Below are 57671 nucleotides of genomic sequence, written 5' to 3' on the forward strand. Positions count from 1 at the left end.
ATCTGAGCCATGATCAAACTCTTCAGTTAAAAAGTTCGACAGTCATAAATGACCATCTAAATCTTGCTCAAGAAAAACATTACGCTAAATGAATTCACATATAGGTTGCTTGTCTTGTTAAGCTTTTATGCTCAACCTCAACAAGCGCCCACACGCATTACCTGATTAATTGTTAAAGAGCGTGCCACCGATCTCTTGGTGGCTGCTTGAGCACTCGTCTCAAGCGAGGTGCGTATATTAATGATCACTCTAGTGCATGTCAACATGTTTTTAATATTTTTTGAAAATTTAAAAACTGTCTTATGCGTCAGAAACTTTCAAACATTTGCTTAAAAAACAAACAGTTAATTCGCACCTCTCGGCTACTGATCAACCTGTAATCAGGTATGACCCCGTAATCGAGAGCGCGAATTATACTTAGGTTAAACAGAGCGTCAACCCTTGTAGGAAATAAATTTAACTTAATATGGTCAGCGGAACGACTGTGCTCCACAGAATGACGCTTGCAGCCATGATTGTGACAAGCGCTACCAGTCCAACCGTCAATATTGATGTTGAGAACATAAAAGCTCTCTCCTCTTCAATATGCATTATCACGGGTACACCCGTGTAGAGCAAATAGACACTAAACACTACCGCTAGCATTCCGACACTGACGCAGAGCCATAGCATTGGGTAGAGACCAATGAGTCCGGCAAGCAACATCGGCGTTGCAGTGTATAACGCTAGGCGCGCACACTCATCAACACCCGCGTTGGCACCGTAGGTTTTCTCCATCCATCGGATGCTGTAGGTTAACCCGGTAATGACGCCTAATATAGCAATGTAAAATGCTACCGCGGCTCCAAAGGCGGATTCACTTGCCAAGAGGTGATATTCACCGTAGGAGACACTCCAACCCACCTGGGTAGTTCCTATGAATAGAGATATAGGTGGTATAAGTGCCAGTAATACCAGCTGAATAATGACGCTGTTTAGTGTTAGTGAAGAGTCTTTATCAATTGACTTCCACTCTTTTATTGGGTGATAGAACACACCCGAAAGATGCTGCAGAATCATTGTTACACTCCTTTCAAAGCTGAACTTTGAGTTTGTTTTTATTGATTCATCACATTCAATATAGATTACGTCTGAGATTTATGTGTTAGTTCACTCTCGCTTTTTTAGGCTTTCTTTTTCTAAACAATCGCTCTATCAAAAGTAAAGATATTAAAAGCGCATAGATCATCGCCTCTAAAATGCTAGCCCTTATGAGTAGTACTAGGTGTAACAGCGCTAGTAGAGAAGCTGGGTAGATCAATTTATGAAGCGTTGTCCATTTACGACCCAATTGTTTCTGCCACCCTTTTGTGGATGTAATTCCCAAAGGGATGAGCAACAAAAGCCCAGCCATACCCAACATAATATAGGGTCTGTCCGTTAACTCTCTAATCAGCAGATCAACACGCCAGCCAAGAATAAAAGTCGAGACTGCCAAAAGATGGAGCACTGCGTAAAAGAGTGCATACAGCCCCACCATTCTCCGGTTCTGCAGCAAAAACTTTATATCCAAACGCCTACTGAAGGTTGATGCACAGAGTGTCAGGATCAAAAACCGAATTGCCCACTGCCCTAATTCATCAACGAGCTCTTTCGCTGGATCAGCTCCCAACTGATTGCTATATGCCAAGTAGACCAGCCATATCAATGGCATGGCCATCGACGTAAAAAGTACTATCCAAATGAATCGTCTATTTAAATCTCTATTCGTTAATACCATTTAGAGAGATCCATCCCAGAATAGAGAGGTGCCACCTCTTCATAGCCGTTAAACATTTGAGTCTCTATGATTCTAGGATTAAACAGTGAGGACGGCAGCCTTCTCTCTGTCGCTTGCGACCATCTAGGGTGGTCTACATTCGGATTAACGTTGGCATAAAAGCCATACTCCTGGGAGGCCGTTAAGCGCCAAGTGTTTTGTGGCATGGTCTCTCTGAATCGAATCTGGACAATCGACTTAATACTCTTAAAACCATATTTCCAAGGCACAACCAATCTCAAAGGCGCACCGTTCTGTGGAGGCATCGCTTGCCCATAAACACCAACTGCCAGAATTGTCAGTGGATGCATCGCCTCATCTATTCTTAACCCTTCTCTGTATGGCCAATCGATGGTACTGAAGAGTGAACGCTGACCCGGCATCTGCTCCGGGTCTTCAAGCGTGACAAACTCAACGTATTTAGCGTTTGAAGTCGGATTCAATTGCTTTATCAGTGAAGCCAGAGAGAAACCAAGCCAAGGAATGACCATCGACCAAGCCTCTACGCATCGAAAGCGGTAGATCCTCTCCTCTATGTCCACTTTTGCAAGAAGATCCTCTAGGTTATAGATACCCGGGCGCTCTACCTCACCCAATATCTCGACCTGCCATGGGTCTGTCTTAAAATTCTGAGCTCTCTCATACGGATCCTCTTTATTGAGGCCGAACTCGTAGAAATTGTTGTAGGTAATGACCGAATCGTAAGGCGTCAACTCCTCATCTACGCTCCACGTTGTCTTTGCGCTTTCGAGCTTCGGCCTTAACCAGTCAGGACCGGGATAGAGAGGCAAATTGGAACGCTTAGGTTGTGTCAGCGCAAAGCTAGGCATCGATGCAGCACCTGCGACGACACCTAATCCTTTTAACAGAGATCTTCTGGATAAATAGACCGATTCCGATGTGATTTCGCTGCTTAGAATTTTGGAAGGCTTACCGATCAACATAATTAATCTCCTATCGCTATATCTCTAATATTAGTCGCTAAGCTGACAAATGCCTTACAAATAAAAAAACCACCCGAAGGTGGTTTTCTAATGATGTTTTAATCTGCTTGCCGTTTTCTACTTCTAAGCAGCCATTGAATAGGGCCAGAAACAGTGTAAGCAAGAAAAATAAGCCACAGGTAGAGATCAGGATCTGTTGCTAGAAAGGCGACAACCAATACGATCACAATCATTTTCACAAAGGTGATCTTACCTTTTAAGTTGATCTCTTTCCCGCTGTTGTAGAGCACATTACTCACCATAGAGAGACCAATGAGTGCCACATAGAGAGCGATCAACCAAGCAAATGGGGCTGGGTCTATCCCTTTTTCGGACATAAACCAGATCAATCCGGCAATAGTTGCCGCTGCTGCTGGGCTAGGGAGACCCATAAAGTAACGCTTATCCAAAGAGCCAATCTGAGTATTGAATCGAGCCAAACGGAGTGCAGCACAGGCGCAGTAGATAAAGGCAGCCACCCAGCCAAACTTACCCAAGCTGTGTAACACCCAAGTAAAACTGACCAGAGCGGGAGCCACCCCGAAAGAGACCATATCTGACAGCGAATCGTATTCAGCGCCAAACTTAGATTGTGTGTTTGTCATTCGAGCCACACGACCATCTAAACCATCAAAAATCATAGCAACAAAAATGGCGACTGCCGCTGCAGTGAAATGACCGTTCATGCCCGAAATGACAGCATAAAAACCTGAGAACAGTGCTCCCGTCGTAAATAGGTTTGGTAACAAATAGATACCACGAGGTCGCTTTACGCTCTCTTCACTGGTCGCGTCAGACGTCTCTGGGTCAATGTGGTCAGTCATGTTTAAGCCCTTAAAAAATATGCTGCAAGTCTAACGAATCTATAGAAGAAGCGACAGATACCATTGATTAATTTGATCACCCCAAATCAACATCAGCCATCCAGCTAAGGCTAAAAATGGGCCAAACGGCATGGGTTTAGTGAGATCCTGACGACCAAACAACGCGCTCATAAGTGCATAGATAACACCCGCAACGGATGAGATCAGAATAATGCCTGGAAGGATGGCATAGCCGCCCCAAGCCCCAAGAGCCGCCAGCAACTTAAAGTCGCCGTAGCCCATACCCTCTTTACCTGTCACCCACTTAAACAGCCAGAACACCAACCAAAGAACCACATAACCAAGCATCACTCCAATCACAGCAGAGTCCAACGGGACCCAGCCAAACACCAGATTAACCAGTAGACCCGCCCAAAGAAGGGGCAAAGTAATCTGATCGGGCAACAGTTGATGATCAGCATCGATAAAGATTAAAACAATCAGTGAATAACTGACGAACTGCATGATCACCATTTGAAGAGTAAAGCCAAAATAGAGCGCAACGGAGAGACCCACTAAAGCCGTCAACCCTTCGATCAATGGGTAACGCATTGATATCGAACGGGCACACCCCGAACAGCGCCCTTTCAAAATCAACAAATAGGAGAGGATTGGGATATTTTCATACCAACGTATTGTATGTCCGCACTGAGGGCAGCGTGAGCGTGGCTTAGACAAGGAGATGGGTTGATCATCGCTTATCTCCTGTTGATCCAAGAATTCAGCGGCTTCACGGCGCCAGCTACTCATCATCATGATCGGCAGGCGATGGATCACAACATTCAGAAAACTGCCAACTAATAGAGAAAATATAACCACTGCAGGGAGGTAGATCGACTCTAGGGTCGATAGATAAGCGCTCATTGCATCGCCTTATTATTAATAACCCTTTTATCCTATCATGCGCAGAATATTCCAGATATTTTTGCGCTAAAAAAACCCGACCAATGCCGGGCTTAGGATCAAATGACGCCCAACTCTTTGAGGCGCTCTTTTAAATAGCTATCAGCCGTGTATCGGTCTGACAGAACCACATCTGGCCTCGGATGAAGAAATAGCGGCAGTGAGATACGCGATTTTTTGGTTGCACCACCGACAGGATTGATCACTCGGTGTATAGTCGACGGGAAGTAACCTGCAGACGCCTCTTGCAGCATATCGCCTATGTTGACGATCAAATTTCCAAACTCAGCCGGTACATCAAGCCACTCACCTGTTTTGCTGAGAACCTGCAAACCTGGCTCACTGGCTGCGGGCAAAATGGTAAGCAAGTTTATGTCACCGTGTGCAGCCGCGCGGATGGCACCCGGTTCTTCATTACCATCAAAGGGAGGGTAGTGAAGCACACGGAGCAGCGTCTGCTCACTGCCGTTGATCATGTTGGGTAGTGGCTCACGGTAGCCTGCTCTTACCTCTTCAGGACTAAACGCTTCGACCCAACCCAGCAACTCAGAAGCTAATGAACTGGTTTGAGAATAGTAAGCCTGCAGTTCTTCCCGCAAATCCTCGGGACACTGCCCCCAGGGGTAGTAGTGAAAGTACTCTTTGATGTCTTTAACTGTATGATCTTTCGCCACTTCAGAAATTTTGCTGGAGAAAAAACCATCCTGAGTACCGACGTTATAGTCAAAGTCAGATTTGCGATCGCTATTAAAAAAGGCCTGCCAATGGTCATAAATGGCTCGAACCTGCGCTTCGGCAATAGGGTGATTTTTTAGGACGCCAAAGCCGGTCTCATGCAGTGATTTAACAAACGCCTCACTAGCACCTTCCGATTGATAATCGACCGCTTCCAAAAAATTCGACATACCACTAGCTCCAGTAACTGTTTGTCATTGCTGTTTCGAAAAAATCGACCACGCCAGCATCATCAACACCCATGCAGGCCATCTGATCAGGACGATCTTTCCAATAATCCAGCATATAGGGTATGCCATATCGACTCATGATGGTTTGACCCATAGCAACACCCTCGGTCGCAACACAGATTGGGCCTGAAACCGTTTCAAATAACTCAGGATGAACAACATAAGCGAGGGCCGAAACGTCATGCGAATAACAGCCATCAATATTCCGTACGCTAGAGTAAAAGTCGATATAGAATTTGGCCGCACTCTGCATAAATGAACCCACCTTGGCGTTCTCTGTAGCAATACGATCAAACAGTGATCGAGGCAACATAATCTGATGGGTTACATCGAGCCCTACCATGACCAACGGCCAAGCCGCAGCCATCACTTTATCGGCAGCGTGCGGATCAGAGAGAATGTTAGCCTCAGCTACCGGAGAGACATTCCCATCACTCGCAATCACGCCACCCATAATCACAACCTGCTTAATCTTGCTAGGTAATTCAGGGTCCAGCTGCAGCGCTTGAGCTAAGTTACCGAGAGGACCAATCGCTACAATAACGATCTCACCTGGGGTCTGGTTGGCTTGATCGACAATGAATTCAGCCGCCGATTGAGAGAGTGCAGTCCGCTTAGGGGACGCTAAATGGAGATTACCAAAGCCATCGACTCCATGAACAAAGTCAGGAAAATCCGCTAGAGGTTTGATCATCGGGGTTGCAACTCCCTGCGCAACCGGCGTTTCAGAGCCGGCCATTTCAACCAGCGTAAGGGCATTCTGAGTAGCCTGATCAACAGAGACATTACCAAAGGTGGTTGTAAGGCCCAATAGGTCAATATCTGGGTGTGCCATCGCGGTAAAAATCGCCATCGCATCATCGATACCAGGGTCTGTGTCTAAAATAATCTTGTGCTGTGCCATTGTTATGCTCGATCTTTACTGTAAGGGGTGCCAATCGCTTTAGGTGCGATCGCCCGACCAATGAAACCCGCCAATAGAATAACGGTGAGAATGTATGGAAGTGCCTGCATCAACTGCACATCGATTTCGCCAACAACTGGCAGTTGAACCCCCTGCATGCGGGTTGCAACTGCCTCTAAGAAGCCAAACAGAAGACATGCAAAGAGCGCGGGGAATGGACGCCATTTACCAAAAATAAGTGCGGCTAAGGCGATGTAACCCTTACCGGCCGACATATCTTTAATGAATCCTGCACCCAATGCGATAGAGAGGTAAGCACCCGCCAAACCACAGAGCAGACCAGCCATAATGACAGCACGATAACGCAACCAAGTGACTGAAATCCCTGCGGTATCAACCGCTTGTGGATTCTCACCGACTGCACGAAGCCGTAATCCAAAACGAGTTTTAAAAACAATCCAAGCGGTCAGCGGTACTGCCATCAAAGCGACATAGACCAATAGATTGTGTCCACTGAGTAGCTCTGTATAGATGGGCCCTAGTAGCGGAACATCCGACAGCCACTCACTCAACGGCCAGGTTAGAGGGCCAAAGCGCTCTTCTGAAGTTAGAGAAGGTGTCTGCCCACCGCGACGGAACCAGGCGATGCCCAACACAACGGTCAAACCGGCTGCTAATATATTGATAGCCAAACCACTGACCACCTGATCACCTCTGTGGGTGATACAGGCAAAACCGTGCAGTAGCGCCATCATGATTGAGACCAATATCGCCGCGAGCAAGCCTAACCATACCGAACCCGTTACAGCGGTCATTGCCGCCGCCGCAAAGGCACCCGCTAGCATCTTACCCTCTAAGCCGATATCTACAATGCCCGAGCGCTCTGAAAAGAGACCCGCCATGGCACATAAAATTAACGGTGCCGCCAGACGAAGTGTGGAATCTAACGCAGAGATCAACTGAACAGAAAACTCCATTATCGCTCCTCCTGACTTGAGCGGGAAACCACTGCAAAGAGTCGTTCCAGCGGTCCACGCATCATGTAGGCTAGAGCACCACAGAACAGAATGACCAAGCCTTGAATCACCACAACGAGGTCACGTGTGATGGTTGAAAACTCAAACGCCAACTCTGCCCCACCCTGGAATAGCGCACCAAACAACAGGCTAGCGATAATAATCCCCAGGGGATGATTGCGCCCCATCAAGGCGACAGCGATGCCAGTAAACCCAGCACCTGATACAAAGTCTAATCCGACACGCTCTTGAGCCCCCATCACCTCGTTGATTGCGACCAATCCGGCCAAAGAGCCTGAAATCATCATCGCAATGACGACCATTCGTTTTGGATTGATTCCGCTATAGACCGCAGCTGACTCATTGAAACCGATCATGCGAATGGCATAGCCCCAACGGGTTTTCCATATAAGCACCCAGACCAACAGACAAGCCAACAGGGCAACAAAAAGGGATAGGTTAAGCGGCGTCTGAGTAATCTTGATTCCGAGAAACGCAAAGAACTCATGCATCAGCGGCAGCGTCGATTCGGGAGCAATCGCTCGTGTCTCTGGTGACATGGAACCCGGCTGAATCAACACATTCACCAATAGATAGACCATCAATGCAGACGCTATGAAGTTGAACATAATGGTGGTAATCACCACGTGACTACCACGATAAGCTTGCAAATAGCCGGGTATAAACGCCCAAGCAGCGCCAAATAACGACCCAGCAATAATTGCCAGAGGTAGCAAAGCCCACCATGGCAAAAGATGATCTAAGGCGAGACAGATGAGCCCCACACCTAAACCACCTATATACGCTTGCCCCTCCCCACCGATATTGAATAGCCCCGCATGAAATGCGACCGCCACCGCCAAACCGGTAAAGATAAAATTGGTCGTGTAGTAGAGCGTATAGCCAACCCCTTCATCGTATCCAAAGGCGCCACGAATAAGCACTTGCACCGCCTCTAGTGGGCTTTCACCAATCAGAGCAACCACAACACCGGCTGACAAAAACGCCAACAAGACATTGATTAACGGAATTAGCCCAATGTCTGCCCAGGCAGGGAGCTTTGCACGACGACTCATGATTGAACCCCCTGCTGAGCCATTTGATCACCACTTCTTGAACTGGACATCATCAACCCTAACGAGCGCGCATCGGTTTCTGAGGCCAACACATTACCCACGATGCGCCCTTCTGACATCACCAACACTCGATCGCACAACGACAGGATCTCCTCTAACTCTACAGAGACGACTAACACTGCACTCCCCTGATCACGCAGCGCAACAATCTGCTGATGAATAAACTCGATCGCGCCGATATCGACGCCACGTGTTGGTTGCCCCACCAGTAGCACCTTAGGTGCGGCGTTCATCTCACGTGCAATACAGAGCTTCTGTTGATTACCACCAGAGAAACTGGCCGATTTGAGATTGGGATCCACTGGGCGAACATCAAAGGTGCTCATTAACTCCTGACAGTGCTCAGTGATGGCGGAGCGATTTTGCAGAATCGAGCCATTAAACTCTGGCTCATCTTGAAAGCCCATGATGGCCGTCTCTTCTGCGCTAAACGCACCCACCATGCCATCACGGTGCCGATCCTCTGCCACATGTCCGACGCCGAGGTGACGAATCTGTTTAGGTGTCATTTGATGCTGAGCATCAATGCAGATCCCTTCAATATTAATCCGCCCCTGCTGCACATCGAGCATGCCCGACAACAGACCTAGAAGCTCGGTCTGGCCATTACCAGACACCCCTGCAACACCAACAATTTCACCTGCACTCACCGTGAACGAGACATCGTCCAAACGAGGCACATTGGCGTCATCACGCCAGGTTAGCGAATCTACTTTAAGCAGCGCTGCGCCCGGATTAGCTTGTTGTTTATCAACCCGTAACAGAACCTTGCGACCGACCATAAGCTCAGCGAGCGCTTCACGACTGGTCTCCGCCGTGTTAACGGTCGCCACCATCGCCCCCGCTCGCATAACAGAGACCTGATCACTGATCGCAATCACCTCTTGCAGCTTATGGGTAATCAGTAGAACGCTGACGCCCTGTGATTTCAGTATCTTTAAAATCGCAAAGAGTTGATCCACCTCTTGAGGGGTTAAAACACCAGTAGGTTCGTCAAGAATCAGTATTTTAGCGTCGCGATAGAGCGCTTTGAGAATCTCCACACGCTGCTGCAAACCGACTGGTAGATGTGAAACCACCGCATCCAGATCGACATTCAGCCCATAACGATCTGAGATCTCTTGCAGTTTTTTACGTGCTTTAGCGAGTGAATGAGTTAAGGACCAGCCACCTTCAGCGCCCAACACGATATTCTCAAGTACCGTGAAATTATCCACCAACATGAAGTGTTGATGGACCATCCCAATCCCTAGCTCGATAGCGCGTTTAGAGTCAGTGATACTCACCACTTTGCCATCCACATAGATAGAACCGCTATCGGCCTCGTAAAACCCATAGAGGATACTCATCAGTGTCGACTTTCCGGCACCGTTTTCACCAACGATGGCGTGTATCTCACCTTTAACGACATTCAGATCAACGTCGACATTGGCTTTGACTGCACCGAAGTGTTTATTGATCTTCGCTAACTGAATTGAATAAGAAACAGGATCCCGATTGGGATCCTGTATAGGTTGTGTCACCACTCGGTTAGACCTCTATCTTAGTCGAGTGCTGGACAGCTGTTGTCGCTCATGTAGTCGTGAACTTTGATTTCACCGGCGATGATCGCTTTTTTCGCAGCTTCAACGGCCGATTTCATTTCAGCGGTGATCAGCGCTTCGTTGTGCTCATCAAGCGCCCAATCGACACCACCTTGCGCTAGGCCAAGCGCCTGGAAACCTGCCTGCCAAGTACCATCTTGCATCGCTTTAAGCGAGTTATATGCCGCCACATCAACACGCTTAACCATGGAGGTTAGCATCGTACCTGGCTGTAGGTAGTTCTGGTTAGAGTCGACACCAATTGCGTATTTGCCAGAGTCAGCCGCAGCTTGGTAGACACCAACGCCCGTACCACCCGCTGCTGCATATACAACATCAGAACCACGGTCGAACTGACTGACAGCCAGCTCGGCACCTTTCGCTGGGTCATTCCAAGCGCTAGGCGTCGTACCGGTCATGTTACGAATCACGTTGATATCTTTGTTAACGTACTGAGCACCTTGAGCATAACCACACTCAAACTTACGAATCAGTGGGATATCCATGCCGCCGACAAAGCTGACGGTCCCTGTTTCTGATTTCATTGCCGCAAGCATACCGACAAGGAACGATCCTTCGTGTTCATTGAAGACGACTGACTGAACGTTTGGCTTATCAACCACCATATCGATCAGAGTGATGCGTGCATCTGGGAACTCACCGGCCACTTTATCAACGGCTGCAGCTTGGGCAAAACCAACGCTGATGATTGGGTTAGCGCCGCGTTGCGCAAAACGACGGATCGCCTGTTCACGCTGTGAAGCATTAGTCACCTCGAATTCACGGTAGTTAACACCGCTCTCCTCTTTAAATCGCTCCATACCGTTGTAAACAGACTGGTTAAACGATTTATCGAACTTACCACCCATATCAAAAACAACAGCTGGATTCAGATCTGCCGCTTGAGCCGATGCTGAAGCTACCGCAACTGAAAGAGCGAGTGTTTTCAAAACTACACGTTTCATTATTGGTGTTCCTTACTTATTGATCGAAGTTAAATGGGCCGTCAGAAATCTGGACCGATCAGTCAACCTTATCCCTAAACAGAGAGGCAAACAAGTCTATTTTTAGACAAAAAAAATCCCAGCAAACGCTGGGATTTTCGAAGTATGAAATGCGTTAAACGCTCAGTACTTTCTCGCCGCGGGCAATGCCTGATACGCCCGAACGGACCACCTCAAGGATCGATGCGGTACCTAAGGCTGCAATGAAGGCATCCAGCTTAGCTGAATCACCAATCAACTGAACGGTGTAAGTATTCGGCGTAACATCGATGATGTGACCACGGAAGATGTCCGCGGTACGCTTAATCTCTGCACGCATCTGACCGTTAGCTTTCAGCTTAATCATCATAACTTCGCGTTCGATGTGGTCGCCTTCCGATAGATCAACAACCTTCACGACATCGATTAGCTTGTTCAACTGCTTAGTGATCTGCTCTACAACACGGTCATTACCGATGGTTGTTACTGTCAAACGCGACAGTGTTGGATCTTCAGTTGGAGCTACCGTGAGCGATTCAATGTTGTAGTTTCGCTGTGAGAATAGACCAACAACACGTGACAGTGCACCGGGTTCGTTCTCTAAGAGAACTGAAATGATATGACGCATCGTTTAAGTCCTCTCCGTTTTGTTCAACCACATATCACGCATAGAGCCACGTGGAACCTGCATTGGGTAGACGTGCTCAAACGGATCAACATAGATGTCCATGAAGACTAGACGATCTTTCATTGCGAACGCTTCACGCATTGCACCTTCTAGATCTTCGTAACGTTCCACCTTCATACCAACGTGACCGTAGGACTCAACTAGCTTGATGAAATCAGGAAGTGACTGCATGTAAGACTGAGAGTGACGTGACTCATAGTTCATATCTTGCCACTGGCGAACCATACCTAACGACTGGTTGTTTAGATTGATGATCTTCACTGGCAGATCGTACTGTTTACAGGTCGATAGCTCTTGGATATTCATCTGAATAGAGCCTTCACCGGTAACACAGGCAACGTCAGCTTCAGGGAAGTTCAACTTAACCCCCATGGCAGCCGGCAGACCAAAGCCCATAGTCCCTAGGCCACCCGAGTTAATCCAACGGTTTGGCTTATTGAACTTGTAGTACTGGGCAGCAAACATCTGATGTTGACCAACATCAGAACAGACGAACGCATCACCATTAGTCACTTTAGAGAGCATCTCGACAACCTGCTGAGGCTTCATCTTGTCGCCTAGTTCGTAACGGCCACCGTGGCGTTGACGCCACTCATCGATCTGTTTCCACCAGCTTGCGATCGCTTCAGCATCTGGCTGAGTCTTCGCTTCAGCCACCAACTCAAGCATCTCTTTAAGAACCGCCTTAGCAGGACCCACAATCGGCACATCCACATCAATCGTTTTAGAGATCGACGCAGGATCAATATCGATGTGTGCAATTCGCGCTGTAGGACAGAACTTATCCGTGCCGTTGGTAACACGATCATCGAAACGCGCACCCACCGCAAGAATAAAGTCTGAGTGGTGCATTGCCATGTTGGCTTCGTAACTGCCGTGCATACCCAGCATACCCAATGACTGACGATCAGTACCTGGGTAGCCGCCAAGACCCATTAGGGTATTAGTCACTGGGTAGTTAAGCTCTTGAGCCAGTTTAACCAGCTCTTCGCTTGCGTCACCCATGATGACACCACCACCGGTGTAGATCACAGGACGCTTAGCCGCTAGCAACATATCAACGGCTTTCTTAATCTGACCGCTGTGGCCACGGCTGATAGGGCCGTAAGAGCGCATTTTCACGTTTGCTGGGTAGTCGTATGGGTAACGCTCAGTTGGCGTCGTCATATCTTTAGGGATATCTACAACCACTGGACCCGGACGACCGCTCTGCGCAATGTGGAATGCCTTCTTGATGATCGAAGGAATATCCTCTGGACGCTGAACACTGAAGCTGTGTTTAACAATCGGACGCGAGATACCTAGCATATCCGTCTCTTGGAACGCGTCCTCACCGATCAGGTAGCTCATAACCTGACCTGTAATCACGACCATTGGAATCGAGTCCATGTAAGCCGTAGCGATGCCAGTGACCGCATTCGTAGCACCTGGGCCCGATGTTACTAGCGCAACACCTGCTTTATTAGTTGCACGAGCGTAGGCATCCGCCATGTGAGTTGCCGCCTGTTCGTGACGAACAAGAATGTGCTCAACCTCATCCTGTTGGAAGATCGCATCGTAAACGTGAAGCAATGCGCCACCAGGATAGCCGTAGATGTACTTAACGCCTTCATCACGAAGCGCGCGTACGACCATTTCCGCACCTGAAAGTAGTTCCACCTTTTTACCCTCAATATTGTGTTGTCTATTCAACACTCTGTCTTTGTCTGATTCATGAATGAGTGGGTGCAGCGCCAGCGGGATTGTCCGCCAAAACGTCATCAATACGGGTGTGCGCTAACACAAAAAGCACTCGATACTACTGAAACAAGGATCTCTCTATCAGCAGCGTTAGACCTGAGCTGGGTAATGCTTAGTAAGCCTTTTAATGCCTGCTATACGCGGGGTTATTTACATATAACAGTAAGCTTTAAATTTTCGCACTGCAGCGGACTAACTTCAACCGTCGTGGCGGCTAAATTGTCTAAAAAAAGAACAACTTTTCAACGATTTCGACAATTTCACAAAAATTCGCCCTCCCGCTAGCGCGACTTCACTGTGCGAGTTATAGTTCAAGAAGGTCATAGGGAGAAAAACAATGGTTTCGATTTCCGATGTAAAACAGAAAGATCGCGTTATTGAAGAGCTGGTTCGCTTTACTCGAAAGGTACTGATGGAGCCGGAGATTTGCTCTACAGCCAAAGAGATTGCGCGCAAGCACATGAGCCAAGAGAATGCGGTTCAGTTAATCGCTGATGAGCTCAATGACACCACCAGCGTTCACATTGGTTTAGAGCGCAGTGAGGCCGATGAGCTATTCATTGAGTTGCTGATTGAGGTGGTAAAAGATGAGCAGGCTCTTTACTAGTCCACCTCTTCTTTAAATTGACGCCTTAAGGCGCCTGTTTCAGCCAACGAAGCGTCGACTTTGGCGCTTCTGCGCTGAGCTGAGCCAACACACCCGGTAACAGATCTTCCAACTGCTGATCGAATTGCCAAGGGGGATTGATCAGTAACATTCCAGATCCGTACATACCTCGTTCTTTGGGCTCTGCCACGATAAACTGAGAATCCAACACTCCAACTTCCGGTAGCTGTCTAGCCATCGCTTTCAGCATATTCTCATGACGATTGGCAGCCAGCAGTGGATACCAGACAGCAATTTGGCCATTGGACCAGCGCTGCATTGCCTCCCCGACAAATCTCGCCACCTGTTGATACTCCTCTTTCACCTCATAAGCGGGATCGATCAATAGAAGTCCTCGATTAGGTTTAGGGGGGAGTAGTGATAAGACTCCTTCATAGCCATCTCGGTGGTGCACCCCAACATTGGCAAACGGGCGCATATTGCGCTTTAACTCTTTAACCTCTTGTGGGTGCAGTTCCATTAGGTGAATCTGATCCAGCTCACGCGCATTTAGGGCCGTCAGTGTCGGTGATCCAGGGTAGTAAAGAAGCTGATCGGATTGAGACACTTCAGCAATGGCTGACAGGTATTGCTGCACAGCTTCCGGCTGTTTTTGTCCCCAAAGTTTGGCGACACCATCACGAAACTCACCGGTCTTCTGCGCCTGCTCTGACGATAGGTCATACAGCCCACGACCTGAGTGCGTCTCTAGATAACTCCAAGGTTTCGTCTTTTTGTTGAGCGCGTTCAGTAGAAGCTGAAGGATGAGATGTTTGTGAACATCAGCAAAGTTTCCGGCGTGAAAGCCGTGTTGATAGCTAAGCAAGGGAGTGCCTCAAAGTTTAGTAGACGCGCAATAATAGCGGTTTAAACAGCGCTTTCACAATAATGGGGTCTGACTGAAGGCCAGACCCCTAATTAGCACTGTAGTCACACTAGCGGAAGGTAAATTCACCGTCCGCCACATCGACCGCAATTTCAGCTCCAGGCATGAAGTCACCAGCCAATAGACGCTGCGCCAATGGGTTTTCGATCCACTGCTGAATCGCACGTTTGAGCGGCCTTGCACCATAAATCGGCTCAAATCCGACCTCAACCAGCTTATCCATTGCCGTTGATGTCAACGTGAGTCCCAGCTCATGCTCAGCAAGGCGTTTACGCAGACGCTCCAACTGAATGGTTGCAATGCCTGCTACCTGCTCTTTGCGCAAGCTGTGGAACACGACGACTTCGTCGATTCGGTTGATCACTTCCGGTCTAAAGTGGGTACCCACCACCTCCATGACCGCGCCTTTCATCTGCTCATAATCCTGATCATCGCTGTAACCCGCGATCAGATCTGAGCCTAAGTTAGAGGTCATCACTACAATGGTATTGCGGAAATCAACGGTACGCCCCTGGCCATCAGTCAAACGACCATCCTCTAACACCTGCAATAGGATGTTAAAGACATCGGGATGCGCCTTTTCGACCTCGTCCAACAGTAGAACTGAATAGGGCTTGCGACGAACCGCTTCGGTTAGATAACCGCCCTCTTCATAACCTACATAGCCTGGGGGTGCACCAATCAATCGAGCAACCGAGTGTTTCTCCATGAACTCTGACATATCGATGCGCACCATCGCCTCTTCAGTATCAAACAGATAGCTGGCTAGCGCTTTACAGAGCTCAGTTTTACCAACCCCAGTAGGGCCCAAAAATAGGAAGCTGCCGTTCGGACGGTTGGGATCAGCCAGGCCCGCTCTTGAGCGGCGTACCGCATTAGAGACGGCTTCAACGGCCTCACCCTGACCGACGACTCGTTTGTGCAGCTCTTGCTCCATGCGCAGCAGTTTGTCACGCTCGCCCTCGAGCATTTTATTGACTGGAATACCGGTCCAGCGTGAGACCACTTCAGCCACCTCCTCTTCGGTGACTTTATTGCGCAACAGTTCCGTTTGAGCCTCGGCTTCATCTTCGCTATCGGCCGCTTGCAACTGCGCCTCTAGCTCTGGGATCTTGCCGTACTGGATCTCTGACATTTTCGCCAGATCGCCTGCACGACGCGCTTGCTCCATCTCAATACGCGCCTGGTCTAACTGCTCTTTAATCTGCTGAGAACCCTGCAGTACCGCTTTATCCGCCTTCCAGATCTCTTCTAGATCCGAGTACTCTTTCTCTAGATCACGAATGGTCTCTTCGAGCTCTTCTAAGCGTTTTTTAGCCGCTGAATCCTTCTCTTTTTTCAGCGCTTCGCGTTCCATCTTCAACTGAATCAAGCGACGCTCCAGACGGTCCATCTCTTCCGGTTTGGAGTCCATCTCCATGCGGATACGGGATGCGGCCTCATCGATCAGATCGATCGCTTTATCAGGCAACTGACGATCGGTGATGTAGCGCTGACTCAGTTTTGCAGACGCGATGATTGCGGAGTCGGTAATGTCGACGCCGTGGTGTACTTCGTAGCGCTCTTTAAGACCACGTAGAATCGCAATCGTATCCTCTTCACTCGGTTCATCAACAATCACCTTCTGGAAGCGACGCTCAAGCGCTGCGTCTTTCTCTACATACTGACGATACTCATCGAGAGTGGTTGCCCCAACACAGTGCAGCTCACCGCGTGCTAATGCGGGCTTCAGCATGTTGCCGGCATCCATCGCACCGTCGCCCTTACCGGCACCGACCATAGTGTGAAGCTCATCGATAAACAGAATGATTTGTCCCTCCTGCTTAGAGAGCTCATTAAGGACCGCTTTTAATCGCTCCTCAAATTCACCGCGGAATTTTGCACCGGCTATCAAAGATCCCATATCGAGCGACAACACTCGCTTATGTTTCAGCCCCTCTGGCACTTCGCCGTTGATGATGCGTTGCGCCAGACCTTCAACGATGGCGGTTTTACCCACGCCCGGCTCACCAATCAGTACAGGGTTGTTTTTCGTGCGACGCTGGAGCACTTGAATGGTGCGACGAATCTCATCATCGCGCCCAATCACCGGATCAAGCTTGCCGCTCTCAGCACGTTCCGTTAAATCAACACAGTATTTATCCAGAGCTTGACGGCTCTCTTCTACATTAGGATCCATCACCACCTCGCCTCCCCTTACCGCATTAATCGCTTCAACCAATTTCTCTTGTGTAAGACCCGCAGCCTGTAGGACTTTCCCTGCATCGCCTTTATCACTCAGCATAGCCAGTATGACGAGTTCACTCGCCACGAACTGATCGCCGCGCTGCTGTGCGAGTTTGTCGGTTAGATTGAATAGACGAGCCATATCTTGAGATAGGCGAATATCACCATCGGGCGAACTGACCACAGGCAGTCGCTCAAGCGCCTCACCCACTTTACGGGTTAACTGCGGCAGCTCCGCACCAGCCTGCTTGAGCAGGGGACGAATAGATCCACCACGTTGATCGATCAACGCGGCGAGCAGGTGGATAGGTTCAATCTGATTATGATCCTTACCGACGGCCAATGACTGAGCATCTGACAGTGCTTCCTGCAATTTTGAAGTAAATTTATCTGGGCGCATCTTAGCCTCCACTGATAGCGGCCTCCCGAAGCAAGGCCAATGAATGTTTCTATCTTTTATGTGAGGGTAAGTCTGACAATTTCAAGGTCTTTAATAAAACTTTTACGACATTATTTTAACTATTTAACACCCCTCTATTTGACACGCGGTAGCTCTAACCAACTGGTGGTGTAGCGCGGTGAGAGCATTTCACGCTTCATATCCCAAGGATTTCGGTCAATACGACGAGCAAACTGGACACGACCTGTTTTGTAGTTAATCTGATCCAGAGTGGTCATCAGCGCTTCACTGCGACTGTCCCCTTCCGCACAAAAGAGCGTCTGCTGCTGAAGCTTGGGATCGTAAAAGTCGCTCAACATCACGCCCGCTTTGGCAAACTGATAACCACTTAACCAGATACGCTCTATCAGACGCATCGACGCGGCCAATAACTGTCGCGTATCATCCGTTGGCTCCACCAGTCGTTCACTGGTGGAGTTAGCATATTGCGGCTGACTCTTTGCAAACGGACTGGTGCGCAAAAAGACCTGCAGATGCTGAGCCACCTGCCCCTCTTTACGCAGCTTCTCTGCAGCACGAGTAATGAAACCGGCAATCGCTTTACGCATCTCCGCTAGCTCGGTGATGCGTTCACCAAAGGAGCGCGACACGACAATCTGCTTCTTGACCGGCGGGGAATCGTCAAAGGGGATACAAGAGACCCCGTTGAGCTCAGATACTGTCCGTTCCAACACGACAGAGAAGTGTTTTCGTATCCATTTAGGGTCAGCATCGGCAAGATCCAATGCACTTTTAACGCCCATCGACTTCAGACGTTTACTGATACGACGCCCAACACCCCAGACATCACCCACCTCGGTCATCGCCATCAGCTTACGCTGTCGTTCGACCTCGGTTAAATCAACCACACCGCCCGTAGAGAGGTACTTTTTGGCCCCCTGATTAGCCAACTTCGCCAAGGTTTTGGTGGTCGATATACCAACACATACCGGTATACCAACCTCCCTCTCCACTTTGCTTTTAGTGAAACGACCAAACTCCAACAGAGAGTAGTTTTTCTGCAACCCCGACAGATCCATAAAAGCTTCGTCAATTGAGTAGACGAACACTCGCGGGGCGATCGCTTCCAGCGTATTCATGACACGTGCAGAGATATCACCGTAGAGTGTGTAGTTCGACGAAAAGGTGCAGATACCGTGTTGTTCTATGAGCTCTTCAATCTGAAACCGGGGCACTCCCATTTTGACGCCTAGGGCTTTCACCTCGGCACTGCGCGCGACGGCACAACCATCGTTATTAGAGAGCACCACCATCGGCACGCCCTGCAGATCTGGACGAAACAGTCGCTCGCAAGAGACGTAGAAGTTATTGCAATCGACCAGCGCGATCACTTGCGACACTACTTCAACACCCTGACAACACTGACCACCACACCAAACACCTGCAGCTCACTCCCCTCTTTCAACTCGATGGGCGAGTAGCGTCGGTTCTGTGGAACCAGACGCACGCGTGGACGTAGCTGCAGCGTCTTCACCGTCATCTCACCGCTGACACTGGCAATCACCACGTCACCGTGCTGAGCGGTCAGCGATCGATCAACCACCAAGACATCCCCCTTGTAGATACCCACACCGTCCATAGAGTCACCATCGACACGGACGAAATAGGTGGCATTGGGGTGCTTAATGCAGAGCTCATTAAGACTCAACGTCTTATCAATGTAGTCCTGAGCCGGTGATGGAAACCCAGCGGGCACACTCTCTGTATAGAAAGGAATGTTTAAATGGTCAGCGGTAAGATCGACCGCATCAGCTATCTGCGTAATCGCCATCGTTAATACCTAATCAATCGACAAATATACTGTATGGATAGACAGTATATATCGACTGCTAAAAATTAGGCAATCTGATTATCGGATTTTATGAGTTGAGTGAGGCTTGCAGCTCTGACACGAGTGTCTCGACCAGCTGCGCAGCAGGCATAGATCTCGCCAACGCAGCACCCGTGCCAGCCCAGTGTGCGGCATACCCCTCATCGCCCTGTGCAGCAGCGGCTGTAGCCAACTGTTTCATCGCATCATAGGTAAGAGGGTAATCGGGAATATCCGCTCTGTTGTCAGGATCAATCTCTGTATGGGCTCGGTTGATAATGCCGCGAGCCGGTCGACCGGAGATGGCTGATGTGATCTCGGTGTTAACCGCAGCGCCACGACTTAGATTGGCTCGATATCCAGCATTGGCCGAAGATTCAGGGCAGAGCACAAAGGCTGTTCCCATCTGTACAGCCGCAGCGCCAGCATGCAACGCGGCTGCAATATCAGCCCCTGTCATAATGCCGCCCGCGGCGATAATCGGCCGTTCAACAAAAGAGGCCAACTGAGTGACAAGATCCGTTGTCGTTAGACCTGAATCTTGGTGAGGATCGAAGAGACCGCGATGCCCACCTGCTTCGACACCCTGAGCCACCAAAGCATCAACACCCGCAGCAATCGCTAACTGCGCTTCGCTCAACGAGGTGACACAGGCTAGCGTCAGGATACCCCTGTGTTGTAACTGCTTAATCCAAGCGGCCTCGGGCAGACCAAAGTGAAAGCTGACAACCGCAGGCTGCGCCTCTAACAGCACCACCAACATGTTGGGATCATCTAAAAAGCTTAGGTAGATCTCATTCAATTGAGCGGGTGGATTCGCTTCGAAACGCTCAAAATGCGGCGTTAGACGCTCAATCCAGGCTTGCTCGACCTGAGCACTACGCAGAGGCTGCTGATGACAGAACAGATTGACGTTGAACGGTTGATCCGTCAAAGCCCGCGTGCGCTGGATCAACTGACGCGCGGTATCGGCATTAACGGCTCCGACCGCAATAGAGCCCAACGCCCCCGCATTAGAGACCGCCGCGGCCAGTTCAGGTGTCGACACACCCGCCATCGGCGCCTGAATAATAGGGTGGGTAATGCCGAGTCTAGCCAGAGCGGAGCTACTCATTAGCTTCCATCCAAATTAGGCTGGCCATACGCCCAGTTTGAGCTTGGCGACGGTAAGAGAAAAAACGCTCTGAATCGGTGTACGTACATAAACCGCCGCCAAAGATCTGGCGAACACCGGCTCGGATTAGACGCAATCGAGCTAACTGGTAGATATCAGCCATCCAGCGCTCTCTATGCGAGGGACTCGGCTTAAACGCGTCACACGACCGGGTCAGATCGTCGACGAAACGGTCATACACCTCCTGACCCACTTCAAACGCATCAGGACCAATCGCCGGCCCCATCCACACCATGACCTCAGACGGATCATCAAACTGCGTAAGCGTCTGTTCTAGCACACCTTCCGCTAGGCCACGCCAGCCGGCATGCGCAGCCGCCACTTTGCTACCTGATCGATCGGTAAACAGAACGGGCAAGCAGTCTGCCGTCATGATGACGCATGCAACCCCAGGCTCCGTTGTGTAACAGGCGTCCGCTTCACGAATCTGTTGATCTGGGAACGCCTCAACCACTTCAACACCGTGAACCTGCTTCAGCCACTGTGCAGGTTTTACCAAAGAGAGTGAATTGAGAAGAGACTGACGATTATCCAAAACAGCTTGGGGGTCATCCCCAACGTGATCACCTAAATTAAACTGATCAAATGGCGCTGAGCTGACACCACCCTGGCGCGTCGTACAGAGCGCTTTAATGTTCGGCGGTGCCGGCCAGTCAGCCCAGATTAGGTTCATAGTTCGTAATCGTATCTCGTCGCATCTTTATCAAGGACGGTCAGCAAGCGCTGCATATCGTCGGGAAGATCGATTTCCCAGCTGCAGTGCTCACCGGTAAAGGGGTGCCAAAGCTCCAACTTTTTCGCATGCAGCGCTTGGCGACGAAACCCTTTCAAGGTCTGCACCATACGCTCGCTGCAGTTCTTCGGCAGACGGAAGCGACCGCCATATAAAGGGTCGCCGACCAGTGGGTATTTAATGTGCGCCATGTGAACGCGAATCTGGTGCGTACGGCCTGTCTCGAGCTTCAGGCGAATGTGAGTGTGTGAGCGAAACTTCTTCAACACGCGGTAGTGTGTGATCGCCTCTTTACCCAGACCCACCACGGCCATTTTAAGACGATTCTTACTGTGACGGCCCATCGGCTCATCAACGGTACCACCACCAATCATGACACCCTGAACAACCGCTTCGTACTCGCGACCCATCGAACGCTCTTGCAGCTGTTCAACCAGATCCGTCTGCGCTTGAATCGTCTTAGCCACAACCATCAGGCCAGTTGTTTCACGGTCAAGGCGATGCACAATGCCGGCCCGCGGCACCTGAGCCACTTCTGGGGCGTGATGCAACAGAGCATTCAACAGCGTTCCTTCGGCATGACCCGACGCAGGGTGTACCACCAAACCCGAGGGTTTATTCAGTACAAGAATGTGTTCATCTTCAAACACGATATCGAGCGGGATATCTTCACCCTTATGCTCTTCAATCACCGCAATTTGAGCGTCGACGACAATCTTTTCACCACCGGTCAGCTTGTCGCGCGTGCGCAGTACTTTGCCATCAACGGTCAACTCCCCCTCTTTTATCCACCCCTGCAGGCGTGAACGGGAGTAGTCGGGAAAGATCTGCGCAACGGCTTGATCGAGACGTTTACCGTAGAGTTCATCGGGTACAACGGCTTCAAGGTGAATATGTTCTGACATTATTGCTCTATCTGGCTCTAAGAGTGTTTTGGTGAGCTAAGCTCTGTGTTTAAATAAGGAATATTGAATAGTATATCTCAATAGAGATCGCAGCGCTGAACCGCTGTGCATAGATTAGGATGTCAACATGCGTTTTAACCGACTGATTCCCGCTCTTTTCGCTGCCACCCTACTGGTGGGTTGTAGTAGCAATGGGGAGAAAATAGAGCCCGATGTTCCAGAGGAGCAGCTCTATGAAGAGGCGCTAAGTGCAATTGATGCGGGCAATAATCAGCTCGCGATTGAGAAACTACAGCTTCTTGAAGCGCGCTACCCATTTGGCCGTTACTCCGAACAGTCACAGCTAGAGTTGATCTACGCACACTTTAGAATGAATCAAAACACCTCTGCTGCAGCCGCAGCTGATCGATTCATTCGTCTGCACCCTAATCACGACAACGTCGACTACGCCTACTACATGAAAGGGTTAAGCGCCTTTGAAGCGGAGCGCTCTTTCTTTGCTAAATACCTACCGATAGATGTGGCTCAGCGTGATCCAGGTGCCGCACGCGACTCCTTCGACAGTTTTACAACCTTGATCAACCGCTTCCCAGACAGCGAGTACGCAGCCGACGCGCAACGTCGTATGCAGTACCTCAAAAACCGTCTAGCCACCTACGAAATCCACGTCGCCCTCTACTACATGAAACGTCAGGCATGGTTAGCAGCCGCAAACCGTGGTCGTTACGTGGTTGAGAACCTGCAAGAGACTCCAGCAACACCGGATGCCTTGGCGATTATGGCAGAAGCTTACACTGAGCTTGGACTGACTGAGCTGGCTGCTGATGCGAGTACTGTCTTGGCCATCAACTTCCCTGACTACCAAGTACGCTCATTCAAAGCACCACGCAATGATCTGATCTACACAGCAAGCTTTGGCCTTCTCGGTGAAGGGACAGAACTGGCGGAGCCGATTCAACCAACCAGCTCACTGGCTCAACCGGTCCGTGCCGATGAAACGCCAGCAACAGAGGCGACTGACACATCAGAGCAGCCAGATGAGGAGCGTTCTCTATTCTATCGCATCACCTTCGGACTGTTCGAATAGTCAGAAATAGATAGAAGAAAGGCGACCAATGGGTCGCCTTTTTTATGCGTTCAACACTCTAAATTGAGTGGCTAACAGTGGGCAGCCTAGCCAACCCACTTACGTGCATTACGGAACATACGCATCCATGCACCATCTTCACTCCACTGATCTGGAGCCCAAGAGTTCTGTACGGCACGGAACACTCGCTCTGGGTGAGGCATCATGATGGTGACACGACCGTCGGCAGAGGTAACACCGGTAATACCCTCTGGCGAACCGTTCGGGTTCGCTGGGTAGTTCTGTGTCACATCACCGCGGTTATTCACATAACGCAACGCCACGGTACCTGAACCACTTAGATTAGCCAGATGCGACGCATCGGCAAATTCAGCGCGACCTTCGCCATGTGCAACAGCGATTGGCATACGCGAACCTTCCATACCCGCTAGGAACAGTGAGTTCGATTTCTGCACTTCAACCATCGCCACACGAGCTTCAAACTGCTCAGACTCATTGCGCACAAAGTGTGGCCACAGCTCAGCACCTGGAATCAGTTCGTGTAGATTAGAGAGCATCTGACAACCGTTACAGACACCCAGTGCGAAGCTGTCTTGGCGCTCGAAGAAGGCACTGAATTGATCACGCGCACGGTCATTAAACAGAACCGATTTCGCCCAACCTTCACCTGCTCCCAGTACGTCACCGTAAGAGAAACCACCACAAGCCACCAAACCTTTGAAGCGATCCAACTCAATACGACCAGCGAGGATGTCACTCATGTGGACATCAACCGTATTGAAGCCGGCACGATCAAACGCGGCAGCCATCTCAATCTGACCATTAACGCCCTGCTCACGCAGAACGGCCATCTCGGGACGAACGCCAGTAGAGATAAAGGGTGCCGCGATATCTTCATTCACATCGAACGAAAGATCAGCATTCAGACCAGGATCTTCAGCATCCAACAGCGCATCAAACTCTTGCTTAGCACAGTCTGAGTTATCACGCAGCGATTGCACCTGGTAAGAGGTCTCTGCCCACCAACGCTGCAGCGTTACTCGGCTCTCAGAGTAAACCTCTTCATCATCGAAGCTGATGTTCAGCAGATCATCTGGGTTCAAAGCACCGACCACTGATGCGATATCGCCGATACCGGCTGCATTCAACTCAGTCAGAACCTGCTCAGTATCTTCACGCTTAACCTGAACAACCGCACCTAGCTCTTCCGCGAACAGCGCTGCTGCAATTTCAGACTCATCAGACGCAAGGAGATCTAAACTCAGGTCAACACCTGTGCGACCGGCAAATGCCATCTCTGCGATGGTCGCAAAGAGACCACCGTCTGAACGGTCGTGGTAGGCCAACAGAAGTCCCTGCTCATTCAGACCTTGAATGGCGGCAAAGAAGGTCGCGAACTGATCCGCATCATCAAGATCTGGAACATCAGCGCCTACTTCGTTAAACACCTGCGCCAGCGCTGATAGGCCCAAGCGGTTTTTACCCTGCCCTAGATCTAACAAGATCAAATCCGTTTCGCCTTGATCGGTGCGAAGCTCAGGAGTCAGTACACGGCGAACGTCAGAGACGGGTGCAAAGCCAGAAATCACTAATGAGAGTGGCGATGTTACAGACTTCTGCTCATCAGCATCCTGCCATACAGTGCGCATCGACATAGAGTCTTTACCCACAGGAATCGTAATACCCAGTTCAGGACACAACTCCATACCTACCGCACGAACGGTATCGTACAGTTTCTCATCTTCACCTGGGTGACCTGCAGCACACATCCAGTTGGCTGACAGTTTTACATCACTTATAGCTTCAATTGGAGTGCCCGCAAGGTTGGTGAGTGTCTCACCAATCGCCATACGGCCGGACGCTGGGCCATCAACAACAGCTAGAGGTGTACGCTCACCCATCGCCATTGCTTCACCGGTGTATCCGACAAAACCGGTCGAGGTTACTGCACAGTCAGCAACGGGTACCTGCCAAGGACCGACCATCTGGTCACGAACAACTTGACCAGTAATCGAGCGGTCACCAATGGTGATCAAGAAAGATTTAGAAGCAACCGCTGGCAGCTTGAGTACACGCTCAATCGCTTCAGCCAGTTTAATGTTGCTGCTATCAAATGCAGGCACTTCGTACTGTGCACGAGTGACCGAACGGTGCATTTTAGGTGGTTTACCAAAGAGCACGCTCATCGGTAGATCCACCGGTTTGTTTTCAAAGTGTGTGTCGTTCAGAGTGAGGTGGTGATCTTCTGTCGCTTCACCAACGACAGCATAAGGACAACGTTCACGCTGACAGATCTCTTCAAAACGGGGCAGATCGGCCGGTTTAACCGACATCACGTAACGCTCTTGCGCTTCGTTACACCAGATCTCCAGCGGTGCCATTCCGGGCTCATCGTTGTTGACGTTACGTAACTGGAAGTAACCACCACGGCCACCGTCTTTTACCAACTCTGGGAATGCGTTCGAAAGACCACCCGCCCCTACATCGTGGATAAACTCGATTGGGTTGGCTTCACCTAGCTGCCAACAGCGGTCAATAACCTCCTGACAGCGACGCTCCATCTCTGGGTTACCACGTTGTACAGACGCAAAATCAAGATCGGCTGATGAACTGCCTGAACTCATTGATGAGGCAGCGCCACCGCCCAGACCGATCAACATTGCAGGCCCACCTAGGCAGATCAATTTAGAACCGACCTCGATCTCACCTTTTTCAACGTGGTCAGCACGGATATTACCCATACCACCGGCTAGCATGATCGGTTTGTGGTATCCACGCACCTCTTCACCGTTTGCGCCCGGTACCGACTGTTCAAAGGTACGGAAATAACCGTTCAGGTTTGGACGACCAAATTCGTTGTTGAACGCTGCACCGCCAATCGGACCTTCGATCATGATATCGAGTGGCGACACAATGCGTTCAGGCTTACCGTATGTCGATTCCCAAGGCTGTTCAAAACCAGGAATGTTTAGATCAGAGACAGTAAAGCCGGTTAAACCTGCTTTAGGTTTAGCACCACGACCTGTGGCGCCCTCGTCGCGAATTTCACCGCCAGATCCCGTTGCAGAACCCGAGAAAGGGGCAATCGCCGTTGGGTGGTTATGGGTCTCAACCTTCATCAGGATGTGTACAGGCTCATCATTGTAGCCGTACTGTTGAGACTCAGAGTTCGGGTAGAAACGCGGTGCCTGCCAACCTTCGATTACGGCTGCGTTATCTTTATACGCAGACAGTACTTTTTCACCGCCTAACTCATTGGTGTTCTTGATCATACCGAACAGAGATTTCTGCTGCGCTTCTCCATCGATATCCCAAGAGGCATTGAAGATCTTGTGACGACAGTGCTCTGAGTTCGCCTGTGCAAACATCATTAACTCTACGTCAGCTGGGTTACGACCTAGCTCTTTGAAGCTATCGACAAGGTAATCGATCTCATCTTCAGCCAGTGCCAGACCTAAGGTTTGGTTAGCGGTAGCCAGCGCTTCACGACCACCCCCTAGGATATCAACACGACCCATTTCACGTGGTTGCTCATGTCTAAATAACGCGTTTGCTTGCTCAAGATCACTCATGACCGCTTCAACCATGCGATCATGAAGCACGGCTTGAGCATCGCTCAACTCTTGCTCGCTGAGCTCTGAAGCACTCTCGACGTAAAACGCTGTACCACGCTCAATACGATCGATCGCATCCAAACCACAGTTGTGCACGATATCAGTCGCTTTAGAAGACCAAGGTGAAATAGTACCTGGACGAGGAACAACCAGAATAAGTTTGCCTTTGGGATCTTGCTGATCCGCTTTTGGCCCATATCGTAAGATACGCTCAAGAATTAAGTGTTTCTCAGAACTCAACTCAGAGTTCATATCGGCAAAGTGAACAAACTCCGCATAAAGTCCGGTAACTGACGGAACTTTTTGGCTAACAGCGTTAAAAAGCTTAGCGTGACGGAAGGCAGAAAGAGCTGGAGCTCCGCGCAAAACGAGCATGGTTTCAGAGGCCTCTTGGTGATCCTGCGAATCAGGCGTTGGAAAACGTGCAATTTTAGCGCAAACTGACGCAATTAGGGAGAGCTAGCAGCTAATCATTACGAATGTTTATCCTTCGACAAGCACCAAGATTAAGACCGTATATCTACACCGCCGGCATACTGTTTCTAGCGGTCTGGATTGTCTTGTCCAGCGTCAATCGTAAGCCTCTCATCGAACAGATCCAAGATAGAGGCTACCTTCGCGTTGTATCGCTTGCTGCGCCTCTAGCCACTCTCGATATTGACGGAAACCGCACCGGCTTCGAGTATCAACTGGCGACTAATTTTGCCGACTATTTAGGGGTCGGAATCGAATTCATCATTGCAAAAGATCACCAGCATGCATTTCAGGCACTGCGTGATCGGCGAGTCGATATTGCAGCGGCTAATTTACACCTAGCCCCTTCACGAGAATCAATGTACTACGCTCACCCCAGTTATAGGGGGAGTCGATCACTGGTCATATATAGAGAAACTCAAGGGTTTAAGCCTCCCAAATCACTCTCTGATATCAAAGAGGGTGAGATACTTGTACTGGACGGCAGCGCAGAAGCACTCCAGTTGCTGAGCATCAATCCTAGCGTTGAGGTTGAACTGCTTGAAGAGTTGAATCATTTAGATCTAATGACCCTGCTACAGAACAGGGAGGCAAGCTTCGCCATTGTTCCATCTGATCTTTTTAGCCGAGTAAAGAGTTATCATCCTGAACTCGCCATAGCCTTTGAGCTTGAAACTGACACACCTGCCGTTTGGTACTCACTCAAGAGCGAGGATCAAACCTTAAATTTGGCAGTTAAAGATTGGCAAGACAGACCCGCAACCGATGCTCTGATTGGCCAGCTTAATCGAGATTCATACCCCCCCAAGAATCCACTTAATTTTGTCGAGACTCACGCCTTTCGCTTAGCGTTAGAAGAGCGCTACGAACCATTAAACCCCTTCTTCATTAAAGCTGGAGCACTTGTCGAAATTGACCATCACATCCTGGCCGCTGTGGGCTACCAAGAGTCACACTGGGATGAGGACGCTGTCTCAAACACAGGGGTTCGCGGCATCATGATGCTGACGCAAGCGACTGCTGAAGAGGTGGGAGTGGACGATAGAACAGACCCTCAAGAGAGCATTCTTGGGGGTGCAAAATACCTTCGAAAAATGGAAGAGAAAATTCCTGATCGAATCCCAGAGCCGGAACGACTTTGGTTAGCGATGGCTGGATATAATGTCGGCTTTGGGCACCTAGAAGACGCCCGCATTCTGACTCAACGTGGCGGCAAGAATGCTGACAAATGGGAAGATGTAGCGCAGTTTTTACCACTGCTTGAAGATCCAGAGATTGCAGCCAACACCCGTCACGGTGAAGCTCGAGGCAGCGAGCCCGTTACCTATGTAAATAACATTCAAAAATATACGCAGATCATTGAACCGTTCAGGCGCTTGAACCAAAACCGCACTATTAAGCTTGAGCCTCTGGATTAGAAGTCTCATCATAGCTATCCAGCTTAGCTTGTCGCTTCTCCTCTCTGCGACGAGCAAAGAAGTCACTGATCATTGATGAACACTCATCAGCCAACACCCCACCTTGTACTTCGACTCTGTGATTAAGCCAAGGCTGATCAAAAAAGTGAGTTTGGCTGGTCGCCACTCCCGCCTTGGGCTCCAATGCACCGTACACCAATCGTTTAATTCGTGAGTGCACAATAGCCCCAGCACACATAGAACAGGGTTCGATCGTGACATAGAGTGTTGCATCAACTAGGCGATAGTTCTCAAGACGATTAGCGGCATCCCTGAGCGCTTGGATCTCTGCATGTGCTGATGGATCACAGCCGCTGATCGGACGGTTAAAGCCACAACCGATGACTTGATCATCAAGGACAACTATTGCGCCCACAGGCACTTCGTTGTGCTCACCCGCCTGCGCCGCTAGCTCAAGCGCCTTCCTCATCCAATACTGATCGTCCACATTACGTCCTAAGTTTTAAAAACCTATGGTAACCCGCCCCCAAAAAACAAAAAAGCCGCACAGTATGCAGCTTTTATGTATGTTTGGGTTGAGTAGTAATTACTCAGCTTTCAACTGGTAAGTGGAGCTACGAGGCCCCTCTACTCGCTTGATCAGTTTAACATCTTCAAGTTTCTTAAGTGACTTAAAGAACTGCGAACGAGACACCTTAATCCCTTTTGCAAGGGCTGAATCTGCAAACACATCATAGCTCAATGATGCCTTAGCGGTGTTCTGATCAGCCACTTCCCAAAGCATGTTCAACACCTGACGATCAGAGTCGGTCAACGAATCTAACCCCAGCTCTTTTGAGGTTGAATCAATTAACTTGATTAACCCTAGGTAAAATTTCAAAGTGCTCATGGATACTTCCTTATAATTATTGCGAACTTTAGTCGCTTATATCTATTGTAGCAGACTTAATAAGACGGGTGACAATACAGCTAAAAAAATTAAAAAAACTGGTCTGACCAGATGGTCAGGTATCTGTTTTAAGTCGATTCACCAGAGTCGACTTAAACAATAATAGTAGCGAGAGAATAGCCACAGTCCCCAACAAGTCGCCAACGATAAACCTAAAGGAGAGCCAACCTGTAGACTCTTCGGTAAATATAAGAGTGTGCAGCAGCGCATTAAAGAGAGAAGCAACAAACGAGACGGCCATCACCAACCGAAACAGTGCCACTTTGCTCTCATCTACAATAGGTATGGCTGAGAATAGCGGGGACATACGGTTAAAGTTCCAGACCACCAGAGGAATAAACATTACCAAGGTGCTAACAGCTGCATCCAGTACAATCGAAGGCGTGGGAACAGACCAAATGATGTAAGCCAACAGATGAGCAGAAAAAATCGGCAATAACGCTCTGTAACCGGCCAACACAACCGCAATCGCTTTTAGACCATGAGGCAGATAGAGAACACTGGCCCCTGAGGCAGGCAGAAGGTAAGCCTCTAGAGGAAAGACCACTTCGTATTGAACCGTTAGGGAGAGAGCTAGCAGAACAAACAGTATGATTTGTAGCAAAACAGCCCCCTTCTTAACGCCCTTTAAGCAACCACTTAGACCCAATCAACCACAAAACAAGAGTGGTTAACACACCCAGAATATCACCTAAGAGGTAACGAAATGCCAGCAGAGAGACACCCGATTCACTGTACCAAGCCGCGTTCAGCAGAGCATTCATGAGTGCAGCAATCAATGCAACAGAAAATACTAAACGGGAGACTTGTGCATAAGAGACCAAACCTTTGTCAGAGCCTAACACTCCAGACAACAGAGGGCGTTGCGATACATAGTTAAACATCAACATTGGAATGAGCAAAACCAGTGTGCTGACCGAAAAAGAGAACAACAACCGCTCTCCTTCAACTCCAACAAGCAGATCAGTCGATAGATGAGCAAACGCAATGGCGATCGAAACGACTGGCCCCAAAAGGACAATTAACAGCGCCTTCACCCCATGTGGAAGAAATAGAAGACTGGCGGGGCCTTCTGACCAGTTTGACAAAAGCACCGCCTCTGCAGGCCAAATGAACTGAAACTGAAGCAGCATAGAAACCATTATCAACAGATAACTCATTAATAACAGCTTCAAATGATTCATCCCTAAACCTTCAGTAAAGATTAACCAAATACTGGGTAGCCCAGTTTCATATGAGCCATGGCAATAGCGCCAAATAGAACAGCCGTGACGATGGCGGCAATCAACTCACGAACAAGACTGGTTGGTCGCTTTTCTAGCTCATGCTTACCCGCTTTATTAATCAGTATCACGCTGATCACGGCCCAAGCAAGCAGGCCACCAAACAGAACAAACGACGCACTGTCACCATTAACCATCAAGTGCGCAATTGCCCAGGCTTTAACTGCGCTCAGTTGCAGATGGCGCACACGATTTGCCAAGGCACTTTTAACGACTGAAACGACCATTAGGTAGACAGCCAGCAGCATCAACAGGTTATTGATTCCCACCATCGCTGGATTACGACCCCAATAGTGAGTCGTCTCAACTTGCTGATAACCAAACACCATCATTAACACTGAGATCAGAATCGCAACAGCGACCAAGCCTTTTCCGAGATTGCCTAAAGAGGCTCTAAAAGCGGGTGCTATTCGCTTAAGAAGGTGTGCAAGCGACCAAAGAAAAACACCTGAACTTAGAAGAAACATCGATTATTCCCACTCAGTAGTAACGTTAATAATTTCCTGTTTAATATCAATCATTTACTACCTCATAATAGTTAGCGTGTAAGTAATGTGTAACTCCACCACTACTTTGCACGTTTTATTTGCGCTTGTGCAACTATTGCAATTCAATAGTTTACGCAATCCCTTGTTGCACATTGTAAGACGAAGAACGTGCTTTAACCAAACACGTTCTTCTGTTCTTTCTGTTCACTTGTTCTTTTGTGTCACTCGTCTGCCAAACTGCGCTTGTTGTTCAATAAGAGTGTCTAACTCACCATTTTCTGCAGCTTCACGAACCTTAGCTAGCACATCTGCAACCTCTGCTTCAGCAGCTAGTTCGATTGCATTCTTACCTTTTGCAAACTCTAAAGGCTTACTGCCATAGCGCACTACAAGATTTATCTTTCTATCAACACTAGCAGTCCACCAACGCTTAACACGTTTAGCAACTTCAACTTTGCGTTGGTTGCCATGTTCGTCAGTAACCCACTTGTGTTGCGTAGGTGTGTAGTCTTTATTTGCTGCAAGTTGGATTTGTTCATCAATCTTTGCAATCAGCTTGCGACGACGAACAGCGATAGGGTTGTTGTTTTGAAGTGGATTAAAAGCAACGAAATTCAGTGTATCAAGTACAGTCATAACAGCCTCCTTATTAGCTAAAAGCATTGTGCTTTCAGAGCCTTAGGGGTGTCATCCGAATTTTGTTCAAATCTCATTCATATAGAATTATGATTGTTGTATCGCGATAAAGGATGGAGAACATAGCTATGAGCTTGAATATGTTAGTTGCCCAAATAGAACAAGAAATTCAAAGTATTTACAAACAGCATCCTGGCAAGCCCCTAGTTTCCTAGACAACCGCTAGCTTTTCTAAATACCGTTTTTCATACTGAACTGGAGATAGCCCATCGTTGTTCCCGTGGCGACGTTTTGGGTTATAGAACAGCTCAATGTAATTAAAAATATCAGCTCTCGCATCGTTGCGAGTATGATAGATTTTCCGTTTGATCCTTTCACTTTTCAGATTAGAGAAAAAGCTCTCTGCAACCGCATTATCGTGACAGTTACCACGTCGGCTCATGCTAGCTTCAAGCTTGTGATCTTTTAAAAACGTCCGCCAGTCGCTACTTGTATATTGAACACCTTGGTCTGAGTGAATAAGGACATTTTCTGCTGGTTGCCTGCGCCATATAGCCATCATCAGAGCATCAATGACCAACTCTGCGCGCGGATTGTTCTTCATGCTCCATCCGATGACTTGTCGGTTAAATAGATCTAACACAATCGCCAGATACAGCCAGCCTTCATGTGTTCTGATATAGGTAAAATCAGTGACCCATGCCTTGTCAGGGGCGTCCACTTCGAACTCGCGCGCAAGGGTGTTCGGAACTACGAGACTCAAGTCACCGCCGCTAAAGCCTCTGTGCTTCTTGTAACCTCGTTGTGAGCGAATATCGTTCTGACGCATGATCCGATGAACTCTGTTCTTCCCAACGCTTTCGCGATCGTCCTTTAGATCTTTAGTGATGTTTCTATAGCCATAAGAAAAGCCACTCTCCGCCCAGAACTGCTTAATCTTTTGCAGAAGCCTCTTATCCTCTTTAGCACGCTGAGATTCAGGCTGCTTAAGCCAGGCGTAGAAACCACTGCGATTTACTTTAAGCACGCGACACATCGCTGAAACAGAGAACTTCTTGAGTCGTGATTTTATGAACGCGTATCTTTCCTTGACTCGGCTGCAAAGAACGCGGCGGCCTCCTTTAAGATATCTCTCTCTTCAGTGACTCGTCTTAGCTCGGCTTTGAGCTTCCTAAGCTCTTCTTGTTGATCATTGATCGTATGATGTTGTGAGCTCGACGACCCATATTTCTTGACCCAATTGCGTAATGCAGGTTCTGAAACTCCAAGTCGACTAGCAACTTCACTAAGTTTGTAATTGCGCTCAGTGACCTGTTTGGTCGCTTCGATCTTGAACTCTTCGGTGTAACGTTTTGCACTCATGGATGATCACCTCTTGTTAGGCGTTATTCTAACGCTAACAGGTGTCTACAATACTAGGGGCTTGCCAGATTTCTGTTTCTAAAAGGCTTTTCAACGTACCTCCAACTGAAGTACGCGAGTACTAGAGAAGTTAAACTTAAATGTGACATAAGTAGCAATGAAGGATGCTCAAACGAACGGATTCGTGCGAAGGCAAATAATGGCTGATGCCAAAGGTAAGCTGAGTAACTAATTAAACCAATTCCAACCAAACCTTTAGTGCTAAGTAACTTCGCAACGATTGTTTCTTTCTCTGCGTATAAAATTATCAGTGCCACGCCAAGTACTGGCACTAATGCATACACGCTAGGAAAGGGCGTAGCCTCATCGTAGAAGAAAATTGAAAACAAGATTGCTGCTAAACCAACAAGAGCTAAGGGATTATTTTTTTGAACACCTTTCTTTTGAACAACAAACGCAGCTATTGAGCCAGCGAACAACTCCCAAGCACGTGTCGGCGCTAGATAAAAGTTCGCCGTAGCTTTGTTGCGCCAACCCCACTCACTTAGAAGTAAACTGATTGCAGCCATCACTACAATCATCCAAAACACTCTGTTCTTACCAAAGCGCCAAGCTAAAATTAAGAAAATAGGAAATATTACATAGTACTGTTCTTAAACAGCGAGACTCCATGTATGCAGTAAAGGTTTTTCTTCTGCTGCTGCTGCAAAGTATCCACTCTCTCGCCAAAACAAGATGTTTGATGCAAACAAACTTACGGCGATAAGACTTTGTGAAAAGTCTTTCATTTGGCTTGGTAACATCCACACCCAAGCAAAAGGTATGCACACAAGCATTACAAAAAAAAGTGCTGGAAGTATTCGTCTTGCACGTCTTTCGTAGAAGTTAACGATACTAAAACGCTTGTTCTCTATGTCTTCAATAAGGATTGTTGTAATCAAGTAGCCACTGATTACAAAGAATACATCTACGCCAACAAACCCCCCACTAAACAATTCAAATCCAGCGTGGAATAGAATAACTGGGACAACAGCAAGTGCTCGCAAGCCGTCAATTTCAGCGCGATATTTCAAGTTAACAATCCTTTAAGTGAAGTTTAGGCGATAAAGTAAAGGTTACTTGTCTTTAGCTTTTCTGCCTTCAGCTAACGAGCCTTTCAACATGCCAGCAGTAAATCCAAACTCTTTGCAAAGACGCTTTACTTCCTTCAGTGCGTTAGCACGTTCGTTCTTCTTTGCTTCAACCATTTGCTGCTGAATTGCTTCCATTTCAGCTTTTAACTCGTCATAAGATTTCATCTCACACCTCCGTTGGTTATGTGTCAGTCTTATATTATAGATTTGTTAAGGGGATGAACAGCACGTTTTTTCTACGCTTGCTGTAGTGCAGTGAATTTAAGGTGAGAGTATTTGCACAGCGTCTCACTATGCCAGTCAGTCATTGTGTCAACCATACAGTCAAACAGCTAAAAACCATGCACTTTTGACTGGTTTCTTAACGTTTGTCTCTGTCGTCTTGTTGATTTGGTAACGGTGGTTGTGGACGAATAGGCGTAAAGTCTGTTCGTTCTGTGTCTTTTGGCGTCGTCTGCTGCTGTGGTTCTTGCTTGACTATCTTTGTCTTTGGAACAGCTACAGAACGTGTAACAGTCTTTGTTTCTGGTTTTGCCATCTTCTTTGCAAGTGCTACAACACTGCTGCTTGTACCTAGCATCAACTCAAGTGCTGCCCACTTTGTCTCGTCGTCTACACGTTCAATTTCGCTGCGTATGGCGTTCAATGCTTGCTGTATGTCTTGTAATGCACTCTTGTTCATACTGTTATTTAGCAACTAGCAGAATGGGGTGATGTAAAATCACCACCGCAACGACAAAAGTACTCCACCGCAGAAAACCGCAGCACGAAAATTTACTGCTTAAAACCCAATTTCGGATGACGCGGTAGTTGGCTTGAAGCTACAGTGCTATTTGTCAAACTCTCACCTCGTCTTTCCACCACCCCACAGCATCACTGTTTATCTGTTTGTGACACTGTTCGCTCAGCTCAATAAAACGCTTTCCTAGCTGCGTATGGCGTTCTGTCGCCGTCATACAGCGTCCGTAGTGCTGTAATTTGCTTGCACATATAGCTAACGTACCCACGCTTGGTTTAACACGCTTAAAACGCAGCGTACGCATGTAGCACTCGCTTCTACACAACCAATCTTTGCTAAATTCGCTTTCGCTACTCACAGCACCAATCTGCTGCAATAACTCAAATACTTCGTTTAGAACCGTTTTCCGCATGAAATTTTCCTCAGTTGATAAATAACAATATGCATAGCTTGTAAGTGTTGCTGTGTATTTATCTGCACACAGTGCCCAACTCAAAGACATCGAGTTTGCCAACGAAGGTTGTAGCCAACAGATTTTGTCAGCACACGCAGTGTTCTAGCAGAGACACTCAAAAGCGGTAGCTTCGTAATCGCTATATAAAACAAGACGCATGATAAGTCTGTGGATGATGGAACTGCAGAAGCTGCGTAGCACACTGTGTAATGCTACGTAGTTGCGTTGGTACTTAGGCAAGTAAACGGTAATAGCCCAACCATACCGAAACTTAGCAGCAGCTAAGAAGGCTTGTTACACAGTGGCTGATAAGCAACTCAAATGAGACGCTTGTAGCTGTTAGAAGGCTGCTTAAGCCTTCTTATGGCTAAACACAATCTAAATGAGCCACATCAATAACGATAAGAAAATAATACGCAGTGCTGTATGTGATTGAGCGAATGCGAAAGAACAAACGGCACAAGTAGTGTTAGCGAAGCTGACACTCAAACAGCAATTAGAATAAGTAAGAAAATTGTGCTTATCTTACATTTCCACATAAGTCTTTGATGTATGGAAGGAATTATATGAGCACTTATTGGTTGCTCAAATAGAACCTCAGAAAATACGCTGTATGTACGAAAACATTACATTTAGGTGGTGACATATGGCACAAGCAAAGACACTTAGCAAAACAGAACTCAAGCAACTAATAGACGTAACAAATTCGTGCAGTCGTTATCCACTGCGTGATAGCACGATGCTGCTGTTTACGCATTTGTGTGGTTTACGTGTTGGAGAGGTAGCTGCACTGCGCTTTGATGACGTGCTGGACGCAAACGACACTGTACGAGACGAAATGACACTTGATGCAGCACGTACTAAGTCAAAACGAGCACGTAAGATATTTCTACCAAAGCAAATGCAGCGTCAGTTACAAGCGTACGTTAACAGCGTTTCTAAGCATCCGCAGCACGGTTATTTGTTCTCTACACAAAAGAGTGTGCGATTTAGTGCAAACACTGCTACACAGCATCTACAACGCTTGTATGCACGTGCTGGAATTTCTGGCGCTACGTCACACAGTGGAAGACGTACTTGGTTAACCACGCTAAGTCAGAAAGGTGTGAGTGTGTTTGTGTTAGCTGATATGGCTGGACATAGAAGCATACAGACAACACAGCGTTACGTAACAGTTAATGATGAGATGAAGAGAAACGCTGCTGAGTTGATTTAGAGAACTTCAATAGTGCCATCTTCTCTACGTCTGTAGTCAGCTACAGCGTTGGTTAAACGTATTTCGTCATTCAAGTGATAATACGTCTTTTCAATCTGTGCCACGCTAGTGCCACACATATCTGCTATTTGTCTAAACGTTAAGCCACTCATAATACGTTGCGTAATCATAAAGTGACGTAAGCTGTAGGGTACTAAGTCACGCACTTCCCTATCAGCTATATCAGCTAACTCAATCATCTTGTGGAAGTGGTATAGCAGCGTACGCTTGCTTAGTTCGTTTTCGTTATCAACTGTAAAGATTAACTCGTCAGCTGTTTTAGGTTTAGATATTTCACGCAAGCGTTCAAAGTACTGTCCATTACGACACAAGAAGGTGCGACTTGTACGCACTTTACTTGTCTCTGCACGAACATGGATACGTGCTAGCTTTTGTTCTTCGCCATTCACTTTATGACGTTCAATCTGCACATCACTCCAACGTAGCTGTCGCTGCTCACCAACACGCAACCCACTGTTAGCTGCGATTAGAACGTAGTGCTGCACGATTTTTCGCACTCTTAGTTCTGCATCATCTAGCTTGTTATGCTTGGCAGTATAAGTGCGCATAGCACGATACAGTGCTTCGTATTCATCGTTAGTCAGTGTTGCACGACGAATAGCTTCATTGCCTTTGTCTAAGCGTGGCAGCTTCTTAAAGTCAAAGCCATCTATGTGTGTTTCGCCATTCTTATGTAGCCACTTCATTAGCGCATTAATTGTGCTTTGTTCGTTTTGAACTGTGACTTGTTTGACGTTGCCGTTGGTGGCTTTGTGGCGATGGTAGAAGTAGTTTTCGCAGTCAGTGCGTTCTAGTTCTTTCAGCTTAGTGTCCTTGCCAATGAAGCTAAGAAAGTGCTGTAAGTGTGTTGCGATGGTTGTGTGTCGTCCTTTGACTATGTGTCCAAGTTCAACGTCTCGCATACGAAAGCTAAGATACTTCTCCACACCTTCTTTTGTGGTTATGGAGAAGTAGGATTTGCCTTGCTGTAGATTAGCGTAAATCTCTAAGTACGCAGCTTTACCCTTTTCAATTGCAGTAGCTTCACTGCGTGTACGTAGGCTTTTACGTGCGTACTTATTTTCTTTTGGCAACCACATACGAAACTGCCAATACTCACCTCGCTTGTATATACAAGCTTCGTCAAATATTGGTATTTCGCCTTCAGCAAAGTGCTGTTTCTTCAGTGCCAAATCTTAGTCTCTGAGTTACTACGAGTTTCAGTAGTCACACGTTTGTGCAACATTTTGTGTAACTGTATGAAAAAAGACTAAGGAAATCAACGATTGATTTCTGAATGTGAAAGTAATGTGTAAGTAACTAATTCAATAAAATCAAATACTTACACTTAAATAACTACTCCCACTCAATGGTTGCTGGTGGTTTGCTCGAGACATCGTATGTCACACGAGAGACCTGCGGAATTTCATTGATAATGCGGCTAGAGACCGTCTCCAGCAGCTCGTAAGGCAGGTGTGCCCAGCGAGCGGTCATGAAGTCGATCGTTTCAACGGCACGAATCGCAATCACCCATTCATAACGGCGGCCATCACCCACAACCCCTACCGACTTAACAGGTAGGAATACGGCAAAGGCTTGGCTCGTTTTATGGTACCAATCCGCTTTGTGCAGCTCTTCGATAAAAATTGCATCCGCTTCACGAAGAATGTCGGCATACTCTTTCTTAACTTCACCCAAAATACGAACCCCCAAACCAGGACCTGGGAAGGGGTGACGGTAGACCATATCGTATGGAAGACCCAGTTCAAGACCGATCTTGCGAACTTCGTCTTTAAACAGCTCACGCAGTGGCTCAACCAACTCAAATGCCATATCTTCAGGCAGACCACCTACGTTATGGTGCGACTTGATCACATGCGCTTTGCCCGTCTTCGAGGCAGCCGACTCAATCACATCAGGGTAGATGGTGCCCTGAGCCAAGAAACGACACTCAGTTAATTTAGCCGCCTCATCATCAAATACTTCGATGAACGTATTACCGATAATCTTACGCTTTTTCTCAGGATCCGCTTCACCTTTAAGACGACCCAAGAAGAGATCTTCAGAATCAGAACGAATAACACGAACACCCATGTTGTTCGCAAACATCTCCATGACCTGATCGCCTTCGTTTTTACGAAGAAGACCGTTATCGACAAAGACACAGGTCAACTTATCGCCGATCGCTTTATGCAGAAGCGCAGCAACCACAGAGGAGTCCACACCACCCGATAGGCCCAGCAATACTTTATTGTCACCCACCTGAGCTTGAACACGCTCAACCAGATCCGCAATGATATTGGCCGGTGTCCAAAGTGCTTCAGTACCACAGATGTCACGCACGAAGCGCTCAAGAATACGCAGTCCCTGCTTAGTGTGAGTCACCTCTGGGTGGAACTGCACGCCATAAAGCTGACGAGCAGGATCACACATAGCGGCAACGGGTGCTGATTCAGTCGCGGCGATGATTGAGAAGCCCTCAGGTAACTCCACGACCTTATCGCCATGACTCATCCAGACATCCAACGACATGACACCGTTATTGGCCATGTGGTCTTCGATGCCTTCCAGCAGGCGACTGGCGTTATCCATCAAACGGACACGTGCATAACCGAACTCACGCTCATCCGATGAAGCCACTTTACCGCCTAGCTGCTCCGCCATGGTCTGCATGCCGTAACAGATACCCAAAACCGGAAGACCTAGATCGAAAACAACCTGTGGGGCACGTGGCGAATCCAACTCCGTCACAGACTCAGGTCCACCAGCCAGGATGATACCTTTTGGATTGAAGGCACGAATATCGGCTTCGTCCATATCCCAAGCATAGATCTCAGAGTAGACGCCGATTTCACGAACACGACGTGCGATCAACTGGGTGTACTGCGATCCAAAATCTAGAATAAGTATGCGTTGCGAATGGATATCTTGGCTCATTTCTTTCTGATTCCAACTGCGGGCAAGCTGCCCTTAAAACTAAAAATGGGGCAACCTGAGTTACCCCACTGAAATTCTAACTATCGAGTCTTAACCGACGCGGTAGTTTGGTGCCTCTTTCGTAATACTGACATCGTGCACGTGGCTCTCGCTCATACCTGCATTAGTGATGCGAACAAACTCTGGTTTAGTGCGCATGGTATCGATATCGCCTGAACCGGTGTAACCCATAGAAGCGCGAAGACCACCCATTAACTGGTGCACAACACCGGCCAATGGACCCTTCGAAGGGACACGACCTTCAATGCCTTCTGGGACAAGCTTATCTTCACCCGCTTTCGCATCTTGGAAGTAGCGGTCTGAAGAGCCCGTTGATCCTGACATCGCACCTAACGAACCCATACCACGGTATGACTTGAATGCGCGGCCTTGGAACAGTTCAACTTCACCTGGTGCTTCATCAGTACCGGCAAGCATAGAACCCACCATAACGGCAGAGGCACCGGCCACAATCGCTTTAGAGATATCACCAGAGAAACGGATACCACCGTCAGCAATCAGAGGCACGCCACGCTCAGCCATCGCCGCAGCCACATTGGCTACCGCACTGATCTGTGGCACACCGATACCTGCGACGATACGTGTCGTACAGATAGAACCAGGGCCGATACCTACTTTAACGCCGTCAGCACCCGCATCCGCTAACGCGATGGCAGCATCTGCTGTTGCGATGTTACCGCCGATCACCTGTACATCTGGGAAGTTCTGTTTAACCCAACGAACACGATCAATAACACCTTTTGAGTGACCGTGTGCCGTATCAACAACAATGACATCGGCACCCGCTTCAGCCAGTGCTGCAACGCGAGCTTCTGTATCCGCACCAGTACCTACCGCAGCACCTACCAGTAGACGACCGCGAGAATCTTTAGCCGCATTAGGGTAAGCCTGCGCCTTGTTCATATCTTTAACCGTCACCATACCGGTCAGTTGGTACTGCTCGTTTACGGTTAGAAGTTTCTCGATACGGTGTTTACGCAGAAGGTCAGAGATCTCTTTGTGAGTCGCATCTTCACCCACCGTCACTAGACGCTCTTTGGGTGTCATGATGTTAGAGACTGGGGTGTCTAGGTTCTCTTCAAAGCGAACATCACGGCTAGTGACGATACCAACCAGGTCGCCGTTCTCAACAACAGGAAAACCAGAGAAGCCCACTTCACGAGACAGCGCGATGATTTCACGAACCGTTGTAGTCGGCTGACAAGTGACTGGATCAGTAACAACACCCGCCTCGAACTTTTTCACTCGGCGAACATTTTCAGCCTGCTGTTCGATGGTTAAGTTTTTATGAATGATGCCGATACCACCCTCTTGCGCCATAGCAATCGCAAGACGAGATTCAGTCACGGTATCCATCGCCGCAGAAACCAGTGGGATGTTGAGTTCGATACCCTTGGTCAGACGTGTTTTCAAACTAACGGCGTTAGGCAACACTTCTGAATAAGCGGGAACGAGAAGTACATCATCAAAGGTCAAAGCCTCTTCAACAATTCGTAACATTCTAAAAAACCTGTCTAAATGGGCAAAAAATTAGCCCAATACATTACTAAAATTCGCCTTTTTTATCAATCTAAAGTCGCAGTAAATAGCGGCATTTTTCACCCTTTTTTCTGCGCCGCACAATAGGATTTTTTCTGTTAAAAAGAAGCAACAACCGCTAGCATGACCGGATGAATGTTCAAACCTCTTCAAATCGAACAGCCATCGCAGTTAGCGAACTGAACAAGCAGGTAAAATCGCTGTTGGAGAACTCGTTTCTTTCGATCAGGGTCGTTGGCGAAATCAGCAACTTAGCCAAGCCAAGCTCTGGCCACTGGTACTTCACCCTTAAAGATCAGAAAGCTCAGGTTCGCTGCGCCATGTTCCGTGGTAACAATTTGCGGGTGAACTTTGCCCCCAAGGAGGGTGACCAGGTGGTTGTCACCGGACGCGTGAGTCTTTACGAAGGGCGTGGCGACTATCAGATGATCTGTAGCGCTATGGAGCAAGATGGCCAAGGGCAACTCCAAGTCCTATTCGAAAAACTAAAGCTAAAACTGCAAGCGCAAGGGCTATTTGAAGCGGACCGCAAAAAACCGATCCCTGAACACCCTAAATGCATAGGCGTGATCACCTCCCCCACTGGAGCAGCGATTCACGACATCTTGACGGTACTCAAACGTCGCTACCCTGGACTACCCGTCAGACTTTACCCAACGGCGGTTCAAGGCAATGAAGCCACTGGGCAAATTGTTAAGGCGATTGAACTGGCAAACCGCGAAGGGATCGCGGATGTACTCATTGTGGGTCGCGGTGGCGGTTCGCTTGAAGATCTCTGGCCCTTTAACGAAGAGGTCGTTGCGCTCAGTCTAGCCAACTCAAACATCCCGACCGTTTCGGCGGTCGGGCACGAAGTCGACTTCTCCATCGCCGACATGGTGGCGGATTTAAGAGCCCCTACTCCGTCAGCAGCAGCCGAATTACTCAGCCCCAATGGCGCAGAGATATTAGCCAACATCAATCGAGCTGAGCGCGCTCTTAAACAGCGGTTTGATTGGTTATTGTCAGCAAAACAGGCACAGTTAAAGAGCCTACAACAGCGGCTTAGACACCCCGGAGAGCGTATCCGCGAACAGGTTCAGCGTAGTGACGAATTGGAGCTGAGACTGCACAGCGCGATGAACCGATTGATGCGCGACAAACGCAGCCAACTCAATCAGAACCAAAGCCAGCTTAGTCGTCTCAATCCGAGTAGAACTCTTACTGCTCATCAGGAACAGGTTAAACAACTGATGAGTCGGTTAGAGAGTCTTACGAAGAGTAAAATTGATCGACGAAAGCTGGAGCTGGCTGAAAAGGTGGGCCGCCTTCAGGCCATTAGCCCGCTAGCGACGCTTGAGCGTGGCTATGCATTGGCGACGACTGATCAGCACGAGGTGATACGCGATTCACGCCAAGTTAAGGCCGGGCAGAGTATCAATATTCGACTGCAAAAAGGCTCCATCACATCAACGGTTACAGATATCCACACCGAAACCAACGATTGATAAGCACACTAATAATTAAGGGAGAGAGTATGCGATTACCCCTGTTTCTGATGACACTGTCACTGGCTCTATTCAGCCTAACTGCAAAAGCACTGCCCACAGAGTCTCGTGTACCGGGCGGTATCGCCATCGTAGACCTAGGCCTGCCCAGCAGCGAACCTGCACCTGAAGTGACGTATGACGGTTACCGAGTGATGGTTGTCGATCAAGAGGGACAGTGGACTGCCGTTGCCGGCATTAGCCTTAAGGCAACCGTTGGCAAAGCACAGGAGCTCAAATTCAGTGGCAAGACTCTAACCTTTCAATTAGACGATAAAGCCTATCCAGAACAGCGTTTGAAGATTAAGCAGCGTAAATACGTCGAACCCGACCCCAAACAGGTTGCACGTTGGAAACGAGAGTCGGCTGAGCAAAAGAGCGCCTACAAACTGTTTACCAAAAGCGAAGACCCAATACTGACTTTGGCTATGCCTGCTGAAGGCCCCTACTCCAGCGCCTTTGGACTTAAACGTTTTTTCAATGATCAGCCTCGTGCACCCCACTCTGGACTGGACATTGCTGCACCCGATCGATCACCGATTAAAGCAGCGGCTAAAGGCAAAGTAACCGCCGTAGGAGATTACTTCTTCAATGGCAATACCGTGATCATCGACCATGGCCATGGCCTATCCACCATGTACTGCCACATGAGCAAAATTGACGTTAAAGTCGGTGATCAAGTCGATCTGGGACAACAGATCGGTCTGGTAGGTGCCACCGGACGAGTGACGGGACCCCACCTACACTGGGGCGTGAGTCTGAATAACCAACGCGTAGACCCACTGCTATTCGTTCAACAGTAACGAATATGTTACCCTGCGCGCCGTTCTTAAACGAAACATTTGGATAATCATGAGCGACATTACATTAGAAACAATTGAACAGCGCGCCAGCTACGGCATTGGTCGTCAGATGGGTGACCAACTGGCACAAAACGGTTTTGACGGCGTAGACATCAACGCAGTTGCCTTTGGCCTTAAAGCCTCTTTCGCCGGCGAAGCGATGCACGTAGAACCAGAAGATCTACAAGCGGCATTCAACGAGCTGACTGAACGCCTACGCGCTAAACAAGAAGCAGAAGCCAAAGAGAAAGCGGCTGCTGGCCAACAGTTCCTAGACGACAACGCAAAGCGTGATGAAGTAACGGTGACTGAATCGGGTCTGCAATACGAAATCCTATCAGCAGGTGATGCGGATGCTGAAAAGCCAACAACGGCTAACAAAGTACGCGTTCACTACCACGGCACATTCACAGACGGTTCTGTCTTCGACAGCTCTGTCGAGCGCGGTCAACCGATCGAATTCCCCGTAACAGGTGTAATCGCAGGTTGGACTGAAGCCCTTCAGTTGATGCCTAAAGGCTCTAAATGGCGCCTATTTATCCCTTACAACCTAGCCTACGGTGCGCAAGGTTCTCCGGGCGGCATCCCTCCTTACTCAACGCTTCTATTTGACGTTGAGCTACTGGACGTTCTGTAAGCGATGAGCTTGCACTTTCATCGAAGCGGTTCTGGTGAACCGCTTTTGATGTTACACGGCCTATTCGGCAGCTGGGAAAATCTTGGCGGTCCCATCAAAGCACTGCAACAGCAGTTTGATGTCATCGCTCCCGACATGCTGAACCATGGCCGCTCTCCTCAGGTTGATCAGTTTAACTACAGCACCTTTGCAGACTCCGTCCTGGCACTGGCCGACCAACTTGGGTTGCAGCAATTTAATCTATTGGGGCACTCTATGGGCGGAAAGATCGCCATGGAGCTGGCACTGAATAATCCCGAACGAGTCTCACGATTAATCGTGGTTGATATTGCTCCCGTGCAATACCCTCACCACCACACCGATGTGTTCAAAGGGCTAAAACAGGTCCCACTGAACGAGATCAAAAGCCGAACCGAGGCTGATCAACACCTAAGTCATCACATTGACAATGCTAGTATTCGAGCCTTTCTTCTGAAGAACCTCTATCGCACAGAGGCTGGGTTTGATTGGCGAATGAACATAGAGGCACTTGAGCGCGAGTATGATCAGATCGCCAGCCCAATGAGTGAGGGGGAATACCTAGGCCCAACTCTTTTCATCAAAGGCAGCGAATCAGACTACATCAAGCCTGAATACCAAAACGAGGTGGTTAAACGCTTCCCCAAAGTTCAACTCAGAATCATCGAGGGGACTGGGCACTGGCCACACGCAGAGAAGCCTGCGCTTTTTACAAAGATTGTTGAGCGGTTTTTACACTCCTAGCGGCGCCCAATCCAACTGATCTGACCCACCCTCTTCGCTAGCGAGAGAACCTAAATAAGGCGCTGGAACCACTCGGCTCAGCCACTCGATTACTCGTTCATCAGAGTCACTCTCGGACGGCGACACGACCCAGCCGGCTAAAGCGAGACCATCGCGACGAATCGCTTCGACGGTTAATAAGGTCTGATTGATCGCATTCTCATTTAGACTGACGACCAATATCACTGAAAAGCCAAGCGCCTGTGCGACGCTAGCCATCGACTCACGATCATTGATGGGCGCCCGCCATCCACTGACTCCCTCGACCAATGCCAGGTTGACCGAACGCATCAGTGCACCGCTCATGTAGGCTTTAATTCGATCAGCACTCATTCTAACGTCCGCCATCTCAGCAGCAATGTGTGGCGAAGCATTTGCGGCTAGCGAGAAAGGATTCACCTGAAGATAGGAGAGCTCAATGGAGGAGCACGCCATTAAATTCAGCGCCTCTTGGCTCTTTAACTCTCCATCCACTTCACTGCAGCCAGTCGCAACGGGCTTAAGACCCAGAGAGCTAAACCCTTTCTGATTAGCCTGCTTTAAAAGCGCACAACTGAATTCATTGACGGGTGAAGAGACCTCAGTGCCCGTCACAAAAAAACGCTGCTTCATACCGCGCACTGCCCCTTTCAGATTAAGTTTGAGCGACTATTTTACAGAGTTAAAAACGCTGACTAAACTAAATTTATCATAGGCAAGGAGGCCAGACTGATGTTTCAGATAGAGTCGATCGTTGAGTGGCTATTTGACTCAGCAAAATGTCCATTATGCAGACTAAGCAAACCGTTCAATGAGCCACTCTGTTTGGGTTGCTTTGCAGACCTTGCTAAAAACAGCACCCCCTGCCAGGTCTGCGCTTACCCTCTTAATCAACCAGACGAATCCTGCCCAGACTGCTATGGCGAGTGGTTTCATTTTGATACCGCACAATCACCACTGATCTACCAGTTCCCCATGCGAGAGCTATTCCAGAAGATCAAACAGGGAAAGAATCCAGAGCCCCTTTTCTGGATGAGCCAGCTGCTGGCAAAGCAGATCGATCTCTCTCGATTCGGCACCCAACCCACACTGATACCGATACCCAGTCACCCAATCGATTGTGCACTGCGTGGCTTTAATCAAGCGGAGATCATTGCCCAACATTTGAGTCGCTATTTAAAGCTCCCCCTTGATCGACAATCCCTTCAAAAAAAGCGTCGAACAGACCATCAAGCCTCACTCAATCGTGCAGAACGTAAAACCAATTTAGGTTCGACCTTCTACTGCAATCAGCCAGCGCCCAGTCACGTCCTATTGATCGATGATATTCATACCACCGGGACCACCTTTGACCGAGCATCTGAAGCACTCAAAGCAGCGGGTACGGTTTACATTGAAGCGATTAGTATTTGTAGAACGCCAGGACGATAAGACTTTTCACAAACCTTTCTTAACAGTATGGTGATGTCAGTATCAAACTAGGACAGATTGATGAACCGTATCGATGGAAAAGTAGCAATCATTACAGGCAGCACTCAAGGCTTGGGCGCAGCCATCGCACACCAATTTGCCCAAGCAGGCGCAGCAGGAATTGTTATCACCGGCCGCAACCAGATCAGAGGCAAACAGGTCTCTTCAGAGATCGCGGAACAGTATGGCATTAAAACCCATTTTGTTGCGGCTGAACTCGATCAAATAGACCAGGTTCGCAACATTGTGGCCGAGACCGATCAGCAGTTTGGACGGGTTGATCTATTGGTGAATGCGGCAGGATTAACGGATAGAGGCAACCTACTGACGACCTCTCCAGAACTGTTCGATCAAATGTTCGCCATCAACACAAAGGCGCCCTTCTTTCTCATGCAAGAGAGTGTCAAAGTGATGATTCGCGAGAAGATCAAAGGAGCCATCATCAACATTGGATCGATGTCAGAACATGCCGGACAACCTTTTCTATCCCCCTACTGCGCATCAAAAGGTGCCTTGGCGACACTCACCAGAAACTCTGGCTATGCCCTGTTAAGAAACCAAATTCGCGTCAATCAGCTCGATATAGGCTGGATGAACTCTGATCACGAGCGAGAGCTGATCGCTCAAGAGACGGGGGATGATTCATTTATTGATCGGAAAGCAGCCACCCTTCCGGCAGGCAGAATTCTTCAGACTGATGAGGTCGCTAAAGCGGTGCTATGGATGGCTTCAGAGGACAGCGGCATGATGACGGGATCCGTCATTCAGTTCGATCAAACCATTTGGGGGGCCTACGATGACGCTGCCGTTCCTGATAGACCGATTGAAGAGATGTAACTGAATGCACAGTATTGAACCGATCGGTTTCATCAAAACACCATTCAAAGAGAAGTTTGGCGCACCGCGCCAGCCTGGCCTTGCGCCCTCCGCGCAAGCTGTATTGGAGCTAGTCTCACCCTACAACGACCCTGATGCCGTTAGGGGGTTAGAGCACTGCTCTCACGTTTGGCTGATTTTTCAGTTCAGTGAGAACCTGAATGCCGGCTGGAAGCCTTTAACTCGACCACCCCGCCTAGGTGGCAACGAGAAGCTAGGCGTGTTTGCCACACGCAGCACACATCGCCCCAACGCCATGGGGTTATCGGTTGTGAAACTCGACTCAATCAATACAAACCAAGGGGTTCACCTGAATCTGTCCGGTATCGACCTTGTCGATGGCACTCCGGTCTTTGATATCAAACCCTACATCCCCTACTCCGACGCGCTGCCAGATGCCGTTTACCCCGGCATGGAACAGCCCGAACCCTTGCAACAACCTATTCAATTTTCTGAACAGGCCTTAGAGGTTATCTCTAAAGAGCCACAACTATCGACACTCATTGAAGAGGTTCTAAGGCAAGACCCTAGACCCGCCTTTCACTCTGATGAGACACGTATTTACGGAATCAGTTTGGAGCGCTTCAACATTCAGTTTTCGATCAGTAGCGACCTAATAGAGGTTTTATCAATTGATCAATCTTAATGTTGCCATTAAGGTTAGCCCTTATATTAGATCCATCTAATTTCACAGGATTAAACAATGAATGATGTGACATCTCGTCTAGCCCATATGCCGGTGGCTCTGTTCGCAACGGTAATGGGAATGGGTGGCTTAACCCTCGCTTGGAAAAAAGCCTCTGAGGTTCTAGGTATTACTAACCTTGTGTGGCAAGTACTGTTAGTGATTACGGCCGTTCTATTAGCAACACTGGCAATCAGCTACCTATTAAAGATGCGCCGTCATGCTCATCAGGTGATTGCCGAGTTTAATCACCCCATCAAAATCAGCTTCTTCCCTGCTTTTTCCATCGGCTTAATGCTGATCGCGGTCGCAATGGCGGAGATCATGACACCTCTGGCAACGGCCGTCTGGTGGATGGGCGCTTCAATCCAACTGATCTTGACGCTCTATTTGATGAATCAATGGATACACCACGCTCGCTGGCAGGTACAACACACAACCCCTGCTTGGTTCATCCCGATTGTGGGCAACATCATCGCGCCCATTGGGGGGGTTACGCTGGGCTTTACCGAGGTCAGCTGGTTCTTCTTTGCGATCGGCATACTCTACTGGATTGTGTTAAAAGTTTTGGTCTTTAACCGCATCATTTTTCATGAACCACTCCCTGAGAAGTTACTGCCGACACTGTTCATCATGATCGCGCCGCCCGCGGTAGGATTCATCGCCTATTTGAAACTCAATCAGGGCGTTGTCGATAACTTTGCACACATTCTCTACTACGCGGCGATGTTCTTGGTTCTGCTACTTGTGTCGCAGCTCCCACGTTTTGCAAGAATCCCCTTCTTTGTCTCTTGGTGGGCCTACTCTTTCCCAATTGCCGCCTTCACCATTGGCACACTGATCATGTTTGAGCAGAGCCAGACTCTCTTCTATCAAACATTGAGCCACCTAATGCTGACACTGGTCTCTATTTTGCTATCGATTCTAATTGTGAAGACGGTTAAAGCGGCTATCAAAGGATCTATTTTCCAACCCGATTGATTCCCGTCACTCCGTGCTCTAAAGCCCAGAGCAGTGCGTATCAAAGATTCAACCATAGGATCGCCCCATGTATCGACACACACTGCTCTGGTTCACCAACAACTTACGCCTTGATGACAACCCCGTCTTTAATAAAGCCCGTAACAGCGAACAGCTAACCTGTCTCTTCATCCAACACCCCAGGGATAAGCGCACCAATCGATTTGGTTTCAAAGGAATCGGTAAGCATCGCCAACAGTTTTTAAACCAAGCACTGTCAAGCTTGCACAGCAAACTTAGCCTGCTGAACCAGGCGTTAGAAGTGATTGAAAGCGATTACGTCGAAGCGTTAAGCCAGGTCATTTTACGTGATCAAGTCGAGCATTTAGTCACCTCTCGACACACTGGCAGCTATGAGCAGAGCGCTCTTAAAGAGATCGCATCACGCTTTCCGCACCTAGTGATAACAGTGTTAGAGACGCACACTCTTTACGGTGAGCGACAACTTCCCTTTGCCCTAGCGGAACTGCCGGATAGCTTCACACCCTTTAGAAAGAAGATAGAGTCGATCGAGGTTGATGCCCCTATTGCTGAACCTGACAGCCTACCTCCTCTCGGCGATAAACAGGGTTCCACATTCAACATGGATTGCTCTAGCGAGAATGCCTTCAACGGTTCTGAGCAGAGCGCGTTAGACCATCTCGAACACTATTTCTCCAGTGATCTACCCGCCACCTACAAGGAGACTAGGAATGGTCTGGATGAGTGGGCGTGCTCGACTAAATTCAGTCCCTGGTTAGCGCTAGGGGTATTGTCACCCAAGCGCATCATTGAGAGGCTGAATCGTTATGAGGAAGATGTGGTTGCAAATGACTCGACCTACTGGATATTTTTTGAACTGCTGTGGCGTGACTATTTCCAGTGGTATGCCCACAAGTGGGGCAACAAGATCTATCACCAGACTGGGCCATTTAATCGTAAGCCCTTAACCTCTTTCTACCCAGAACGAATGAAGTCCTGGATTGAAGGCACCACCCCCTACCCAATCGTCAACGCTGCCATGCGTCAGTTGAAAGCAACGGGTTATCAATCCAATCGCGCCAGACAGCTGGTGGCGAGCTGCTTAGTGCATGAGCTTGGCATTGACTGGCGTTACGGTGCGGCCTACTTTGAAGAGGCGCTGATCGATTTTGATCTGGCCAGTAATTGGGGGAACTGGCAGTACTTAGGTGGAGTTGGTGCAGACCCGCGCGGCCATCGACAATTCAATCTGGCGAAGCAGACACAAACCTATGACCCTGAGGGGCTATTTATACAGCGTTGGGGCGGTGAAGAGATGATGCTGCCAATCGATCGTGTCGACTACCACGACTGGCCCATCGAGATGAAATAATGCACCACAAACTCAATCTACCAAGCAAAATCTGTGAGCAGTGCCAAAAGCCCTTCAACTGGCGCAAAAAGTGGGAGCGCGATTGGGAGCAGGTGAAGTACTGCTCGGAGCGCTGTCGACGCGAGGCTAAGCAACAGCGATGAGCACCCTTAGACTGGTACTCGGCGACCAACTCAACGCCAAACACAGCTGGTTTCGTGACAAATCAGACGAAGTTACCTACCTCATTGCTGAACTGCACCAAGAGCAGAACTACGTTAAACACCATCTGCAAAAGATCACCGCTTTTTTTATGGCGATGCAGCGCTTTGCCGAGGCTCTTAAAAGCGCTGGTCATCAGGTCATTCATTTAACGCTTGATGAGACCGCCGATTTTGAATCCCTAGACTCATTGATCAACCATTTGATCAAACGCCAGGGTTTTACACAGATTGAGTATCAGCGACCTGATGAGATACGTCTTCTTGAACAGTGTCGCAACCTATCACTACCAGAAGGGACCGGTCTGCGTGAGTTCGACACCGAGCACTTCCTACTGCCATTTGAAGCGATCAGCAAAGAGTTTAAACCTAATACTGGACACCGTATGGAGGCCTTCTACCGGCGCATGCGGGTTAAACATGGCTACCTTATGCAGGGCAAAGAGCCCGAAGGCGGTCGTTGGAATTACGATACCGAGAACCAAAAAGCGTTTAAAAAAGCGGATCTTGCGGACATTCCAGAACCCCTGGTGTTTGCTCACAACACAGAAGATATTCGAAACCGTTTAGATCGACACGGCATCAACTACTTTGGTGAGATGGGCACACAACTTGTCTGGCCAATCACACGAAGTGAAGCGCTGGAGTTGCTGGAGTTTTTCTGCACTCACTGCCTACCTCTATTTGGAAAATTCCAGGATGCGATGACGGCGAACTCGGAGCACAAATGGAGTCTCTACCATTCACGAATCTCCTTCGCTCTGAACTGTAAAATGATCTCACCGGCACAGGTGATTGAGCGAGCCATTCAAGCATACCGCGAGCAACCCGAACGTATCGATCTTGCTCAGATAGAGGGCTTTGTCAGGCAGATTCTAGGTTGGCGCGAGTTTGTTCGTGGCATCTACTGGATCAATCTACCTGCATACCCCAGCATGAATGCCCTGAATGCAGATAGGCATCTCCCCGACTTTTTCTGGGATGGTAAGACCAAAATGAACTGCATGCACCAGTGCATTGATCAGTCACTGGAGTACGCCTACGCGCACCACATTCAGCGACTGATGGTTATAGGGAACTTCTGTTTAATGGCTGGCATTGATCCTAAACAGGTTGATGCCTGGTATCTAGGCATCTACATCGACGCCATTGAGTGGGTAGAGATGCCCAACACCCACGGTATGAGTCAGTTTGCCGACGGCGGCTTGCTAGCTTCCAAACCCTATTCAGGATCAGGCCAGTACATCAATCGAATGAGCGACTACTGCAAAGGGTGTCACTACGATGTGAAACAACGCTCGGGGGATAACAGCTGCCCATTCAATAGCCTCTATTGGCACTTCCAACATCGCCACGCCAGCCGTTTCAGCAACAACCCACGCACCGCGATGGTCTATCGTAACTGGGATAAAAAGCCTGAAGAGGAGAAAACAGAGATTCTGCAAACAGCCGAGCACTATTTGCAGAACCTAAATGAGCTCTAGGGTAAACTAAACGACCTCGCAACCTTTAGAAAGATGAGCAAGATGCATAAGTTCAATGGAGTCATTCTAGCCGGCGGTCACTCATCAAGAATGGGGGCTGATAAGGCTCTACTGACACTGGATGGAGAAACGCTGTTAGCGCGTGCCCAACAGCTATTATCTGAATGTGGGGCAGGTAAAGTAAGGGTTTGCCGAAATGATGACAATCCAGCTCATATACAAGATCAGTTTAAAGACTCCGGTCCTCTAGGTGGCATACATGCAGCACTGGCTGAAGACTCATCACGGCCAACCTTAGTGATACCCGTTGATCTGCCACTAATGCAATGCAGCGAGTTAAGTCGACTCATAGATGCGGGGTTTACCCATCAGTGCACTAGCCACTTCGATGATCTCTACATTCCCATCTTTATTTGGAATCCTGAATCTCTTATCGATGGACTGACGCAGCGACTTGTTGAGGGTGAAAGACTCTCTCTCAAGCGTTTCTTTTCTGAAAGAGAAGAGCGCTCTATCCCCTGCATAGACGAGCAACAGCTACTCAATGCCAATACGCCAGAGGAGTGGCAGGAGATATTAGAGCGCTTTCAATCGCTCTAAAGAGGCTTTCGCTGCGTGTGACAGTTCAGATCCATCCGCCTCTAGATAAGCAAAAATTTGCTCTTTCATACCGCGTGACCAAAAGCGTTTTAAGTGCACAGAGACCTTCTCAGCCACCTGATCTTGAGACTCTCCAGAAGTGATATTGGCGGCGATTTGATTAACCATCTCGATCATCGATGCCAATTGATGCTGTGACATTCTAAATTTCCTTATTCAACTTTGTGTACTGCACCTGTCGTCCGGGGCGAGCAAAACCGATCAAACGAATCCCAACCGCCTCGGCCTGACGACAAGCAAGATCAGTGGGAGCTGATAGAGTAACCAGCTGGGCAATGCCAATGACGGCCGCTTTCTGAACGATTTCGTAACTCCCTCGACTGGAAATAAGTACAAATCCGTTCTCCACTTCAGCGCCTGTTTGCATGAGATAACCCACCAGTTTATCCATCGCATTGTGACGCCCAACGTCTTCAAACACTCTTAAGATCTCACCCGACAGAGAACACCATGCAGCAGCATGCACTCCCCCGGTTGCTGTTTGCAGCGCTTGATGTGACTGCAAATGCTGAACCGTTAAGTCGATCGATTCAGGGCTAACATTGACTGTCTGGGATACAGCTGCAATAGGTCGAATCGCCTGCTGTATCGACTCTACACCGCATAAGCCACAGCCAGTGCGTCCTGCAAGGTTACGCCGCGTCTCTCCCAAACGACGAGCGGCACGTTGAGTCACCTCAATTTCAATTGAAACACCTGCCGAATCAGGCAGATACTCAACATCGATACCCAATATTTCGTCAGCCGACTCCACAACCCCTTCGGTTAATGAAAAGCCATAGGCAAAGACCTCAAAATCCGCTGGCGTTGTCATCATCACCGCATAAGAGAGCCCGTTATAGACGAGCGCTGTGGGTATCTCTTCGGCTACCTCATCAAACAGGCTAACCTCAGATTGATTAACCTGCCATCGGGATACCTGTCGCGTTCGACTCTGCTTCATCACGGGTTAGGCTTTCTCACCCGTCGCTGACGCCAAGAAGTCTCTCTGACGTTTATCAAACTGCTTAAACTGAGACTGCCAATCGGACTCACCGGTGACTTTATTAACCTGCACGGCTGTCACTTTGTACTCAGGGCAGTTAGTCGCCCAATCTGAATTTTCAGTTGTGACCACATTCGCCCCGCTACCTGGGTGGTGGAAAGTCGTGTAGACCACACCTGGCTGCATACGATCTGAGACCAGCGCCTTGAGCACAGTGGTGCCCATTCGAGAGGCAATACTGACCGAATCACCTGTTTGAATACCGCGATCCTCGGCATCGATCGGATGGAGCTCGAGTTGATCTTCAGGGTGCCACTGCTGGTTCTCTGTTCGACGGGTCTGAGCACCGACATTGTACTGACTCAAGATTCGACCAGTGGTCAGAAGCAGAGGGTAACGTCGATTCGATCGCTCTTCAGTCGGCACATACTCAGTGATCGCGAACTGAGCCTTTCCGATTGGAAAACTATCCATGTGCATAATCGGCGTACCTTCAGGCTGCTGATCATTACATGGCCATTGAATGCTACCCTGCTCTTCTAAACGCTGATAATTCACACCTGCAAATGAGGGTGTTAATTGAGCGATTTCATCCATAATTTCTGAAGGATGCTGGTAGTTCATTGGGTAGCCTAAAGCATTCGAAAAGGCCTGAGTAACCTCCCAGTCGGCCATCCCAGCAAGCGGCTTCATCACCTTGCGAACACGGTTGATACGTCGTTCAGCATTGGTGAATGTGCCATCTTTCTCTAGGAATGAAGAACCCGGCAAGAAGACGTGGGCAAATTTGGCGGTCTCATTCAAGAAGATATCCTGAACCACCAAGCACTCAAGCGACTTCAATGCAGCTTCAACATGAGCCGTATTCGGATCAGATTGGGCAATATCTTCACCCTGCACATACATCCCTTTAAAGTCACCATCGAGCGCAGCATTAAACATATTAGGAATACGCAGACCGGGTTCGTTATCAAGCGACACATTCCAGACAGCTTCGAACTTCGCTCTGACCTTGTCATCTGACACATGCTGGTAACCGGGTAGCTCGTGTGGGAATGAACCCATATCACAGGAACCCTGCACATTGTTTTGACCACGTAGCGGGTTAACACCAACCCCTAAGCGGCCGATATTACCGGTCGCCAGTGCCAAATTGGCAATACCCATGACCATTGTGGAACCTTGCGAGTGTTCGGTAACACCTAAGCCATAGTAGATTGAACCATTAGGAGCTTTGGCAAAGGTACGTGCAGCGTCGCGAAGTGTCTCTGCTGCAACACCAGTAATCTCTGCTACGGCCTCGGGTGCGTGTTTCGGATCTGAAATATGCTCACGCCACTGCTGATAGCTTCCATCATCGACACGCGAAGCAATAAAGTCACGATCCTCTAAACCTTCAGTAATCACCACATGAGCAAGTGCATTAATGACGGCAACATTGGTTCCGGGAAGTAGTTGAAGATGTTGTGACGCTTTAATGTGGGCACTTGAGACGAGACTGGTAGAGCGAGGGTCTGCCACAATCAGAGATGCACCCTCTCGGACACGACGCTTCAACATCGAGGCAAACACAGGGTGTGCATCCGTCGGGTTGGCACCGATCACCAAAATAGCATCAGAGTGCAAAACAGACTCAAATGTCTGTGTCCCAGCCGATTCACCCAAGGTCACTTTCAATCCAAAACCGGTCGGCGAGTGGCAGACACGCGCACAGGTATCAGTGTTGTTGTTACCAAAACCAGCGCGGATCAGTTTCTGTACTAGATAGGTCTCTTCATTAGTACAGCGTGATGAAGTGATGCCACCGATACTTTCACGACCGTATCTCTGTTGAATAGATCGCATCTTGTTAGCCGCATAAGTGAACGCCTCATCCCAAGAGACCTCTTGCCAGGGCTGATCAATTGAGTCACGAATCATCGGTTTGGTCACACGATCACTGTGTGTTGCATAGCCAAAGGCAAAGCGACCTTTAACACAGGAGTGTCCCATGTTCGCTTCGCCACCCTTGTAAGGCACCATGCGAATGAGCTGATCACCTTTCATCTCGGCTTTAAAAGAGCACCCCACACCACAATAAGCACAGGTAGTCACAACTGCGTGTTCAGGCTGACCTTGATCAATGACCGATTTTTCCATCAATGTAGAGGTCGGGCAGGCTTGGACACAGGCGCCGCAAGAGACACAGTCTGATTCCATAAAACTGTCATCAGCGCCAGCGGTGATCTTTGATTCAAAGCCACGATGCCCCATGGTTAACGCAAAGGTGCCCTGAACTTCTCCACAGGCCCGCACACAGCGAGAACATGCAATACACTTGGTCGGATCAAAGGTGAAGTATGGATTTGATTCATCTTTCTCACCCTCAAGGTGGTTCTCACCATCAAATCCATAACGAACTTCACGCAGACCAACGGCACCGGCCATATCTTGAAGCTCACAGTTACCATTAGCCGGACAGGTCAGACAGTCCAGCGGGTGATCAGAAATGTAGAGCTCCATAATGTTACGACGCAACTTCGCCAGAGCGTCATTTTGCGTTGTAACACGCATGCCCTCCTCTGCTGGTGTCGTGCAGGAGGCAGGTTTACCTCGACGGCCTTCAATCTCTACGGCACAGAGTCTACAAGAGCCGAACGACTCGAGATTATCAGAGGCACAGAGCTTGGGTATTTGTATACCGATCTCCGCTGCCGCACGCATAACAGAGGTACCCTCAGGAACTGATACCTGAAAGTCATCTATCCAAAGAGAGACCATTTTGTCTGATTGACGCTTAGGCGTCCCGTAATCTTTGTCGGCTTCAAAAAATTGGACGGTCATTAGTGGACCACCTTGGCAAAATCTTCAGGGAAGTGACGTACAGCACTCATAACGGGGAAGGGTGTCATTCCTCCCATGGCACATAGCGACCCATCCACCATGGTTTCGCAAAGATCTTCAAGCAACGCCATATTCTCTTCACGAGATTGGTTTTGCTGAATTCGATCAATCACCTCAACCCCTCGGGTAGAACCGATTCTGCAGGGTGTGCATTTACCGCAAGACTCAGAGACACAGAACTCCATTGAGAATCGTGCTTGCTGCAACATATCGACTTGATCATCAAACACGACAACACCACCATGGCCTAACACGGCTTGCTTGGCAGCAAAGGATTCATAATCGAGTGGCGTATCCCATTGTGATTCGGGAAGGTAGGCTCCTAAAGGACCACCGACTTGAACAGCACGCATAGGGCGGCCGGTAAAGGTACCGCCGCCAAAATCGTCCAACAGTGTTTTTAACGAAGGACCAAAACCGAGTTCAACGAGGCCGCCTCGTTTAATGTTTCCAGCCAACT

At 48.7% G+C, this 57671-nt stretch carries 57 protein-coding genes (1 of these 57 running past the window's edge); 16 read left to right on the forward strand and 41 right to left on the reverse strand.

From position 1 onward, the window contains the following. Positions 1 to 456: 456 nt before the first annotated feature. The 13 genes from XMA127_RS07840 to XMA127_RS07900 all read right to left on the reverse strand — a co-directional run bounded on the left by XMA127_RS07840 (position 457) and on the right by XMA127_RS07900 (position 13481). Positions 457 to 1059, reverse strand: a complete 603-nt coding sequence (locus XMA127_RS07840; RefSeq protein WP_173499087.1) for a Yip1 family protein — start codon at positions 1057 to 1059, stop codon at positions 457 to 459. Between the two features lie 85 nt (positions 1060 to 1144). Further along, positions 1145 to 1759 carry a sulfite oxidase heme-binding subunit YedZ gene (locus XMA127_RS07845; RefSeq protein WP_173499088.1) on the reverse strand — a complete coding sequence of 205 codons (615 nt, stop codon included), beginning with the start codon at positions 1757 to 1759 and terminating at the stop codon, positions 1145 to 1147. Further along, positions 1750 to 2742, reverse strand: a complete 993-nt coding sequence (msrP, locus tag XMA127_RS07850; protein WP_173499089.1) for a protein-methionine-sulfoxide reductase catalytic subunit MsrP — start codon at positions 2740 to 2742, stop codon at positions 1750 to 1752. The genes XMA127_RS07845 and msrP overlap by 10 nt, the downstream gene beginning before the upstream one ends. A gap of 98 nt (positions 2743 to 2840) precedes the next feature. After that, on the reverse strand, positions 2841 to 3605 hold the full coding sequence (pssA, locus tag XMA127_RS07855) for a CDP-diacylglycerol--serine O-phosphatidyltransferase (RefSeq protein WP_173499090.1): 765 nt from the start codon (positions 3603 to 3605) through the stop codon (positions 2841 to 2843). 39 nt (positions 3606 to 3644) lie between these two features. After that, positions 3645 to 4508, reverse strand: coding sequence for an A24 family peptidase (locus XMA127_RS07860; protein WP_173499091.1), 864 nt, complete (start codon positions 4506 to 4508; stop codon positions 3645 to 3647). Between the two features lie 98 nt (positions 4509 to 4606). Then, on the reverse strand, positions 4607 to 5452 hold the full coding sequence (locus XMA127_RS07865; protein ID WP_173499092.1) for an isopenicillin N synthase family oxygenase: 846 nt from the start codon (positions 5450 to 5452) through the stop codon (positions 4607 to 4609). A 4-nt stretch (positions 5453 to 5456) separates the two neighbouring features. Then, positions 5457 to 6416, reverse strand: coding sequence for a nucleoside hydrolase (locus XMA127_RS07870; RefSeq protein ID WP_173499093.1), 960 nt, complete (start codon positions 6414 to 6416; stop codon positions 5457 to 5459). 2 nt (positions 6417 to 6418) lie between these two features. Further along, the gene (locus XMA127_RS07875; protein ID WP_173499094.1) at positions 6419 to 7393 is read right to left on the reverse strand and encodes an ABC transporter permease; all 975 of its coding nucleotides are present in this window, start codon (positions 7391 to 7393) and stop codon (positions 6419 to 6421) included. Then, complete coding sequence (locus XMA127_RS07880; RefSeq protein WP_173499095.1) at positions 7393 to 8508, reverse strand: ABC transporter permease; 1116 nt, start codon at positions 8506 to 8508, stop codon at positions 7393 to 7395. The genes XMA127_RS07875 and XMA127_RS07880 overlap by 1 nt, the downstream gene beginning before the upstream one ends. Beyond that, positions 8505 to 10091 carry an ABC transporter ATP-binding protein gene (locus tag XMA127_RS07885; protein WP_371731520.1) on the reverse strand — a complete coding sequence of 529 codons (1587 nt, stop codon included), beginning with the start codon at positions 10089 to 10091 and terminating at the stop codon, positions 8505 to 8507. Before XMA127_RS07885 ends, XMA127_RS07880 begins: the two co-directional genes overlap by 4 nt. A 20-nt stretch (positions 10092 to 10111) precedes the next feature. After that, complete coding sequence (locus tag XMA127_RS07890; protein ID WP_173482279.1) at positions 10112 to 11116, reverse strand: BMP family protein; 1005 nt, start codon at positions 11114 to 11116, stop codon at positions 10112 to 10114. Positions 11117 to 11270: 154 nt separating this feature from the next. Further along, positions 11271 to 11762: an acetolactate synthase small subunit gene (ilvN, locus tag XMA127_RS07895; protein ID WP_173482278.1), complete on the reverse strand. Its 492-nt coding sequence runs from the start codon at positions 11760 to 11762 to the stop codon at positions 11271 to 11273. A gap of 3 nt (positions 11763 to 11765) precedes the next feature. Next, positions 11766 to 13481 carry an acetolactate synthase 3 large subunit gene (locus XMA127_RS07900; protein ID WP_173499096.1) on the reverse strand — a complete coding sequence of 572 codons (1716 nt, stop codon included), beginning with the start codon at positions 13479 to 13481 and terminating at the stop codon, positions 11766 to 11768. A 418-nt stretch (positions 13482 to 13899) separates the two neighbouring features. Between XMA127_RS07900 and XMA127_RS07905 the strand changes: the two genes are divergently transcribed. After that, positions 13900 to 14169, forward strand: a complete 270-nt coding sequence (locus XMA127_RS07905) for a hypothetical protein (protein ID WP_173499097.1) — start codon at positions 13900 to 13902, stop codon at positions 14167 to 14169. Between the two features lie 25 nt (positions 14170 to 14194). Here XMA127_RS07905 and XMA127_RS07910 read toward each other — a convergent pair whose 3' ends face one another. The 7 genes from XMA127_RS07910 to rluD form a co-directional block, all read right to left on the reverse strand. Further along, positions 14195 to 15034, reverse strand: a complete 840-nt coding sequence (locus XMA127_RS07910; RefSeq protein ID WP_173499098.1) for a 23S rRNA (adenine(2030)-N(6))-methyltransferase RlmJ — start codon at positions 15032 to 15034, stop codon at positions 14195 to 14197. A 109-nt stretch (positions 15035 to 15143) separates the two neighbouring features. Beyond that, entirely contained in the window at positions 15144 to 17720 is a 2577-nt protein-coding gene (clpB, locus tag XMA127_RS07915) for an ATP-dependent chaperone ClpB (protein WP_173499099.1), read from the reverse strand. 134 nt (positions 17721 to 17854) lie between these two features. Then, positions 17855 to 19120 (reverse strand): translesion error-prone DNA polymerase V subunit UmuC, encoded by a 1266-nt coding sequence (umuC, locus tag XMA127_RS07920; RefSeq protein WP_371731521.1) that lies wholly within the window; start codon positions 19118 to 19120, stop codon positions 17855 to 17857. After that, the gene (gene umuD, locus XMA127_RS07925) at positions 19120 to 19551 is read right to left on the reverse strand and encodes a translesion error-prone DNA polymerase V autoproteolytic subunit (RefSeq protein WP_173499100.1); all 432 of its coding nucleotides are present in this window, start codon (positions 19549 to 19551) and stop codon (positions 19120 to 19122) included. Before umuD ends, umuC begins: the two co-directional genes overlap by 1 nt. An 88-nt stretch (positions 19552 to 19639) precedes the next feature. Further along, entirely contained in the window at positions 19640 to 20704 is a 1065-nt protein-coding gene (locus tag XMA127_RS07930; protein WP_173499101.1) for a nitronate monooxygenase family protein, read from the reverse strand. Then, complete coding sequence (gene pgeF, locus XMA127_RS07935; protein WP_173499102.1) at positions 20697 to 21437, reverse strand: peptidoglycan editing factor PgeF; 741 nt, start codon at positions 21435 to 21437, stop codon at positions 20697 to 20699. Before pgeF ends, XMA127_RS07930 begins: the two co-directional genes overlap by 8 nt. Then, complete coding sequence (gene rluD, locus XMA127_RS07940; protein WP_173499103.1) at positions 21434 to 22402, reverse strand: 23S rRNA pseudouridine(1911/1915/1917) synthase RluD; 969 nt, start codon at positions 22400 to 22402, stop codon at positions 21434 to 21436. The genes pgeF and rluD overlap by 4 nt, the downstream gene beginning before the upstream one ends. Positions 22403 to 22529: 127 nt before the next feature. On the opposite strand from rluD, the gene XMA127_RS07945 reads away from it, so the two are divergent. Further along, positions 22530 to 23489: an outer membrane protein assembly factor BamD gene (locus XMA127_RS07945; protein WP_173499104.1), complete on the forward strand. Its 960-nt coding sequence runs from the start codon at positions 22530 to 22532 to the stop codon at positions 23487 to 23489. Between the two features lie 86 nt (positions 23490 to 23575). On the opposite strand, the gene purL is transcribed toward XMA127_RS07945, so the two are convergent. Next, complete coding sequence (gene purL / locus XMA127_RS07950; RefSeq protein ID WP_173499105.1) at positions 23576 to 27478, reverse strand: phosphoribosylformylglycinamidine synthase; 3903 nt, start codon at positions 27476 to 27478, stop codon at positions 23576 to 23578. Between the two features lie 104 nt (positions 27479 to 27582). Between purL and mltF the strand changes: the two genes are divergently transcribed. Further along, positions 27583 to 28995 (forward strand): membrane-bound lytic murein transglycosylase MltF, encoded by a 1413-nt coding sequence (gene mltF / locus XMA127_RS07955; RefSeq protein ID WP_173499106.1) that lies wholly within the window; start codon positions 27583 to 27585, stop codon positions 28993 to 28995. Here mltF and tadA read toward each other — a convergent pair. The 12 genes from tadA to XMA127_RS08010 all read right to left on the reverse strand — a co-directional run bounded on the left by tadA (position 28973) and on the right by XMA127_RS08010 (position 35997). After that, entirely contained in the window at positions 28973 to 29482 is a 510-nt protein-coding gene (gene tadA / locus XMA127_RS07960) for a tRNA adenosine(34) deaminase TadA (RefSeq protein WP_173499107.1), read from the reverse strand. The two genes, mltF and tadA, sit on opposite strands and share 23 nt — an antisense overlap. Before the next feature lie 99 nt (positions 29483 to 29581). Beyond that, positions 29582 to 29884, reverse strand: a complete 303-nt coding sequence (locus XMA127_RS07965) for a hypothetical protein (RefSeq protein WP_173499108.1) — start codon at positions 29882 to 29884, stop codon at positions 29582 to 29584. 115 nt (positions 29885 to 29999) lie between these two features. Beyond that, positions 30000 to 30548 (reverse strand): hypothetical protein, encoded by a 549-nt coding sequence (locus tag XMA127_RS07970; protein WP_173499109.1) that lies wholly within the window; start codon positions 30546 to 30548, stop codon positions 30000 to 30002. Positions 30549 to 30561: 13 nt separating this feature from the next. Then, complete coding sequence (locus tag XMA127_RS07975) at positions 30562 to 31128, reverse strand: hypothetical protein (RefSeq protein WP_173499110.1); 567 nt, start codon at positions 31126 to 31128, stop codon at positions 30562 to 30564. Between the two features lie 20 nt (positions 31129 to 31148). Then, complete coding sequence (locus XMA127_RS07980; protein ID WP_173499111.1) at positions 31149 to 31694, reverse strand: NnrU family protein; 546 nt, start codon at positions 31692 to 31694, stop codon at positions 31149 to 31151. A 225-nt stretch (positions 31695 to 31919) separates the two neighbouring features. Continuing rightward, positions 31920 to 32378, reverse strand: a complete 459-nt coding sequence (locus XMA127_RS07985) for a DUF6641 family protein (RefSeq protein ID WP_371731523.1) — start codon at positions 32376 to 32378, stop codon at positions 31920 to 31922. Between the two features lie 184 nt (positions 32379 to 32562). Continuing rightward, a protein-coding gene (locus tag XMA127_RS07990) for an IS3 family transposase (protein ID WP_173499113.1) occupies positions 32563 to 33713 on the reverse strand; the annotation gives its coding sequence in 2 pieces (ribosomal slippage) (positions 32563 to 33479 and positions 33479 to 33713; 1152 coding nt in all). Between the two features lie 53 nt (positions 33714 to 33766). Further along, positions 33767 to 34294, reverse strand: a complete 528-nt coding sequence (locus XMA127_RS11765; protein ID WP_217362070.1) for an acyltransferase — start codon at positions 34292 to 34294, stop codon at positions 33767 to 33769. A 72-nt stretch (positions 34295 to 34366) separates the two neighbouring features. Further along, positions 34367 to 34786 (reverse strand): acyltransferase, encoded by a 420-nt coding sequence (locus XMA127_RS11770; RefSeq protein WP_217362071.1) that lies wholly within the window; start codon positions 34784 to 34786, stop codon positions 34367 to 34369. 42 nt (positions 34787 to 34828) lie between these two features. After that, positions 34829 to 35011, reverse strand: coding sequence for an H-NS family nucleoid-associated regulatory protein (locus XMA127_RS08000; RefSeq protein WP_008517902.1), 183 nt, complete (start codon positions 35009 to 35011; stop codon positions 34829 to 34831). A gap of 196 nt (positions 35012 to 35207) precedes the next feature. Then, entirely contained in the window at positions 35208 to 35528 is a 321-nt protein-coding gene (locus tag XMA127_RS08005; RefSeq protein ID WP_173499114.1) for a hypothetical protein, read from the reverse strand. 154 nt (positions 35529 to 35682) lie between these two features. Then, positions 35683 to 35997, reverse strand: coding sequence for a DUF6626 family protein (locus XMA127_RS08010; RefSeq protein WP_173499115.1), 315 nt, complete (start codon positions 35995 to 35997; stop codon positions 35683 to 35685). Positions 35998 to 36685: 688 nt separating this feature from the next. On the opposite strand from XMA127_RS08010, the gene XMA127_RS08015 reads away from it, so the two are divergent. Beyond that, complete coding sequence (locus XMA127_RS08015) at positions 36686 to 37255, forward strand: site-specific integrase (protein WP_173499116.1); 570 nt, start codon at positions 36686 to 36688, stop codon at positions 37253 to 37255. Here XMA127_RS08015 and XMA127_RS08020 read toward each other — a convergent pair. The 3 genes from XMA127_RS08020 to guaB all read right to left on the reverse strand — a co-directional run bounded on the left by XMA127_RS08020 (position 37252) and on the right by guaB (position 41791). Further along, positions 37252 to 38394, reverse strand: a complete 1143-nt coding sequence (locus XMA127_RS08020) for a site-specific integrase (RefSeq protein ID WP_217362072.1) — start codon at positions 38392 to 38394, stop codon at positions 37252 to 37254. The two genes, XMA127_RS08015 and XMA127_RS08020, sit on opposite strands and share 4 nt — an antisense overlap. 256 nt (positions 38395 to 38650) lie before the next feature. Further along, complete coding sequence (gene guaA / locus XMA127_RS08025) at positions 38651 to 40231, reverse strand: glutamine-hydrolyzing GMP synthase (protein WP_173499118.1); 1581 nt, start codon at positions 40229 to 40231, stop codon at positions 38651 to 38653. A gap of 90 nt (positions 40232 to 40321) precedes the next feature. After that, positions 40322 to 41791, reverse strand: coding sequence for an IMP dehydrogenase (gene guaB / locus XMA127_RS08030; RefSeq protein WP_173481199.1), 1470 nt, complete (start codon positions 41789 to 41791; stop codon positions 40322 to 40324). Positions 41792 to 41961: 170 nt separating this feature from the next. Here guaB and xseA point away from each other — a divergent pair, with 170 nt between their 5' ends. From xseA to XMA127_RS08050, 4 genes are read left to right on the forward strand one after another with little or no spacing between them, the layout of a single operon-like run. Beyond that, positions 41962 to 43317 (forward strand): exodeoxyribonuclease VII large subunit, encoded by a 1356-nt coding sequence (xseA, locus tag XMA127_RS08035; protein ID WP_173481200.1) that lies wholly within the window; start codon positions 41962 to 41964, stop codon positions 43315 to 43317. Between the two features lie 29 nt (positions 43318 to 43346). After that, positions 43347 to 44159 carry a peptidoglycan DD-metalloendopeptidase family protein gene (locus tag XMA127_RS08040; protein WP_173499119.1) on the forward strand — a complete coding sequence of 271 codons (813 nt, stop codon included), beginning with the start codon at positions 43347 to 43349 and terminating at the stop codon, positions 44157 to 44159. A gap of 49 nt (positions 44160 to 44208) precedes the next feature. Then, a complete protein-coding gene (locus XMA127_RS08045) occupies positions 44209 to 44835 on the forward strand; it encodes an FKBP-type peptidyl-prolyl cis-trans isomerase (RefSeq protein ID WP_173481202.1) in 627 nt (208 codons plus the stop codon). Between the two features lie 3 nt (positions 44836 to 44838). Further along, the gene (locus tag XMA127_RS08050; protein ID WP_173499120.1) at positions 44839 to 45597 is read left to right on the forward strand and encodes an alpha/beta fold hydrolase; all 759 of its coding nucleotides are present in this window, start codon (positions 44839 to 44841) and stop codon (positions 45595 to 45597) included. Here the strand turns inward: XMA127_RS08050 and bioD are convergent. Beyond that, entirely contained in the window at positions 45586 to 46248 is a 663-nt protein-coding gene (bioD, locus tag XMA127_RS08055; protein ID WP_173499121.1) for a dethiobiotin synthase, read from the reverse strand. The two genes, XMA127_RS08050 and bioD, sit on opposite strands and share 12 nt — an antisense overlap. Before the next feature lie 99 nt (positions 46249 to 46347). On the opposite strand from bioD, the gene XMA127_RS08060 reads away from it, so the two are divergent. The 8 genes from XMA127_RS08060 to XMA127_RS08095 all read left to right on the forward strand — a co-directional run bounded on the left by XMA127_RS08060 (position 46348) and on the right by XMA127_RS08095 (position 53283). Next, positions 46348 to 47046, forward strand: a complete 699-nt coding sequence (locus tag XMA127_RS08060) for a ComF family protein (protein ID WP_173481205.1) — start codon at positions 46348 to 46350, stop codon at positions 47044 to 47046. 60 nt (positions 47047 to 47106) lie between these two features. Further along, on the forward strand, positions 47107 to 47922 hold the full coding sequence (locus XMA127_RS08065) for an SDR family oxidoreductase (RefSeq protein WP_173481206.1): 816 nt from the start codon (positions 47107 to 47109) through the stop codon (positions 47920 to 47922). 4 nt (positions 47923 to 47926) lie between these two features. Further along, entirely contained in the window at positions 47927 to 48607 is a 681-nt protein-coding gene (gene tsaA, locus XMA127_RS08070) for a tRNA (N6-threonylcarbamoyladenosine(37)-N6)-methyltransferase TrmO (protein ID WP_173499122.1), read from the forward strand. Between the two features lie 57 nt (positions 48608 to 48664). Beyond that, on the forward strand, positions 48665 to 49627 hold the full coding sequence (locus XMA127_RS08075) for an SLAC1 anion channel family protein (protein WP_173484370.1): 963 nt from the start codon (positions 48665 to 48667) through the stop codon (positions 49625 to 49627). A 67-nt stretch (positions 49628 to 49694) separates the two neighbouring features. Continuing rightward, positions 49695 to 50999 carry a DASH family cryptochrome gene (locus tag XMA127_RS08080; protein ID WP_173499123.1) on the forward strand — a complete coding sequence of 435 codons (1305 nt, stop codon included), beginning with the start codon at positions 49695 to 49697 and terminating at the stop codon, positions 50997 to 50999. Continuing rightward, the gene (locus XMA127_RS08085; protein ID WP_173481210.1) at positions 50999 to 51142 is read left to right on the forward strand and encodes a DUF2256 domain-containing protein; all 144 of its coding nucleotides are present in this window, start codon (positions 50999 to 51001) and stop codon (positions 51140 to 51142) included. The genes XMA127_RS08080 and XMA127_RS08085 overlap by 1 nt, the downstream gene beginning before the upstream one ends. Beyond that, positions 51139 to 52683: a cryptochrome/photolyase family protein gene (locus tag XMA127_RS08090; RefSeq protein WP_173484368.1), complete on the forward strand. Its 1545-nt coding sequence runs from the start codon at positions 51139 to 51141 to the stop codon at positions 52681 to 52683. The genes XMA127_RS08085 and XMA127_RS08090 overlap by 4 nt, the downstream gene beginning before the upstream one ends. 42 nt (positions 52684 to 52725) lie before the next feature. Then, positions 52726 to 53283: a molybdenum cofactor guanylyltransferase gene (locus tag XMA127_RS08095; protein WP_173483022.1), complete on the forward strand. Its 558-nt coding sequence runs from the start codon at positions 52726 to 52728 to the stop codon at positions 53281 to 53283. Here XMA127_RS08095 and XMA127_RS08100 read toward each other — a convergent pair. The 4 genes in view from XMA127_RS08100 to XMA127_RS08115 are tightly spaced (at most 6 nt apart) and all read right to left on the reverse strand, a layout consistent with a single transcriptional unit that may run on beyond the window. Next, complete coding sequence (locus XMA127_RS08100; RefSeq protein ID WP_173483023.1) at positions 53260 to 53484, reverse strand: formate dehydrogenase subunit delta; 225 nt, start codon at positions 53482 to 53484, stop codon at positions 53260 to 53262. The two genes, XMA127_RS08095 and XMA127_RS08100, sit on opposite strands and share 24 nt — an antisense overlap. Position 53485: 1 nt before the next feature. Beyond that, entirely contained in the window at positions 53486 to 54286 is an 801-nt protein-coding gene (gene fdhD / locus XMA127_RS08105) for a formate dehydrogenase accessory sulfurtransferase FdhD (RefSeq protein ID WP_217362083.1), read from the reverse strand. Positions 54287 to 54292: 6 nt separating this feature from the next. Beyond that, a complete protein-coding gene (fdhF, locus tag XMA127_RS08110) occupies positions 54293 to 57151 on the reverse strand; it encodes a formate dehydrogenase subunit alpha (RefSeq protein WP_173499124.1) in 2859 nt (952 codons plus the stop codon). Continuing rightward, positions 57151 to 57671 carry the 3' end of an NADH-quinone oxidoreductase subunit NuoF gene (locus tag XMA127_RS08115; protein ID WP_173483025.1) on the reverse strand. Its footprint extends 1030 nt past the window's final position, so only the last 521 of its 1551 coding nucleotides appear in the window; the start codon falls outside the window, past its right edge; its stop codon occupies positions 57151 to 57153. The genes fdhF and XMA127_RS08115 overlap by 1 nt, the downstream gene beginning before the upstream one ends.

The sequence above is a fragment of the Marinobacterium sp. xm-a-127 genome, assembly GCF_013283425.1.
GTDB lineage: Bacteria > Pseudomonadota > Gammaproteobacteria > Pseudomonadales > Balneatricaceae > Marinobacterium_E.

Coding starts and splice junctions, on each gene's coding strand:
- purL (WP_173499105.1), bottom strand. CDS start 27,478: ATGCTCGTTTTGCGCGGAGCTCCAGCTCTTTCTGCCTTCCGTCACGCT.
- XMA127_RS07870 (WP_173499093.1), bottom strand. CDS start 6,416: ATGGCACAGCACAAGATTATTTTAGACACAGACCCTGGTATCGATGAT.
- XMA127_RS07985 (WP_371731523.1), bottom strand. CDS start 32,378: ATGCTTTTAGCTAATAAGGAGGCTGTTATGACTGTACTTGATACACTG.
- xseA (WP_173481200.1), top strand. CDS start 41,962: ATGAATGTTCAAACCTCTTCAAATCGAACAGCCATCGCAGTTAGCGAA.
- XMA127_RS07860 (WP_173499091.1), bottom strand. CDS start 4,508: ATGAGCGCTTATCTATCGACCCTAGAGTCGATCTACCTCCCTGCAGTG.
- guaA (WP_173499118.1), bottom strand. CDS start 40,231: ATGAGCCAAGATATCCATTCGCAACGCATACTTATTCTAGATTTTGGA.
- XMA127_RS07905 (WP_173499097.1), top strand. CDS start 13,900: ATGGTTTCGATTTCCGATGTAAAACAGAAAGATCGCGTTATTGAAGAG.
- XMA127_RS07980 (WP_173499111.1), bottom strand. CDS start 31,694: ATGTTTCTTCTAAGTTCAGGTGTTTTTCTTTGGTCGCTTGCACACCTT.
- XMA127_RS07890 (WP_173482279.1), bottom strand. CDS start 11,116: ATGAAACGTGTAGTTTTGAAAACACTCGCTCTTTCAGTTGCGGTAGCT.
- XMA127_RS08005 (WP_173499114.1), bottom strand. CDS start 35,528: ATGAACAAGAGTGCATTACAAGACATACAGCAAGCATTGAACGCCATA.
- XMA127_RS08040 (WP_173499119.1), top strand. CDS start 43,347: ATGCGATTACCCCTGTTTCTGATGACACTGTCACTGGCTCTATTCAGC.
- XMA127_RS08010 (WP_173499115.1), bottom strand. CDS start 35,997: ATGCGGAAAACGGTTCTAAACGAAGTATTTGAGTTATTGCAGCAGATT.
- XMA127_RS08020 (WP_217362072.1), bottom strand. CDS start 38,394: ATGTGGTTGCCAAAAGAAAATAAGTACGCACGTAAAAGCCTACGTACA.
- XMA127_RS07865 (WP_173499092.1), bottom strand. CDS start 5,452: ATGTCGAATTTTTTGGAAGCGGTCGATTATCAATCGGAAGGTGCTAGT.
- XMA127_RS07945 (WP_173499104.1), top strand. CDS start 22,530: ATGCGTTTTAACCGACTGATTCCCGCTCTTTTCGCTGCCACCCTACTG.
- XMA127_RS08095 (WP_173483022.1), top strand. CDS start 52,726: ATGCATAAGTTCAATGGAGTCATTCTAGCCGGCGGTCACTCATCAAGA.
- ilvN (WP_173482278.1), bottom strand. CDS start 11,762: ATGCGTCATATCATTTCAGTTCTCTTAGAGAACGAACCCGGTGCACTG.
- XMA127_RS08075 (WP_173484370.1), top strand. CDS start 48,665: ATGAATGATGTGACATCTCGTCTAGCCCATATGCCGGTGGCTCTGTTC.
- msrP (WP_173499089.1), bottom strand. CDS start 2,742: ATGTTGATCGGTAAGCCTTCCAAAATTCTAAGCAGCGAAATCACATCG.
- XMA127_RS07965 (WP_173499108.1), bottom strand. CDS start 29,884: ATGAGCACTTTGAAATTTTACCTAGGGTTAATCAAGTTAATTGATTCA.
- XMA127_RS07930 (WP_173499101.1), bottom strand. CDS start 20,704: ATGAGTAGCTCCGCTCTGGCTAGACTCGGCATTACCCACCCTATTATT.
- XMA127_RS08090 (WP_173484368.1), top strand. CDS start 51,139: ATGAGCACCCTTAGACTGGTACTCGGCGACCAACTCAACGCCAAACAC.
- XMA127_RS11765 (WP_217362070.1), bottom strand. CDS start 34,294: ATGATTGTAGTGATGGCTGCAATCAGTTTACTTCTAAGTGAGTGGGGT.
- rluD (WP_173499103.1), bottom strand. CDS start 22,402: ATGTCAGAACATATTCACCTTGAAGCCGTTGTACCCGATGAACTCTAC.
- XMA127_RS08065 (WP_173481206.1), top strand. CDS start 47,107: ATGAACCGTATCGATGGAAAAGTAGCAATCATTACAGGCAGCACTCAA.
- XMA127_RS07975 (WP_173499110.1), bottom strand. CDS start 31,128: ATGAATCATTTGAAGCTGTTATTAATGAGTTATCTGTTGATAATGGTT.
- umuD (WP_173499100.1), bottom strand. CDS start 19,551: ATGGCGATTACGCAGATAGCTGATGCGGTCGATCTTACCGCTGACCAT.
- XMA127_RS07875 (WP_173499094.1), bottom strand. CDS start 7,393: ATGGAGTTTTCTGTTCAGTTGATCTCTGCGTTAGATTCCACACTTCGT.
- XMA127_RS08015 (WP_173499116.1), top strand. CDS start 36,686: ATGGCACAAGCAAAGACACTTAGCAAAACAGAACTCAAGCAACTAATA.
- XMA127_RS08085 (WP_173481210.1), top strand. CDS start 50,999: ATGCACCACAAACTCAATCTACCAAGCAAAATCTGTGAGCAGTGCCAA.
- pgeF (WP_173499102.1), bottom strand. CDS start 21,437: ATGAACCTAATCTGGGCTGACTGGCCGGCACCGCCGAACATTAAAGCG.
- XMA127_RS07845 (WP_173499088.1), bottom strand. CDS start 1,759: ATGGTATTAACGAATAGAGATTTAAATAGACGATTCATTTGGATAGTA.
- pssA (WP_173499090.1), bottom strand. CDS start 3,605: ATGACTGACCACATTGACCCAGAGACGTCTGACGCGACCAGTGAAGAG.
- XMA127_RS08080 (WP_173499123.1), top strand. CDS start 49,695: ATGTATCGACACACACTGCTCTGGTTCACCAACAACTTACGCCTTGAT.
- XMA127_RS07880 (WP_173499095.1), bottom strand. CDS start 8,508: ATGAGTCGTCGTGCAAAGCTCCCTGCCTGGGCAGACATTGGGCTAATT.
- XMA127_RS08000 (WP_008517902.1), bottom strand. CDS start 35,011: ATGAAATCTTATGACGAGTTAAAAGCTGAAATGGAAGCAATTCAGCAG.
- mltF (WP_173499106.1), top strand. CDS start 27,583: ATGTTTATCCTTCGACAAGCACCAAGATTAAGACCGTATATCTACACC.
- guaB (WP_173481199.1), bottom strand. CDS start 41,791: ATGTTACGAATTGTTGAAGAGGCTTTGACCTTTGATGATGTACTTCTC.
- fdhF (WP_173499124.1), bottom strand. CDS start 57,151: ATGACCGTCCAATTTTTTGAAGCCGACAAAGATTACGGGACGCCTAAG.
- clpB (WP_173499099.1), bottom strand. CDS start 17,720: ATGCGCCCAGATAAATTTACTTCAAAATTGCAGGAAGCACTGTCAGAT.
- XMA127_RS08050 (WP_173499120.1), top strand. CDS start 44,839: ATGAGCTTGCACTTTCATCGAAGCGGTTCTGGTGAACCGCTTTTGATG.
- fdhD (WP_217362083.1), bottom strand. CDS start 54,286: ATGAAGCAGAGTCGAACGCGACAGGTATCCCGATGGCAGGTTAATCAA.
- tsaA (WP_173499122.1), top strand. CDS start 47,927: ATGCACAGTATTGAACCGATCGGTTTCATCAAAACACCATTCAAAGAG.
- XMA127_RS08045 (WP_173481202.1), top strand. CDS start 44,209: ATGAGCGACATTACATTAGAAACAATTGAACAGCGCGCCAGCTACGGC.
- XMA127_RS07840 (WP_173499087.1), bottom strand. CDS start 1,059: ATGATTCTGCAGCATCTTTCGGGTGTGTTCTATCACCCAATAAAAGAG.
- bioD (WP_173499121.1), bottom strand. CDS start 46,248: ATGAAGCAGCGTTTTTTTGTGACGGGCACTGAGGTCTCTTCACCCGTC.
- XMA127_RS08060 (WP_173481205.1), top strand. CDS start 46,348: ATGTTTCAGATAGAGTCGATCGTTGAGTGGCTATTTGACTCAGCAAAA.
- XMA127_RS08100 (WP_173483023.1), bottom strand. CDS start 53,484: ATGTCACAGCATCAATTGGCATCGATGATCGAGATGGTTAATCAAATC.